At 46.3% G+C, this 57,071-nt stretch carries 58 protein-coding genes, 1 pseudogene and 1 CRISPR repeat array (1 of these 60 running past the window's edge); of the genes and pseudogenes, 27 read left to right on the top strand and 32 right to left on the bottom strand.

All coding sequences use genetic code 11. The features are described from left to right. Positions 1–58: 58 nt before the first annotated feature. A complete protein-coding gene (locus tag QUB30_RS22060; protein ID WP_333337471.1) occupies positions 59–283 on the bottom strand; it encodes a hypothetical protein in 225 nt (74 codons plus the stop codon). Positions 284–799: 516 nt separating this feature from the next. Between QUB30_RS22060 and QUB30_RS22065 the strand changes: the two are divergent. After that, positions 800–1,251, top strand: a pseudogene (locus tag QUB30_RS22065) (ISAs1 family transposase); the annotation flags it as partial. 186 nt (positions 1,252–1,437) lie between these two features. Here QUB30_RS22065 and QUB30_RS22070 read toward each other — a convergent pair. After that, on the bottom strand, positions 1,438–2,439 hold the full coding sequence (locus tag QUB30_RS22070) for a hypothetical protein (protein WP_333337474.1): 1,002 nt from the start codon (positions 2,437–2,439) through the stop codon (positions 1,438–1,440). Positions 2,440–2,598: 159 nt separating this feature from the next. Here QUB30_RS22070 and QUB30_RS22075 point away from each other — a divergent pair, with 159 nt between their 5' ends. Continuing rightward, positions 2,599–3,795, top strand: coding sequence for a CapA family protein (locus QUB30_RS22075; protein ID WP_333337477.1), 1,197 nt, complete (start codon positions 2,599–2,601; stop codon positions 3,793–3,795). A gap of 112 nt (positions 3,796–3,907) precedes the next feature. On the opposite strand, the gene QUB30_RS22080 is transcribed toward QUB30_RS22075, so the two are convergent. Both QUB30_RS22080 and QUB30_RS22085 read right to left on the bottom strand, forming a co-directional pair. Continuing rightward, positions 3,908–5,443: an NAD(P)/FAD-dependent oxidoreductase gene (locus QUB30_RS22080; protein WP_333337480.1), complete on the bottom strand. Its 1,536-nt coding sequence runs from the start codon at positions 5,441–5,443 to the stop codon at positions 3,908–3,910. Positions 5,444–5,712: 269 nt separating this feature from the next. Beyond that, positions 5,713–6,474, bottom strand: coding sequence for a cobalt-precorrin-6A reductase (locus tag QUB30_RS22085; protein WP_333337483.1), 762 nt, complete (start codon positions 6,472–6,474; stop codon positions 5,713–5,715). Between the two features lie 185 nt (positions 6,475–6,659). On the opposite strand from QUB30_RS22085, the gene QUB30_RS22090 reads away from it, so the two are divergent. Further along, positions 6,660–7,478, top strand: a complete 819-nt coding sequence (locus tag QUB30_RS22090; protein ID WP_333337487.1) for a tetratricopeptide repeat protein — start codon at positions 6,660–6,662, stop codon at positions 7,476–7,478. A gap of 185 nt (positions 7,479–7,663) precedes the next feature. On the opposite strand, the gene QUB30_RS22095 is transcribed toward QUB30_RS22090, so the two are convergent. Beyond that, entirely contained in the window at positions 7,664–8,452 is a 789-nt protein-coding gene (locus QUB30_RS22095) for a TIGR01548 family HAD-type hydrolase (RefSeq protein ID WP_333337490.1), read from the bottom strand. Between the two features lie 177 nt (positions 8,453–8,629). Here QUB30_RS22095 and QUB30_RS22100 point away from each other — a divergent pair, with 177 nt between their 5' ends. From QUB30_RS22100 to QUB30_RS22135, 8 genes are all read left to right on the top strand, one after another. Next, positions 8,630–8,941 (top strand): 30S ribosomal protein PSRP-3, encoded by a 312-nt coding sequence (locus QUB30_RS22100; RefSeq protein WP_293181450.1) that lies wholly within the window; start codon positions 8,630–8,632, stop codon positions 8,939–8,941. Between the two features lie 395 nt (positions 8,942–9,336). Next, positions 9,337–10,410 (top strand): class I SAM-dependent methyltransferase, encoded by a 1,074-nt coding sequence (locus tag QUB30_RS22105; protein WP_333337492.1) that lies wholly within the window; start codon positions 9,337–9,339, stop codon positions 10,408–10,410. A gap of 574 nt (positions 10,411–10,984) precedes the next feature. Beyond that, positions 10,985–11,716 carry a Mo-dependent nitrogenase C-terminal domain-containing protein gene (locus QUB30_RS22110; RefSeq protein WP_333337661.1) on the top strand — a complete coding sequence of 244 codons (732 nt, stop codon included), beginning with the start codon at positions 10,985–10,987 and terminating at the stop codon, positions 11,714–11,716. Between the two features lie 577 nt (positions 11,717–12,293). Further along, positions 12,294–13,334, top strand: a complete 1,041-nt coding sequence (obgE, locus tag QUB30_RS22115; RefSeq protein ID WP_333337495.1) for a GTPase ObgE — start codon at positions 12,294–12,296, stop codon at positions 13,332–13,334. Positions 13,335–13,608: 274 nt separating this feature from the next. Further along, positions 13,609–14,953: a CRISPR direct-repeat array (repeat unit 37 nt; unit sequence GCCGCAATTAACCTAACTCCCTATCAGGGATTGAAAC). Positions 14,954–15,038: 85 nt separating this feature from the next. Then, positions 15,039–15,209, top strand: a complete 171-nt coding sequence (locus QUB30_RS22120; RefSeq protein ID WP_333337498.1) for a DUF2442 domain-containing protein — start codon at positions 15,039–15,041, stop codon at positions 15,207–15,209. Positions 15,210–15,609: 400 nt separating this feature from the next. Beyond that, positions 15,610–16,515 carry a D-hexose-6-phosphate mutarotase gene (locus tag QUB30_RS22125; RefSeq protein ID WP_333337500.1) on the top strand — a complete coding sequence of 302 codons (906 nt, stop codon included), beginning with the start codon at positions 15,610–15,612 and terminating at the stop codon, positions 16,513–16,515. Between the two features lie 222 nt (positions 16,516–16,737). Next, complete coding sequence (locus QUB30_RS22130) at positions 16,738–18,264, top strand: phosphomannomutase/phosphoglucomutase (protein ID WP_333337503.1); 1,527 nt, start codon at positions 16,738–16,740, stop codon at positions 18,262–18,264. A gap of 48 nt (positions 18,265–18,312) precedes the next feature. Beyond that, positions 18,313–18,540 (top strand): hypothetical protein, encoded by a 228-nt coding sequence (locus QUB30_RS22135; RefSeq protein WP_333337507.1) that lies wholly within the window; start codon positions 18,313–18,315, stop codon positions 18,538–18,540. A 319-nt stretch (positions 18,541–18,859) separates the two neighbouring features. Here the strand turns inward: QUB30_RS22135 and QUB30_RS22140 are convergent, their stop codons facing one another. From QUB30_RS22140 to QUB30_RS22150, 3 genes are all read right to left on the bottom strand, one after another. Next, complete coding sequence (locus tag QUB30_RS22140) at positions 18,860–19,261, bottom strand: hypothetical protein (RefSeq protein WP_333337509.1); 402 nt, start codon at positions 19,259–19,261, stop codon at positions 18,860–18,862. 604 nt (positions 19,262–19,865) lie between these two features. After that, positions 19,866–21,482 carry a serine hydrolase gene (locus QUB30_RS22145; protein WP_333337512.1) on the bottom strand — a complete coding sequence of 539 codons (1,617 nt, stop codon included), beginning with the start codon at positions 21,480–21,482 and terminating at the stop codon, positions 19,866–19,868. Positions 21,483–21,741: 259 nt separating this feature from the next. Continuing rightward, entirely contained in the window at positions 21,742–22,530 is a 789-nt protein-coding gene (locus QUB30_RS22150) for an RNA methyltransferase (RefSeq protein WP_333337664.1), read from the bottom strand. 377 nt (positions 22,531–22,907) lie between these two features. Here QUB30_RS22150 and QUB30_RS22155 point away from each other — a divergent pair, with 377 nt between their 5' ends. Continuing rightward, the gene (locus QUB30_RS22155; protein WP_333337515.1) at positions 22,908–23,063 is read left to right on the top strand and encodes a DUF2256 domain-containing protein; all 156 of its coding nucleotides are present in this window, start codon (positions 22,908–22,910) and stop codon (positions 23,061–23,063) included. Positions 23,064–23,126: 63 nt separating this feature from the next. Then, a complete protein-coding gene (locus QUB30_RS22160) occupies positions 23,127–24,062 on the top strand; it encodes an isoaspartyl peptidase/L-asparaginase (protein WP_333337518.1) in 936 nt (311 codons plus the stop codon). A gap of 142 nt (positions 24,063–24,204) precedes the next feature. Here the strand turns inward: QUB30_RS22160 and QUB30_RS22165 are convergent, their stop codons facing one another. From QUB30_RS22165 to QUB30_RS22180, 4 genes are all read right to left on the bottom strand, one after another. Next, the gene (locus QUB30_RS22165; RefSeq protein ID WP_333337521.1) at positions 24,205–24,510 is read right to left on the bottom strand and encodes a type II toxin-antitoxin system RelE/ParE family toxin; all 306 of its coding nucleotides are present in this window, start codon (positions 24,508–24,510) and stop codon (positions 24,205–24,207) included. Then, entirely contained in the window at positions 24,507–24,776 is a 270-nt protein-coding gene (locus QUB30_RS22170) for a type II toxin-antitoxin system ParD family antitoxin (protein WP_333337524.1), read from the bottom strand. The genes QUB30_RS22165 and QUB30_RS22170 overlap by 4 nt, the downstream gene beginning before the upstream one ends. A gap of 75 nt (positions 24,777–24,851) precedes the next feature. After that, positions 24,852–25,790 carry a WD40 repeat domain-containing protein gene (locus QUB30_RS22175; protein WP_333337667.1) on the bottom strand — a complete coding sequence of 313 codons (939 nt, stop codon included), beginning with the start codon at positions 25,788–25,790 and terminating at the stop codon, positions 24,852–24,854. 33 nt (positions 25,791–25,823) lie between these two features. Then, complete coding sequence (locus tag QUB30_RS22180; RefSeq protein ID WP_333337527.1) at positions 25,824–26,102, bottom strand: hypothetical protein; 279 nt, start codon at positions 26,100–26,102, stop codon at positions 25,824–25,826. Positions 26,103–26,299: 197 nt separating this feature from the next. On the opposite strand from QUB30_RS22180, the gene QUB30_RS22185 reads away from it, so the two are divergent. From QUB30_RS22185 to QUB30_RS22205, 5 genes are all read left to right on the top strand, one after another. Beyond that, positions 26,300–26,560 carry a hypothetical protein gene (locus tag QUB30_RS22185; protein ID WP_333337529.1) on the top strand — a complete coding sequence of 87 codons (261 nt, stop codon included), beginning with the start codon at positions 26,300–26,302 and terminating at the stop codon, positions 26,558–26,560. 337 nt (positions 26,561–26,897) lie between these two features. Next, complete coding sequence (locus QUB30_RS22190) at positions 26,898–27,074, top strand: tetratricopeptide repeat protein (RefSeq protein WP_333337532.1); 177 nt, start codon at positions 26,898–26,900, stop codon at positions 27,072–27,074. 217 nt (positions 27,075–27,291) lie between these two features. Further along, a complete protein-coding gene (locus QUB30_RS22195) occupies positions 27,292–27,636 on the top strand; it encodes a hypothetical protein (protein ID WP_333337536.1) in 345 nt (114 codons plus the stop codon). A 508-nt stretch (positions 27,637–28,144) separates the two neighbouring features. Further along, entirely contained in the window at positions 28,145–28,891 is a 747-nt protein-coding gene (locus QUB30_RS22200) for a hypothetical protein (protein ID WP_333337538.1), read from the top strand. A 174-nt stretch (positions 28,892–29,065) separates the two neighbouring features. Continuing rightward, a complete protein-coding gene (locus QUB30_RS22205; protein ID WP_333337541.1) occupies positions 29,066–29,581 on the top strand; it encodes a hypothetical protein in 516 nt (171 codons plus the stop codon). A 283-nt stretch (positions 29,582–29,864) separates the two neighbouring features. Here the strand turns inward: QUB30_RS22205 and glmU are convergent, their stop codons facing one another. Continuing rightward, positions 29,865–31,256, bottom strand: a complete 1,392-nt coding sequence (gene glmU / locus QUB30_RS22210) for a bifunctional UDP-N-acetylglucosamine diphosphorylase/glucosamine-1-phosphate N-acetyltransferase GlmU (protein ID WP_333337670.1) — start codon at positions 31,254–31,256, stop codon at positions 29,865–29,867. A gap of 504 nt (positions 31,257–31,760) precedes the next feature. Here glmU and QUB30_RS22215 point away from each other — a divergent pair. After that, positions 31,761–32,807 (top strand): hypothetical protein, encoded by a 1,047-nt coding sequence (locus tag QUB30_RS22215; RefSeq protein WP_333337544.1) that lies wholly within the window; start codon positions 31,761–31,763, stop codon positions 32,805–32,807. A 26-nt stretch (positions 32,808–32,833) separates the two neighbouring features. Next, a complete protein-coding gene (locus QUB30_RS22220) occupies positions 32,834–33,667 on the top strand; it encodes a sulfurtransferase (protein WP_333337547.1) in 834 nt (277 codons plus the stop codon). 216 nt (positions 33,668–33,883) lie between these two features. Here QUB30_RS22220 and QUB30_RS22225 read toward each other — a convergent pair whose 3' ends face one another. From QUB30_RS22225 to rfaE2, 8 genes are all read right to left on the bottom strand, one after another. Then, complete coding sequence (locus tag QUB30_RS22225; RefSeq protein ID WP_333337548.1) at positions 33,884–35,356, bottom strand: MBOAT family protein; 1,473 nt, start codon at positions 35,354–35,356, stop codon at positions 33,884–33,886. Between the two features lie 769 nt (positions 35,357–36,125). Next, complete coding sequence (locus QUB30_RS22230; RefSeq protein ID WP_333239921.1) at positions 36,126–36,290, bottom strand: hypothetical protein; 165 nt, start codon at positions 36,288–36,290, stop codon at positions 36,126–36,128. Between the two features lie 51 nt (positions 36,291–36,341). Continuing rightward, positions 36,342–37,880, bottom strand: a complete 1,539-nt coding sequence (locus QUB30_RS22235; RefSeq protein WP_333337552.1) for an ATP-binding protein — start codon at positions 37,878–37,880, stop codon at positions 36,342–36,344. Further along, positions 37,877–38,896 (bottom strand): ATP-binding SpoIIE family protein phosphatase, encoded by a 1,020-nt coding sequence (locus QUB30_RS22240; RefSeq protein WP_333337555.1) that lies wholly within the window; start codon positions 38,894–38,896, stop codon positions 37,877–37,879. Before QUB30_RS22240 ends, QUB30_RS22235 begins: the two co-directional genes overlap by 4 nt. A gap of 220 nt (positions 38,897–39,116) precedes the next feature. After that, positions 39,117–39,515 (bottom strand): anti-sigma regulatory factor, encoded by a 399-nt coding sequence (locus QUB30_RS22245; RefSeq protein ID WP_333337557.1) that lies wholly within the window; start codon positions 39,513–39,515, stop codon positions 39,117–39,119. A gap of 132 nt (positions 39,516–39,647) precedes the next feature. After that, complete coding sequence (locus QUB30_RS22250; RefSeq protein WP_333337560.1) at positions 39,648–40,052, bottom strand: STAS domain-containing protein; 405 nt, start codon at positions 40,050–40,052, stop codon at positions 39,648–39,650. 55 nt (positions 40,053–40,107) lie between these two features. Continuing rightward, entirely contained in the window at positions 40,108–40,977 is an 870-nt protein-coding gene (locus tag QUB30_RS22255) for an STAS domain-containing protein (protein WP_333337563.1), read from the bottom strand. Positions 40,978–41,094: 117 nt separating this feature from the next. Continuing rightward, positions 41,095–41,589, bottom strand: a complete 495-nt coding sequence (rfaE2, locus tag QUB30_RS22260) for a D-glycero-beta-D-manno-heptose 1-phosphate adenylyltransferase (RefSeq protein ID WP_333337565.1) — start codon at positions 41,587–41,589, stop codon at positions 41,095–41,097. A gap of 496 nt (positions 41,590–42,085) precedes the next feature. Between rfaE2 and QUB30_RS22265 the strand changes: the two genes are divergently transcribed. The 3 genes from QUB30_RS22265 to QUB30_RS22275 all read left to right on the top strand — a co-directional run bounded on the left by QUB30_RS22265 (position 42,086) and on the right by QUB30_RS22275 (position 44,222). Beyond that, a complete protein-coding gene (locus QUB30_RS22265) occupies positions 42,086–42,316 on the top strand; it encodes a hypothetical protein (protein ID WP_333337568.1) in 231 nt (76 codons plus the stop codon). Between the two features lie 67 nt (positions 42,317–42,383). Then, entirely contained in the window at positions 42,384–43,214 is an 831-nt protein-coding gene (gene hpsJ-B / locus QUB30_RS22270) for a hormogonium polysaccharide biosynthesis protein HpsJ (RefSeq protein ID WP_333337571.1), read from the top strand. A gap of 90 nt (positions 43,215–43,304) precedes the next feature. Beyond that, positions 43,305–44,222 carry a glycosyltransferase family 2 protein gene (locus QUB30_RS22275; protein ID WP_333337575.1) on the top strand — a complete coding sequence of 306 codons (918 nt, stop codon included), beginning with the start codon at positions 43,305–43,307 and terminating at the stop codon, positions 44,220–44,222. A gap of 393 nt (positions 44,223–44,615) precedes the next feature. Here the strand turns inward: QUB30_RS22275 and glgB are convergent, their stop codons facing one another. The 4 genes from glgB to QUB30_RS22295 all read right to left on the bottom strand — a co-directional run bounded on the left by glgB (position 44,616) and on the right by QUB30_RS22295 (position 48,465). Beyond that, entirely contained in the window at positions 44,616–46,910 is a 2,295-nt protein-coding gene (gene glgB / locus QUB30_RS22280; RefSeq protein ID WP_333337577.1) for a 1,4-alpha-glucan branching enzyme, read from the bottom strand. 357 nt (positions 46,911–47,267) lie between these two features. Then, positions 47,268–47,609, bottom strand: a complete 342-nt coding sequence (locus QUB30_RS22285) for a hypothetical protein (RefSeq protein ID WP_333337581.1) — start codon at positions 47,607–47,609, stop codon at positions 47,268–47,270. A gap of 236 nt (positions 47,610–47,845) precedes the next feature. Continuing rightward, complete coding sequence (locus QUB30_RS22290; protein WP_333337584.1) at positions 47,846–48,127, bottom strand: glutathione S-transferase N-terminal domain-containing protein; 282 nt, start codon at positions 48,125–48,127, stop codon at positions 47,846–47,848. Between the two features lie 116 nt (positions 48,128–48,243). After that, positions 48,244–48,465 carry a serine protease gene (locus tag QUB30_RS22295; RefSeq protein WP_333337587.1) on the bottom strand — a complete coding sequence of 74 codons (222 nt, stop codon included), beginning with the start codon at positions 48,463–48,465 and terminating at the stop codon, positions 48,244–48,246. Between the two features lie 338 nt (positions 48,466–48,803). Here QUB30_RS22295 and QUB30_RS22300 point away from each other — a divergent pair, with 338 nt between their 5' ends. From QUB30_RS22300 to QUB30_RS22310, 3 genes are all read left to right on the top strand, one after another. Continuing rightward, positions 48,804–49,382, top strand: a complete 579-nt coding sequence (locus QUB30_RS22300) for a hypothetical protein (RefSeq protein WP_333337592.1) — start codon at positions 48,804–48,806, stop codon at positions 49,380–49,382. A 210-nt stretch (positions 49,383–49,592) separates the two neighbouring features. Further along, positions 49,593–51,518, top strand: a complete 1,926-nt coding sequence (locus tag QUB30_RS22305) for a penicillin-binding protein 2 (RefSeq protein WP_333337595.1) — start codon at positions 49,593–49,595, stop codon at positions 51,516–51,518. Positions 51,519–51,767: 249 nt separating this feature from the next. Next, positions 51,768–51,974: a hypothetical protein gene (locus QUB30_RS22310; RefSeq protein WP_333337598.1), complete on the top strand. Its 207-nt coding sequence runs from the start codon at positions 51,768–51,770 to the stop codon at positions 51,972–51,974. Between the two features lie 120 nt (positions 51,975–52,094). Here QUB30_RS22310 and QUB30_RS22315 read toward each other — a convergent pair whose 3' ends face one another. The 3 genes from QUB30_RS22315 to QUB30_RS22325 all read right to left on the bottom strand — a co-directional run bounded on the left by QUB30_RS22315 (position 52,095) and on the right by QUB30_RS22325 (position 53,874). Then, positions 52,095–52,856, bottom strand: a complete 762-nt coding sequence (locus QUB30_RS22315) for a transposase (protein ID WP_333337601.1) — start codon at positions 52,854–52,856, stop codon at positions 52,095–52,097. Between the two features lie 39 nt (positions 52,857–52,895). Next, positions 52,896–53,075 carry a hypothetical protein gene (locus tag QUB30_RS22320; protein WP_333337604.1) on the bottom strand — a complete coding sequence of 60 codons (180 nt, stop codon included), beginning with the start codon at positions 53,073–53,075 and terminating at the stop codon, positions 52,896–52,898. 181 nt (positions 53,076–53,256) lie between these two features. After that, positions 53,257–53,874, bottom strand: a complete 618-nt coding sequence (locus QUB30_RS22325; RefSeq protein ID WP_333337607.1) for a type II secretion system protein — start codon at positions 53,872–53,874, stop codon at positions 53,257–53,259. A gap of 210 nt (positions 53,875–54,084) precedes the next feature. On the opposite strand from QUB30_RS22325, the gene QUB30_RS22330 reads away from it, so the two are divergent. Continuing rightward, on the top strand, positions 54,085–54,228 hold the full coding sequence (locus QUB30_RS22330) for a hypothetical protein (protein WP_333337610.1): 144 nt from the start codon (positions 54,085–54,087) through the stop codon (positions 54,226–54,228). Positions 54,229–54,384: 156 nt separating this feature from the next. On the opposite strand, the gene QUB30_RS22335 is transcribed toward QUB30_RS22330, so the two are convergent. The 4 genes from QUB30_RS22335 to hpsB all read right to left on the bottom strand — a co-directional run. Next, positions 54,385–55,023: a Uma2 family endonuclease gene (locus tag QUB30_RS22335; RefSeq protein WP_333337612.1), complete on the bottom strand. Its 639-nt coding sequence runs from the start codon at positions 55,021–55,023 to the stop codon at positions 54,385–54,387. A 114-nt stretch (positions 55,024–55,137) separates the two neighbouring features. Beyond that, a complete protein-coding gene (locus tag QUB30_RS22340; protein ID WP_333337614.1) occupies positions 55,138–55,767 on the bottom strand; it encodes a prepilin-type N-terminal cleavage/methylation domain-containing protein in 630 nt (209 codons plus the stop codon). Positions 55,768–55,826: 59 nt separating this feature from the next. Continuing rightward, entirely contained in the window at positions 55,827–56,870 is a 1,044-nt protein-coding gene (gene hpsC / locus QUB30_RS22345) for a hormogonium polysaccharide secretion pseudopilin HpsC (protein WP_333337617.1), read from the bottom strand. Positions 56,871–56,937: 67 nt separating this feature from the next. Next, positions 56,938–57,071: the final stretch of a hormogonium polysaccharide secretion pseudopilin HpsB gene (gene hpsB, locus QUB30_RS22350; RefSeq protein WP_333337620.1), read on the bottom strand. 457 nt of this gene lie beyond the right edge of the window; only the last 134 of its 591 coding nucleotides appear in the window; its start codon lies off the right edge, out of view; the stop codon is at positions 56,938–56,940.

The raw sequence follows: 57,071 nt of genomic DNA on the forward strand, positions 1-57,071 counted from the left end.
AATGGTTATTAAATGGGATCGAAAAATCAAAAATAAAGGCAATGCTATTTTATCCGGTTTAGCTGCGTAGCAGCTTATATCCTTGACCGATGCCGACAGGTATACCGTGGGGTAAGGCTGTGGGTTGATGTTCATAGGTACGTTCTTTGAGGGTACGTGCATGGGGTCTTAACCACGCTGTATGATCGATTGCTAATACTGGACGTTCCACTTGTGATATCTGTTGGATGTATAGTTGCATCAATTGGTCAGGCGTCTGGTCTACAGTCTTGTAGTGCTTCATAGGCGCTCTTACACTCACGCCGAAATAAGGGATTGAGGGCTAAATCTCCTCGCGCATGAGACGTGACGAGTCGTGATTATCGCGTCTGCTAGTTCAAAGGTGGCGTATGCAGGCTTGACCCAAGTATTGATAAGCTAGTTGACGAAATTCCCGTAATTGTTCAAACAGAGATTGCAGGTAGATTTGAGATTTTTTGCGCTCATTCTCAATTTTCTACCCTGATGCTGTCTGTCGTTACAATCGCAGACAGTTTTTTTTGAACTTTATTTCGATGTTTGTGTCACGCTTCAGGTGAAACCTTGTTCAAGTATAACTATACCCTCACATTGTCGGCGTTAATTCTCTGGCAGCTCGTGACATAAGTCAGTCGCAATATCAAAGAGAACGTCAGCAGTCGCTGGTATCTATCTCATCGTGAACCTCATAGCTTGTCGCCAGCGACCGTTGCCGTTCTTGATGAATGTTTGCCAGTCTCGCTCGCGAGCGCACTTTTTGACCTGCTTAGTCTAAACTCCAAAAGCACATCATCGAGTCGAAACTATAAAAGTTTGGGCGGTTCCAGTGGCAGCACTCGGACGACTTTACAAACAAGAAGACTGGGCAGATATTCTGACTATTGTTTGTTATAGTAGAAAGTTTCCGTTATTTGTGGAACACAACCACTCATGAAGTACAGTTTTACCTGAGATCTTTACCCGTAGATGCTAAAGCGGAATGGTCGCGCTATTCGCCAACATTGGAGTATTGAAAATCAACAACATTGGATTTTAGATGTCACTTTTAATGAAGATATATGTCGCATTCGGTCGTTGAATAGCCCTCGGAACTTGGCTGCGATCAGACGGATGTCCCTTAATGCTGTCAATCAAGAAACCACTCTCAAGCTTAGCTTGCGACAGAAAAGGAAACGGGCTGCGATGAATGATGAGTACATGATGCTTCTTCTCAACTCCTTGTGTCAAGACTGATTGAGATACTCTTACCCTGTGTCGCTACCCCGATTAATTGTAGGGACACGGCATTGCTCTCGCGGTGTCCTGACTGTGGGTAATATTAATTCCGATGCTACCGGAGTTGATATAAATTCCTCGATTCTACCTATCTTCAGTCTAAGCAAAAAATATTTATGTTGCATTAAAATTGTGCTATTTCGCCTAATTTTGCGGAATAATCTGCTGCTTAAACTCAAATAGATTAGGATTTTCTGGGTCATAAAACGCCCGCAACCAATGCACGTTGGGAGAACCAAAAGTTTCAACTCTAGTAAAATTTTTCATTCTCGGTAATTGAGTCTCATCAGTAAAATATGGTAAAGGTTTATCGATGCGGAAATAGTGAGTATCGCCGTGGACGAATACAACCTGCCCTGAGAAATTGCCTGTTTCTGTTTCCAGAGTTGCGATAAAATCGTTGTAGCCACTTCTTCTTTTGTCCGTTGGATCGAGTTCAAATCCCGGATTGGCCTGTGCAACTAACATAATTCCTTTGCTGTTGCTGCGTTTGGCTAAAGCAAAACATTCTTTGATCCAGGCTAAGTTAGCTGAATTGCGATCGGCATATTCTCCATCTGCTTCGGGAGTGCGGCCAAAATTGTTGTTGCTTCCCGGCATATTAATCGCGAAAAACACAACGCCATGATAAATCCAGCGAACATTTTCGCGGAATTTAGCAAACTGCGGGTTTTCGCTTTGACGGGTGAGAGTTAAGGTACGCTTTCCCAAACTTTGATTACCGTTGCTAAATATTTCCCGCAGTTTAGCGAGTCTTTCTACAGGATCGTAACTGCCGTTTTTCGATCGGTGGCAATCCGTCCATTCATTATCGCCATAGGCAAGAATAAACGGCCTCTCAAAATTGTCAAATAACTGCTTGCGGCTGACAAAAATTGCATCATCGCAGACACTAGAACCGTTTTTAATGTCGCCGTCGTGGACTACAAACGCTGCGGGCGATCGATTGATATCTGCAATCAAATTCGGAAATTGTGCTTCCTGTTCGGCACTGTAGGGCAAATCGCCAATCAAGGCAAATTCAAAAGGTCGTGAAGCGAAGCTATCCCGAAGGGAATCGCCCGAAGTTTGAGCGTAAGTGAAAACACCAAAACCTGTAATTAATACAAAAACAATAAAGGCGAGAATTAGATAGTTTTTTTTCATATGTTTAGTCGTAACTAATTGAGTTAGGATGACTTACTTAGAACCCAGGAAAAATAGATGCTGCGATTGCTTCACTACCGTTCGCAATGACAGACTTATGTTATTAACTTAAGTCCTGGTCATGATACCATATAAGGAGAAAAATCGCTCTCATAAATTATGAATTTTCGTCTGCCGTTTTCACTAATTGCTATGCTTTCGATCGCAGGCTGCAATATCCAAACGCCAAAAACCAACACACAGCCTACAGAAAGTCGATCGCCAATTGCAGCCCCTGTTCCCGCCCAACCCAAGTCTGAGATCGAAGAAGCAAAACTAATTGCTGTCGGCGACATCATGATGCACAGTACCCAAACGCGATCGGGCTACGACGCAAAAAAGAAAACATACAATTTTGACAGTTTCTTCGCACCAGTTAAAAGTATCCTGTCAACAGGCGATTGGGTGATCGGAAATCTCGAAACACCTTTAGCGGGGGAAGATGCGGGCGGATATACGGGATATCCGCTATTTAACGCACCGGCTCAATTAGCGGATGCTGCTAAAAAAGCAGGATTTAATATCTTGACAACCGCGAACAATCATGCTTTAGACCGTGGAGAAAAAGGAGTAATTAGGACGATCGCCAATCTGAGCGATCGTAAAATTGCTTCAACAGGAACAGCCCGCTCTGCAGCGGAGGCTTCACGAATTTTAATCAGCACCAAAAACAACATTTCCCTAGCTATTCTCGCTTACACCTACGGCACAAACGGCATTCCCATACCCCAAGGCAAAGATTACTTAGTTTCGCTAATTGACGAAAAAAAGATAGTCAAAGATATTGCCAAAGCCCGAACCAAAGGAGCCGATGTCATCGCAATTTCCCTGCACTTCGGCGATGAATATCAGCGACAGCCAAACGCCCAACAAAAACAATTAGTTCAAAACCTATTAAAAGCTGGTGCAGACATCATTCTCGGCAGCCATCCCCACGTCGTCCAACCTTACAAAATATTTAAATTCCCCGGAAAAAATGGGAAAACCCGCAAAGCTGTAGCAATTTATTCAATGGGAAACTTCATTTCCGGTCAAACCAAAAATTATACAGACTTAGGCGTGATTTTTCAAGTAAATTTTCGTAAAAAAATTACTGAAAAAACTACAGAAATTACTGGGATAACACCTATTCCTACTTGGGTACATCGCTATCCTCAAAACAATCAAATGAAATATCGAATTTTGGCCTTAAAACAAACAGTAACTAAGAAAAAAGACTCGCTCTTAACAAATTCGCAGTATCCAGTTTTAGAAACATACTTGCAAAAGATGAACAATCATCTTAACTCTTTGAAGAGTGTGAAAAAATCCAAGTAATTTGGCATTGGGAATTGGGTCTTGGTGATTGTAATTGGAGGTAGAGCCGACGATCGGTTTTATTCCCAGGCAGTGCCCGTTGGTAAGGTAACAACTTAAGCTAGGGAAGCAATCATGTATCCAACGGAAGAGGGTGTAGTGGAGTAGAGCGACTTTTCTTTTTATGATTATATTCTTCGGATACGCCAAGATAATCTGATGGTTGATATCTGCCGAAGAGCTCTGCGAAAATGTTAGGCAATTTTCGATAAGGAGAAACACCCAGATCTTTAAGCATGATGTCAATATATTGTTGAAAGCGAGTATTTACTGCACAGGATCGCGAAGGTTCAAATTGAATATTTGCGCGTTTCCACTGACGGATATATTCAATACTTTTTTCCATGTTTTCGCTGGAAGGTAACTCAAGTTCACCACGCAAGTAAGCACACAGCCATTGTGCAGCGACCTCCACTGCAGGCACGTGCATAAATCCATGATTGAATCCGGCAAAGGCTATGCCAGGAATGCGAGGATGAAGCAAGTGGCGATATAACTGCACGCCATCGGGTTCGGTTTCCAAGATTTTTCGATATTTATCGGGCAAAAATGGAAAAATTGGCGCTTGCGAACCCAAAGATAGAATGACTAAATCGCATGGAATCTCGCAACCATTTTTCAACTTTACTGCTTCTGGCGAAAAACTAGATAATTCTGCACGGTGTGGCGAGATTTTTCCTTCTGCAATAAACGGATAGTAATCTTCAGGCGCAACCGCTGTGGCTGAACGTAAATCAGGCAATAGTTTGTGGTCTGGTTGTACAGCTTTGATGCGACTCTGGGCCTCTTGGCCTTTTCCAGAAACATTTCGCTGAACTTGAAAGCGGAAGATGGATGCAATCAAATCCCAAAAACCGGAAACAATGAAGCCAAGGCGATTGTGCAAGAAACGTTCAATGGCGGTTGGATGTGCCCAACTTGTCATCATCACTGTTCCAAAACGGCTGAATAATGCGTAGGTAAAATGTACGCCCAAAATCCATTCTGGGATAAGCCAGCGCGGTGTACGAAATACATGATTTACTTGCGCGCCTTGTTTGGCTGCGAAAGTCGCCATGTCCAAAGCACTCTTTCCGAAGCCAACGATTACAACTCGTTGATTGTCGAATATATCAAGCGCGCGCACATCCCGTTCAGTGATGATTTTCCCGCCGAAATCTTCGATACCTGGAAATTCAGGTTGATACTTTCCTTCTGTATATTGCCCGACTGAGATAACCACGTATCCAAATAATTCTTCGCGAACGCCCTCCTGGTTTTTATATTTTAATAGCCAGCCATCTTCTGTTTCTTTGAGTTCGATAACTTCATGATTTAACCGCACATCAAGCTTTAGATGGTTGACCGCTTGTTCCAAATAATTCAGGATTTGTTCTCCGGTGGGATGTAAATCAGGCGTGAACGGCCAGGGAAAATCAGATAAATGATACTGTTCCCTGATATTTTGCAGGTGTACGTTTGGGTATGCAAGTGCCCATACTCCGCCAAGCTTTTCGGATTTGTCGAAAACAACTGCTTGGAAACCATTTTTATTGAGAATATGGGCTGTCGTAATGCCGGATATTCCCGCGCCAATAATGGCAATTGGCATACCGTTTTTGTATTGCATATATTTGAGTCTCCTTATTTGGTATGGTTATTAGAGTAATTCTCCTGACGCAGTGACAAAAAACCGGAAGCCTTGTACTCAGAAGAGTTTAAATCGATCGCTCTGACACAGACAGAGGGGTTGTCACCCCGTCAAATCCGCGACCTGAACCCCAACTGCTGATAGTAGTCTAGGTGGTTGTAGACTAAGGGGAGAGCAATTCTTGCCGTCTGGCTGCTACAAGCTCAGTTGAGGCGCGCTGGCACATTCCGATCGCCCCAAGGATGTAACTAATAACTCATAACTAATAACTGCTTAATTAACCAAGCGATCGCTCGTTCAACATTATCAACCTGCTCAACATCTGGAATCTGCGGTCGCTGCACCATTACAACAGAAATTCCCAGTTCCCTAGCCGCTGCAATTTTAGCATAAGTAGCACCGCCCCCGCTGTTTTTACTAACAATTGTATCAATCTGATATTCTAACAGCAATTCTCGCTCGTCTTCCAATGTAAAAGGCCCCCTTGCTAATAACAATTTACCGTTAGGTACAGGAGTATTTAGTGCAGGAGGATCGATCGCCCGCATCAAAAACCAAATAGCATCCAAACCCGCAAACGCAGCCAATTCCTGCCTGCCAATGGTGAGAAACACCCGCTGAGACTGCCCTAATAAAGCCCTTGCAGCCTCCGAGTGGCTGGCAACTTCAATCCAGCGATCGCCCTCCACCCTCTCCCAAGCAGGACGCACCAGCATCAAATAGGGCACATTACATTCAGCAGCAGCAACAGCAGCATTGGCAGAAATCTGAGCCGCAAACGGATGAGTAGCATCAATTAACAAGTCGATCGGGCGATCGAGCAAAAACTCGGCCAGCCCAGCCGCCCCACCAAACCCCCCAATTCGCACCGTACCCGTTTTTGGGGTAAAAGGCTGTTGAGTGCGTCCTGCTAGCGAAGATACCACCTCTATTTCAGCGATTTGAGACGCTCTGGCAGCCAATTCAGCAGCATCTCCCGTTCCGCCTAAAATTAGCAACCGTTTTTTCACCGAATCACCCCTAACTTATACAATTTTAGATTTTAGATTTTAGATTTTAGATTTGTAAATGACTGATGAAATAAGGGTTTGAAGGTTGCCTACAGTCACATCCTTTTTTGAAACTGGTACTATCGAAGCTACGCCGGCAAATTCGGTTAATAATATGTTTAGTAAAGTTTAAACTGCCAACAACGATGATCCGCTCACTTTTCACATTTTTTACAGTATTAATTGTAACCGCGTTAGTGTGGTTGGGGAATACCGCGCCCGCTGCCGCACAAGTACAACCAACAGATATCGCCGATCCCCAACAGGAATTGGGAGAACTCGTTCAAAAAGCTTTTGAAGCTACAAATGAAGGCCAATTTCCCGCCGCTGAAACTTTTTGGACTCAAATTATTGACAAATTTCCCTCACAAGCCGCCGCTTGGAGCAACCGAGGCAATTCTAGAGTCAGCCAAAACAAACTACAAGCCGCTATTTCTGACTACGAAAAAGCGATGGAACTAGCTCCCGACGCCCCCGATCCCTACCTAAACCGCGGCACCGCCTTAGAAGGTTTAGGACGCTGGGAAGAAGCGATCGCCGACTACAATCACGTGCTAGAATTAGACCCCAAAGATCCAGCCGCATACAACAACCGAGGCAACGCCGAAGCAGGTTTAGGAAAATGGGAACAAGCAATTGCCGACTACAGCAAAGCCTTTGAATTAGCCCCCGAATACGCCTTTGCCCGCGCCAACCACGCCCTCGCACTTTATCAAAACGGGCAAACAAAAGAAGCAATTCGCAACATGAAAAATATCGTCCGAAGATACCCTCAATTTGCAGACATGAGAGCCGCCCTTAGCGCCTGTCTTTGGGAAGCAGGAAAGCGCGGTGAAGCTGAGAGCAATTGGGTAGCAGCAGTCGGCCTCGATTCCCGCTACAAAGACCTCGATTGGGTTGCCAATACCCGCCGCTGGCCGCCAGTTGCAGTCAGTGCATTAGACAAGTTCTTGCACTTGAAATAATCTCAAAGGGAAAGTTGACTGTTGACTGTTGACTGTTGACTGTTGACGGGCGGGTCGAAAAACTGAATGGTTGACTGTTAACTGTTGACTCGATTTTATTATTCCGATACAACCGGAAACGATATCATTGGTTATTTGTTATTTCGACAACTAACAACTGACAACTGACAACTAACAACTAACAACTAACAATTGACTAATTCTCGAATCCGCGCAGCCGTCAACTCTTCGACATTCCTGAAAACCGCTGCTGCACCAGCAGTTTTCAGCGCTGCAGCATAAGCATCGCAGCGCACAGAATCATCCAAAACATGAGGTGGCAAAATTCCAGTCCCCAGCCAAACCCGATTTGGTTGCACTTCCCGCGCATTCACAACCGTGTAAATATCGGCAACAGTATCTCCCGCGTAAATCACGGGCAAATTTTTTTCTAAACCGTGCAGGTTTTCCAACTGTTCAATTGCTGCGAAAAGTCCAGCCGGATCGGGTTTTCCCGGTGCATCTTCCATCGCCACCAACACGGGGGATTTTAAACTCAGTTTCCCTGACAAAACATAAGCAGCTTCATCCCGCATCGCCCCGCTAAAAAAGCCCCAAACAATGTCCCCAACTGTTAAATTTTCCAGGTAAGCCGGACTTAACAACAGCGGTTCGTCACAAATGTAACCAGTCCAATTTTTCTCATCGGGCCCGCGATAGCGACTTTGGAAAAAAGCCACTAATTCGTCATAGTTGAGAGCGATTTGGTTTCTCGATCGCCCAATTCCGTCAAAATAACGGCAAACTAACTCGAAAGACGCCTGCCAGTCATTATTCCACACTCCCTCAGACTTCAGAGAGTCGATATCGAGAGAATTCGGGCGAAAAGCACCCGCCGTGAAATGTTCCACCGCATCCGCGATCGCCCGCCGGTAGGAACCGGACACATCCCGCACCACACCGTCAATGTCGAAGACTAAAATAACTCTGTTCACAACTTAACTATCCTTGTACCTAGGGCGGGTGAGAACCCAAATTTTATCTGTTCCCAGCCCCTGAGAGGCGCTAAAACCAGCCGCGCCAGAAAACTTTTAATGGCCGATGACTCATTATCGAACAGAGTGTGCTACGCTTAGCGATTGTAGAAATTTTTAACAAGTTCGATCGGAACCCTGGAGGTTTGCTTGTCCAAGTTTATCTTAAAAGTTCTCTGGCTAGAAGAGAATGTTGCCCTCGCCGTTGACCAAGTTGTCGGCAAAGGAACTAGCCCGCTGACAGCTTACTTTTTCTGGCCCCGCAAGGATGCGTGGGAAGAACTCAAAAACGAACTCGAAGCCAAACACTGGATTGCTGACAACGATCGCGTCGAAGTCCTCAACCAAGCTACAGAAGTAATCAACTACTGGCAAGAGGAAGGCAGACGGCGGCCGATGACTGAAGCTCAGTCAAAGTTCCCCGAAGTGACTTTTACCGGCAGCAACTAAGCCCCGCTTTAAGTTGCTACCCATATAAATTGCCTGTTATGGCTGACGGGGGGAAGGAGAGAGGGGGAGAAGGCGAGAGGATTTGACGCTTTTTCCACCTCGCCGTGAAACATACAATTTAAATGCGCTACAGCTTATCGAGATATTAACTCCGATTTTGGGACCTACTCGGGTTTTGGGCTTGGTTGATGTGAGATTTGAGATTTGAGATTTATGCAAAATAAAGCTCTCAAATCGGATTTTCAACAATCTAAAAAGACTAAGCAACCAAACCAAATAAATCTAAAATCGGCTTTTTTATACTTTTAAATTGTACAGTTAGCTCTCAAAAGACTTCCCTATGACTAATGACTAATGACTAATAACTAATAACTAATGACTTCTTCGCGGAATTTATGGGCGCCGAAAGTACGATCGACCAAACCGAACAGCTACCGCTAGTAGTAAATCCCGACATTCTCCAGCAAGCTATCCTCTACAAAATTAATACTCGCATAAACGCTCGCGGAGAATTAGTTTTCCCCTGCGTACCGGGAATGCTAAGCCACTATCTCAAGGCGATAGAACAGCTATTTCGCACACTCGACAGACCCCTGCCAGAAGAACGCAGAGACGAACTCAGCAAGCTTTTAGCCAGCAAGTTAGAACAAGGCTACCGCACCTCCACAGCATCGCTGCTGATCCTGCAATACGAATCAGTGCAGCCGCCGCAAACCGGTTTAGCTTGCAAAGTGATTGTTACTACCTCAACAGTTGGAGAACAGTACAAAAGCTGGGTAGACACCAGAGAACCTCCGCTTTTCGGCTCTCATCCAGACGCAAAATTGATGGCAACGGCTGCTAAATTGGGTACACCCGATCGAGTGCGGATATTGGACGTGGGGGCTGGTACCGGCCGCAATACCTTGCCCCTGGCGAGATTGGGCTATTCTGTAGATGCGGTCGAACTAACTCCAGCTTTTGCAGAACAATTGAAAGCAGCAGTAACAGCCGAACATCTTCCCGTGACAGTTATTGAAGGCGATGTGCTCGACCCGTTAATGCGGATGAAACCTGCCCGCTACCAGTTGGCAGTTGCCGCCGAAGTCATCTCGCATTTTCGAGACAGCGATCAAGTACGGCTTTTCCTCGCTAAAATGTGCGATTCCCTCTCTCCCGGAGGTCTCTTGCTGTTCAGCACGTTTTTAACCGTCGGCGACTACCAGCCAGATGCCCTCGTGCGACAAGTTGCCCAACTCTCTTGGTCTACTTTATTTACCCCCCAAGAACTCGCCACTGCAATGGAAGGGTTGCCCTTAGTCCAAATATCCGACGAATTGGTGTTTGAGTACGAACGCCACCACCTGCCAGAAGGAGCCTGGCCGCCGACGCCCTGGTTTCCCAGTTGGGCCACCGGTCGAGATGTCTTCCCAATGGCAAACGGACGCCCGCCAATGGAATTGCGCTGGATTTTGTGCCGCCGCAGTTAAAAAAATCAGTCTGCCCTAAACGGACACAGCAATCAAAATCCTTAACAGGCGGTAATAGTTTCCTCAGATATTTTGATTTCAACAGCTTGAAGCCGGCTCGCTGTTAATATTGCCCAGCCTGCACACAAAAATTTACAAAAATATATATTAAGATGTAAAGAGAGCGAAGTTCGATCGCCCCTGGGTGAGAAACCCAGTGTCTGATTAGATCCAACGCTTGCAAACCTTTGATTGCTTGCGAAAAATTGGGCTGGTCAGGGCAATCTGACTTGAATAAAATTCGATCGCTCTCTCGATCGGTGCAACTAGAGTTAAGATGAATCAAACAAACCTATTCCTCCAGATAGATGACCTTTTAGGGGAAAAGGATTAGCTAATAGATTAGCTCGCTAGTTAGCGATGCTCCTGAGACAAAAATATGCTTTTAACACGTCCACTACAAGCGTTTGGAGCAATCTTCAGGCACCAACCTTCAACAAATAGATTGAGCGAACACAAAAGCAGTAAAAATTATTGGGAGGGGAATATTTATCCCGCTGTAAACGAACAAATTGACTGGTATATCCAACTGGAAATGCTCATGAGTAACGCGAAATCTTCCTGCACCAATGAAGAGATTACCGCTTGGCTGCGCGGATTGCTGACAATTGCTTGGGCAGACGGCAACTATGACGAAGACGAGCAAAAAATGATTGCGAATCTAACTCAGGATGAACTAAATTCTGTATCTTTTGAGGGAAATTTTGAACCGATTGCCCCAGAGGAACTAGCTGATGTTTTAGGGAAAAGCACGGCCAACGGCGAGAATTTTTTGAGAACAGCAGTAATGGTAGCCTTGGCAGACGGTACCTACTCGCTCTCGGAAGACGAGGTAATCTACAAGTTTTGCACAGCTTTGGGTCACAAGGTTGAGGCCATCGAAGCTCTGCGACACACCATCGAAGACAGCAAGTGCGATGCCCAGGGGCCCAGCAGCCAAATAGTCTTTGATGTAAATGCCACCCCCATCGGAACACCGCTTTCATCTCGACTGCCTCAACCTCACCACAAAAATGTCCTGCAACCAGTCAAAGACTGGCTTGACGCCTGGGAAGTTCACGACCCGAGAGTGGCACACTTTGTCTGCAAAATGATTCCGCCGCAGTGTCCGTTTGAGCGAGATGTCGTGTTATTCGGACGCAAAATCGTGCACATTCCGGCGATGTGCAAGATTAACCCGCTTTACGAACAGTTGGTGGGGATGCGCTTTCGAGCTCTCTGCTATTTGGCAGATGAATGTAAGGAAGATGTCTCGATATATTGTTAGGGGTAATGGGAATTGGGAATTGGGAAGTGCTAATTGCTAATTCACTCCAGGAAGCAAAACCTCTATTTGTAAGGTGCGCACTGCGCACCTTGCCGCTATGATTAACTGATTTTTTTAGCCGAAAAACATCGTTACAGCTATCCGCCCCATTAGATATATCCAGAACTTAAGTGTCCGACAGGACAACACAATGGTTTCAGATTCTTTTGCGAGGTATTGGCTGTAAAAACGAGGCTTATTCAGTTTTGGTGCGTGAGTCCTGCTAATATCAAATCTGCTGTGATAATACTAATTTAACAAAAGTATTGGTACTATCCTCAATCTTATAAAAATTATTAAAAATTGCAGATTTAGGAGCCGGAAACGGCAGTTTGGTTTCCCTACAAATGCTCGCGTACAATTTGTCGCTATCCACTACTTTTCAGCATTGGTATAATTATATGTTTCCGGTAACTGTAAATCGCGACTAAACTTGCCTTTCCTCCGCCGACGGGGACTAAAGGAAAAAAGGAATATTGTACCTGGATAGGGTATCATAATAACTAATGACTACTGACTATTGACTGCTGACTAAATTATGCAATTTATCGATCGCGCAGATATTCAAGTCGCAGCCGGCAAAGGCGGCGACGGTATGGTAGCTTTTCGCAGAGAAAAGTACGTACCGGCGGGCGGGCCGAGCGGCGGCACCGGCGGGCGGGGCGGTTCTGTGTTTATGGTGGCGGTGGAAAGCCTGCAAACGCTGCTAGATTTTCAGTACAACCGCATTTTTAAAGCCGAAGACGGGAAGCGAGGCGCGCCGAAGAATATGACCGGGGCTTCTGGGGACGATCGCACGATCGAAGTTCCCTGCGGTACAGTTGTTTACGACGCGGAAACTCAGGCAATCTTAGCAGATTTAGTGACGCCGGGACAGACTTTTTGCGTTGCCAAAGGCGGCAAAGGCGGTTTGGGAAACAAGTGTTTTCTGACAAATTCCAACCGCGCTCCAGATTATGCGATGCCGGGAAAAGAAGGAGAACACAAATTTTTGCGGCTGGAATTGAAGCTATTAGCTGAAGTGGGAATTCTCGGGATGCCGAATGCTGGCAAATCCACCTTAATTTCAGCTTTGTCTGCGGCTCGTCCCAAAATAGCAGATTATCCGTTTACAACTTTAGTCCCGAATTTGGGTGTAGTCAGAAAACCCACCGGCGACGGTACGGTGTTTGCCGACATTCCGGGATTGATTGAAGGAGCTCACGAGGGCGCGGGTTTGGGTTACGAGTTTTTGCGGCACATCGAACGAACTCGGTTGCTGCTGCATTTGATCGATATTACGGATGAAGATCCGATCGCCAATTATGTCACTATTCAGGAAGAATTGAAGGCTTACAGGCGCGGTTTAGCCGATCGACCGCAGATTTTGGCTTTTAATAAGGTAGATGCGATCGACCTCGAAAGCGAAGAAATCGGTAATTTAATCAGCAGACTTAAAGAAATTAGCGGCGCTCCTGTTTTGTTGATTTCCGCTGTGAGTCGAGTTGGATTGGATGAATTGATGCAGCAAGTTTGGCAAAAACTCGACGAGATGAACGAGAAAGAGGCTGAGGAACTGTTAGCAGTCGCGAGTGTTTAATCGCTTTCCGGTTCGTGGAATTTCCGTGAATGGGTAGGTGTTTTTTTGAGGGGGTCAAATCTTTCGGCTGTATGGCTGGTGCGGCAAGGGTTTGAGCCTCTCTGCTTGAAAAATCGATTCGCGGAAACGCTGGAATTATTACTGAGTATGGCTTTCATGGTTGTTGAAGTTTGTGTCTCTTGACAGGGCGGTGGCTGAAATGATATTTTGTAGGTGGTTCACGGAACAGTACCTTGAAAACTAAATACTGTAAGGCTTCTGACACGGGCTATATGCCGCAATTAACCTAACTCCCTATCAGTTCACTAGACTTGAGATTACGCGCTGCCGCATGGCCGCAATTAACCTAACTCCCTATCAGGGATTGAAACTTCAACTTCCTTTATATTTACAGACAACAACCGTTGTTGTCAAGCCGCAATTAACCTAACTCCCTATCAGGGATTGAAACATTTCATATAAAGCCGCAACAGAAGATGACTTTTTTGCCGCAATTAACCTAACTCCCTATCAGGGATTGAAACTTTTAAACCGGCTGGCGTATGCCTTGACCAGCCGTTGGCCGCAATTAACCTAACTCCCTATCAGGGATTGAAACTTCACGTCCCCAAAATACGCGGCGGCCGATCGGGGCCGCAATTAACCTAACTCCCTATCAGGGATTGAAACTGTAATTTTATACCTCTCAGCCCATTGCTATCTGGCCGCAATTAACCTAACTCCCTATCAGGGATTGAAACTTTAATTAGCGGACGATCGGCGGCAACATTATCATGCCGCAATTAACCTAACTCCCTATCAGGGATTGAAACAAGATGCTAATGGGTACAGAGACGAACCCAAGCGACGCCGCAATTAACCTAACTCCCTATCAGGGATTGAAACGCCGAATTGACCACCTAAAAACAGTCGCTTACTCTTGCGCCGCAATTAACCTAACTCCCTATCAGGGATTGAAACATATTCCCGACTGGCAGTAACAAGTATTGTGTAATGGCTCTTAGCCGCAATTAACCTAACTCCCTATCAGGGATTGAAACGACTATGAATCCCGATACGCCTTCACATTTATTAGCCGCAATTAACCTAACTCCCTATCAGGGATTGAAACTTACAATAACGTTGCAAGCGGATAGCCTTCGGTATGAGCCGCAATTAACCTAACTCCCTATCAGGGATTGAAACTAGGTAGGCGACTGGCTTTAGTCGCCCATCCCGATTGCGCCGCAATTAACCTAACTCCCTATCAGGGATTGAAACCCTCAGTTACAGACACCGGACGCGGGTATATTATGCCGCAATTAACCTAACTCCCTATCAGGGATTGAAACACTGTAGTCCCGATCGGAATTGTACCCCACTGTCAGGCCGCAATTAACCTAACTCCCTATCAGGGATTGAAACTTTATTGCTCTGGTGAAAATGCCAATGCTTTTGTTGGCCGCAATTAACCTAACTCCCTATCAGGGATTGAAACTAATTTAAACTTCTCAAACTCAGCCTCTCGCAAAGCCGCAATTAACCTAACTCCCTATCAGGGATTGAAACTTAACTTTCACTTATTGCTGCCTCCCATTCTTTAGCCGCAATTAACCTAACTCCCTATCAGGGAGTGAAATTGGATTCACGATCCAAAAACTTTGGAAACTACACTCGATCGTACAAGAAAATCAGCAAATTTTATTCAGGCTGGGTATCGGTATTTTGGCAATTCAAACGGATGAGAGACTTAAGCAACTCCATTTTACCAAAGACACAATTAGCCTCAATTTGATAGATGGGCAAACCATTACCGTCCCTCTAGTTTCGTATCCGCGATTGCTGAATGCAACACCCGCACAGCACCAGAAGTGGCAAGTATGCGGCGCTGGCTAAGGCATCCATTGGGAAGAAATAGACGGAGACCTCAGAATGGATAATTACCTGAGTTTCAAAGCTGTTGTTTGCACTTGAATCAGCAACCTTTTAGCGCTTTTCTTAATGGTATCATCTGGGTAGCTCCTGAAAGTCAATGATTCGGGCTACTGGTATGGCATCTATGGTAATAAACAGTGAGAATTTGCAGAAAATGGATTGATGTGAAGACGTGAAGCTAGCATTAATCATGTGCTAATTCAAGAGTCTGAACGGAAGTTCGATCGATCGCAACACACATCATTCTCCACATCACCACTGTGTTAACCGATCGCACCCTCCCAGGTCAAACTCAACAATACAAAAAAATCTAACCACCATAATATCGGATAATTGTGAAGCAATTAACCAGGCAAACAGCATGAGTATTGACCAATTAAACACAGACTACGGCATTGCCGGCCACCTCACCTTCGCCACCGGAAACGGTGGTTTCCCGATGATTCACATCGACAACGGCCAAGCCAAAGCCTTAATTTCTGTGTATGCCGGCCAAGTGCTCTCTTTCCAACCAGCCACCGAAACCGCAGACTTGATGTTCGTCAGCGAAAAAGCCTACTACGCCGAAGGTAAAGCCATCAAAGGCGGTATACCCATCTGTTGGCCCTGGTTTGGCCCAGATCCCGAAGCCTTGGGGCGTCCCAGTCATGGGTTTGTGCGGAATCGCCTCTGGAATGTCGTCAACACCGCCACAACCCCTGACGGCGCAACCAAAGTCATTCTAGGACTCAAAGATACCGAGGAAACAAGAGCAATTTGGCCCCAAACCTTTGAACTGGCGATCGCAATTACGATCGGTACCAGCCTCACTGTAGAATTAATCACCCGCAATCTCGGTGACAAAGCCTTTCCCCTCACCCAAGCTTTCCACACCTATTTCCAAATCGGCGATATCAACCGCGTGCAGGTTTTGGGTTTAGAAAATAGCCAGTATCTTGATAAAGTTGATGGTGGTGTAGAAAAAACTCAAGGAGGTGCAGTGGTAGTAACAGGTGAAGTCGATCGCATTTATCTCGATGTCAGCAATGAATTAGTCATTGACGATAGCGCCCTCAATCGTCGGATTCGCATTAAATCCTCTGGCAGCAAATCCACCGTAGTGTGGAATCCTTGGGTGACAATTTCTGCAAACATGGCCGACCTTGATGATGCAGATTATCAGCGCTTGCTTTGCGTAGAAACTACCAATGCGGCTACAGATATTGTGGAAGTTCCCGCTCACGGTGAGTTCCGATTGCAGGCAATTTACAGCGTTGAACGCGACTGAGGAATGAGAGCTTAATCTCAGCGGTGATGGGGCAAAAATTCTGATAATTGGATTCAAAAACTCTATCACCGTAACGCATAATAGCGAATCCGAGATTTCTACCCTCTTTACTTATTAGTCCGCGCGGGCGAAGCCTGCTGTAAGCTTAGGCGAACTTTGTTTGTATCGGTTTCAACTGCCGAGGCTTTTTTACTTTCTACCTTCTAATTACTATCACTTCTTATGCAAAACTTCAACTGGATAAAGCTTCAAAATGGCTCAGACATTCGCGGTATCGCCCTCGAAGGGGTTCCCGGTGAAAAAGTTAACCTAACGCCAGAAATAGCCACAATCTTAGGTCAATCCTTTGTCAGTTGGCTGGTGCAAAAAGTCAACAAACCCGCCGCAGAATTAACGATCGCGATCGGGCGTGACAGTCGCCTATCAGGGCCAACCTTAATGCAATCAGTCATGGACGGGATCGCCTCAGTTGGTTCAACAGTGTACGATTTTGAAATGGCTTCAACCCCCGCCATGTTTATGAGTACCATAACCCCTGGTTTTGATTGCGACGGCGCGATTATGCTCACTGCTAGCCATTTGCCATTCAATCGCAACGGCTTAAAGTTTTTCACCGCCAAAGGTGGCTTACAAAAACAAGATATTACCGAGATATTAACACTAGCTGCCACTAATGAATTTCAGTCAGCCGCAGCGCCCGGTAAAATTATCAAAAATGATTTTATCTCCGTTTACGCTCACCAATTTGTCACAAAAATTCGGGAAGCAGTCAATCATCCCGATAACTTTGAACAGCCGCTGACAGGGTTAAAAATTGTTGTGGATGCGGGGAATGGTGCTGGCGGATTTTATGTCGATCGCGTTTTAAAACCTTTAGGTGCAGACACCACAGGAAGTCAGTTTTTAGAACCCGATGGCACTTTCCCCAATCATGTTCCCAATCCCGAAGATAAACAGGCAATGCAGTCAATTTGTCAAGCGGTAATTGAACATCAAGCTGATTTTGGGATTATTTTTGATACCGATGTCGATCGCAGTGCGGCTGTCGATGGAGCGGGCAATGAACTTAATCGCAATCGCTTAATTGCCTTGATTTCTGCGATCGTATTGCAAGAGCACCCAGGCTCTACCATTGTCACCGATTCTATCACCTCCGATGGCTTAACGCAATTCATCGAACAGGATTTAAAAGGGATTCACCATCGCTTTAAACGCGGCTACAAAAATGTGATTGACGAGTCGATTCGCCTCAATGAAGCCGGACAGGAATCATGGCTAGCCATTGAAACCTCTGGACATGGAGCTTTAAAAGAAAATTACTTTCTAGATGATGGCGCTTACTTGGTCAGTAAATTATTGATTGAGTTAGCTAAATCAAAGCTGGCCAATCAATCTTTGCCGGATTTAATTGCGAATTTAAAAGAACCCGAAGAAAGTGCAGAATTTCGGATTAAAATTGGTGTGGATGATTTCAAAGCGCAGGGCGATCGCGTTATCGAGCAACTGCAAGAATTTGTGTCAATGCAAGCCGACTGGAAAATCGTTCCGAATAACTATGAAGGTCTGCGAATTTCCTGCACGTCAGCTAGCGAATCCGGCTGGTTTCTGTTACGCTTATCGCTACACGATCCGGTGATGCCTTTGAATGTTGAGTCTAATGTTAAAGGTGGTGTCGCTCGCATAGTGGATCGGCTTTTAGCTTTTTTCCAAACAACAGAATACCTTGATTTATCGGCACTGTCGAGGTAAGCTTCACTCTAGACTGTTAGTAAACCAAACCTTAGGAGGAATTCGATCGTGTGGCTTTTAATCATTAAATGTTCTGCAGCAAGCTGGGATATCCATTCCAAAGCTTTCAAAGCAATTGCTGCCAAATATCCGGCTACGCCTCTTTCTTCCAAAAAGATGAAAGGCGACGGTCAACGCATCATGGAATATCAACTGGAAAACGTCAATGACGTAGAAGAGTTTATGGAAGAGTGCTTGACCTTAGATGGCTTCACCGCCACCTTTGAATCACTATAAATAGATGTCACAAGACTCTAGCAATTCTCAATCTGCCTTTCCTAGCCTTTGAGAGTGAACAATGGGGAATTAATCATGAGGTAATAGTGGGGAGAGTTGATACAGTTTTATGACTTTGGGAAACTGCTATTAAATCTCAATGCAGAACAGCTTATTTGTTACAGGGATTTTTTGCGGGTAACAATAGTCGAAACAGTTTGTATAGGGTAAGCTAAAACTCTTGATACTTTGCTGACAGTTCGATCGCCTGTTAGCGCAGCTTGCACCAGACGATCGCCTAAAATCATACGATTGGCGATCGAAACTGTCCAAAGTGTTGTTAAAGTGGGTTTGAGTCGCGAATTGGCCCGTTGTAATCGACTGTTACCCTCCCCTCTTGGGAAACAGTAACAACCGTCTCTACCGTATAGACAGACGAACCGGGTTTGTAACCTTTAAAAGTAAATGTCCAAGTACCATTGCCATTGTCTACAAAAGGCGATTGGGCCGAAGTACCGTGCATCGCTGCTTCGGCTCGATATTTCCCCAAACCCCCATTAGCAATTTCTGCTGCTTGACGGGCTAAGTTTTTTGCCCGATTGAGTTCGATATTGTTGGAAATAACAGTAATTTCGTTGAGTTGAGTTTGAGGAGAACCAACGGGATTGCTTGAGGCGGGGAAGACTCCAACAGCTAAAGTTGAGAGTGCTAGCAAACAAGCAAGTCGGATGTTTAGTTTCATAATACAAGCTGATTTATAGTTTGTAAACTCTACAGGAGATGCGCTAAAAGACCCGGAACAGCCAAAAATTGTTTGAGTAGCCTCGAATTGTTGACCCCACTCAAATTCTGTCGCCTCATTGCGGCGGGTTTTGTACTGAAATTGTTGCCGGATTGGAATATACAGCAGATTCCATTTATGAAGTACACCCGCCTCTAGTGAGTTCCCCGTAGGGACACGGCACTGCCGTGTCCCTACACTTCACAAACCTGGAATACGCTGTATATTTCAAGTCTTACCCGCTGCGAAGCCGTACCGAGTATATAATAACTAATCATATCGTTTCTGGTTGCATCGGAATCATAAAATCGAGTCAACAGTTAACACTAAACCATTCAGTTTTTCGACCCCGATTCAACAGTCAACCGATTTTAGATTTTAGATTTTAGATTTTAGATTTTTAACAGTCAACAGTCAACAGTCAACAGTCAACAGTCAACAGTCAACCGATTTTAGATTTTAGATTTTAGATTTTAGATTTTTAACAGTCAACAGTCAACAGTCAACTATTCCGGAGGAGTGCAACCGGAATTGATATCAATCGAACATGATATCAATCATCGATTTATTTTTGAATTTTCACGTTTGAATCGGCTGGCGTTTCCCCGTCGTTCAAATAGCGGTAACTCATCCGAGAAATATCCCGAATCAATGCTTGAGCCGGCTTCTCGGTTTCCGGCGGATGCTTCACCATCACCGCCACCAAATAACGCTTGCCGTTCGGCAAATCTACCATCCCCGCATCCGCTAGCATTGTATTAATATTGCCCGTTTTGTGAGCAATAACTGAACCTTCGCCCAAACCTTTCGGCAGCAAAGAATCGTTTTGAGTTTGGCGCATGATTTGCAAAATACGATCGCGCGACTTGACCGAAACCAAATTACCGCGATCGACCTGGGCTATGATATTAATCAAATCCTTCGGACTGGTAGTATTCGTTCCCTCCAAATCCGGCAAATTATTGCGCAGAACCGTGGTACTCAAACCCCAGTTGGCAAAATGCTGATTCAAAACCTCAGCACCTCCCAACAACTCAATCATCATATTTGTCGCCGTATTGTCGCTGACAACAATCATCTTTTTCGCAACTTCCAAAGCCGAATATTTCTTACCCGGAGCGTCGTCTTGCATCTCCCCAGAACCGCCCACAATGTCTTCTGACCGCAGCGTCAGCATCTGATCTAACTGCACTTTGCCTTCATCTACTGCTTGGAAAAAAGCTACTAAAATTGGTAGTTTAATCGTGCTAGCTGAAGCAAAAGCAGCATCGCCGTTAAAATTTAGGTAGCTTCCTGTATCTAAATCAACTAGAAATATTCCGGCTGTCAAAGTAGGATTTTCTGTGGCTAAAACCTGAACTTGCGTTTTCAAAGCTCCTAATTCTTGATTCAGTTGCAGCGCTTCTGGGGCTGCGGGTGCCGCAGATGCGCTATCGGCTGGGTTTGGCTGCCCTGGGGTGGTTTGTTCTTCTGCCGCTACAGTCGATCGACTCACGGCATTTACCACCGACAGCAGCGTACCGCAAATCACCGCTATCCCAACTCCCAAAATCAGCAAGCGAGTAGCGTAAACCAACGGCGGCACGTTCGCAGATGCTGGTCGTTTGCCCGGTCTCTGGCTCGCTTGCGGGCGCGGTTTAGGCACGGGGGCTTTTTTGGCATTTGGGGGCGTTTCCGTGTCGGGAATGCGCGCTGGAGGGGAAATGGGGCGACTTCCACGGGTTGGGGGGGGAGCGGCAGTTCGGATCTCGGTGTTGGGATTGCTGGCGATCGAACTAACATTTTCGAGATTCGGGTCCGGAAAATCGAACATATCGACAGCAGCGAGACCCTTTTTGCGCGGTTGGCGACTCTTCGACTGGGGAGTTTTGCTGGTGGTTCTGGGTTTTCTGGGGTTAATTGCCGATCTGGGATCGGATAAAAAGTCTTGTGTAGTAAATTCTTCCGAAGGTGAGGGAGAATTGGGTCTAATTGTGCTGCCGCGGCTTGGTTGCGGTGGCAAAGTCGAAGGTTCTGGCGATCGAATTTCCGGGTTGCCGTTTTGCGGTTGGGGAGGGCGGCGGCGGCCCGAATTTCCAGACTGACTTGCTTTGCCGGACTTAGGCGGCTTTGAGCCGGAGTTGGGAGAGGATATCGAGGATATCACCGATAATATCGATCCTTTGGGAAACCGCTCTGCCACGTCTTACTCCTTCATCACTACTGTAAAGTTCAAGTTTAAGATTTTTCAGCTTGTCAGCCAATCAATTTTAGAGTTTAGATTTTAGATTTTAGATTTACCCAAATGCTGTACGGTATCAGAAACCCGGTTTCTTGCCCGGAAATTAGCCCAAAGCTGAGGTTTTTAGTCAAAAAACCCGGTTATAAAGCTGACAAGTAGGTAAGTCAAGTTCGATCGCCAAAAATCCTCAATCTCACATCGCAAATTATCAGCATTTCCCCTAGCTATTCGTTGGATTTTCTGGCAACGCCCCATCTAGAGTATCAGAAACTGTCTCTCGCGGGTAACTTTTTATTGCCCATTCTGTTTGGCGCAGCACCCCCCGAAGCATAGCGACTTCATCCACTGTCGGATATGCCCTGTTGTACAAACGCCGAAATTTTTCCATCCGACTTGCTGCTGTGTGCTGCTGCAAATATCCAATTTTGAGTAGCAGCGTTTCTAATTGCTGGTAATAGCCCTCTAAATTTTCCAAGGGAGCCGATTCCTCTTGGCTGCTGACAACTGACAACTGACAACTGACAACTGACTTGTATAGTTCGTAACAGCAGATAGCGACTGCTTGGGCGAGATTTAGGGAAGTGTAGGCATCGCTGGAGGGAATGCGGATCAGGCGCTGAGCGCGGTTTAATTCGGAATTGGTCAAGCCGCAGTCTTCTCGGCCGAAAATAAGAGCGCTGGGGGCTTCTAGGAGCCAAGGCAAGGCGTTTGCGGGTTCTTCTAGTTGTGCGGGCAACGATCGACAATCATCCCCTGTAGTCGCGATCGATCTGACACACCCAACCAAAGCCGACGGCAAACTCTCGACTACTTTCGCAGTTTCCAGTATGTCGGCGGCGCGAACAGCCATCAGTCGGGCCTCTTCCCCTAAATAATCGCATTGGGGATTTACCAAAATTAATTGGTGCAAACCCATATTTTTCATGACGCGGGCCACAGAACCGACATTCAATGGGCCTGCGGGTTCGACTAAGACTATTCGGATGTTGGCGTCGGCCGTTTCGAGCATTTTTATTTGGGGAGGTGTTTGGCAGAAATTGGGTTGTTTCCTCAGCAACAGACAAGATGCCTGTTCCACAATCAAATTTAACTCTTGTGGAACAGGCCTCAGCAACAGGCAAGATGCGGGTTGTTTCCTCAGCAACAGGCAAGATGCCTGTTCCACAATCAAATTTAACTCTTGTGGAACAGGCATCTTGCCGGTTCACAATCGCAAGATGCCTGTTCACAATCAAATTTAACTCTTGTGGAACAGGCATCTTGCCGGTTCACAATCGCAAGATGCCGATTCCACAATCAAATTCAACTCTTGTGGAACAAGCATCTTGCCTGTTCACAATCAGAATAATACAATATCTAAGTCAGTAATTTACTGTCAAAATTAGCATGGCAAAGCAGCGATCGAAATCCGATTTACCGACAAAAATTTGCCCGGTGTGCGATCGACCTTTTACTTGGCGCAAAAAATGGGCGGACTGCTGGGATGAGGTTAAATACTGCTCCGAACGCTGTCGCCGCCGCCGTTCGGGCGATCGAGATTAAGAATTTAGGGCAAGTTGCTCGATCGAGGTAAGATTGCAAAGGAAAAATTTTAGGTTAAAAAATATGGCATCGCAACAAATAAAACCAAAGCTAGTTATTCACGGCGGTGCCGGCAGTTCTCTACACAGTAAAGGCGGAATTGAGGCGGTGCGGAAATCGCTTTACGATGTTTTGGAGGAAGTTTATCCGCTGCTGAAAAACGGTGCAAGTGCCGTAGATGCAGTGGTGCGGGGCTGCCAATTGCTGGAAGATGACCCGCGATTCAATGCCGGTACGGGTTCTGTGGTGCAGTCGGACGGTCAAATTCGGATGAGTGCTTCGCTGATGGACGGTTTGATGCAGCGTTTCAGCGGGGCGATTAATGTTTCTCGCGTTCAAAACCCGATCGAACTTGCTCAATTTTTGCAGAATTCGGACGATCGGGTACTTTCTGATTTTGGTTCGGCGGAATTGCTGCGAGAACTTCAATTGCCGATTTACGATCCGATGACGGATTTGCGCTTGCACGAGTGGATGGAGGAACGCCAGGGCAATTTTAGCAAAGCAATGGCTGACGTGGTGGCGGAACCGGCGGGTATGGGTACGATCGGAGTCGTAGCTTTGGATGTCCAGGGACGCTTGGCTGCAGGGACTTCGACTGGTGGCAAGGGTTTTGAGCGCATCGGGCGGGTTAGCGACTCGGCGATGCCGGCGGGAAATTACGCGGCCCGAAGTGCGGCGGTAAGCTGTACGGGGATTGGCGAGCACATTATGGACGAGTGTTTGGCGGCGCGAATTGTGATTCGGGTGACAGATGGTTTGAGTTTGAAAGCTGCTTTTGAGCGTTCTTTTGCTGAAGCTGACGATCGCCAACGGGATTTTGGCGCAATTGGAATTGATGCTAGCGGTGCGATCGCTTTCGGCAAAACTAGCGAGGTGATTTTGGGTGCTTTTCACAACGGTATGGAAATGGGCGATACATTGGAAATGAGCAAGGGAACGCTGATTTTTATTGCTTAAAAAGGCTTCTTAATCGGTGATTCCGATCCTCGACTTCTTGGAGAAGTCGAGGAGTTCGTTCTGGGTTATTTTTACTCATTTCTTTCTCACTTCTAGCAAGATGGCGACATTTTATGCAATGAGTTCTGAAAATGCGATCGTCCTATCCTTCATCCGAATCTGAAAAAAGAGATTCCAAGTCGCGGTATCCATTCACTACGCGAACTACATCAATTCCATCTTCTCTGGGGTAATAAAAAACGATGTAATCATCGACAATAAATCCTCGCAAGCTGGGAGATAGCTGGCTATAATTTTTACCCATATTAGGAAAATCAGCCGTGACTTTACATCGTTCTCGAATCTTATCAAAAAGCTTACTGGCAGAACTGTAATTATTGCCAGCAATATACTCGCAAATGTCATCTAAATCTTGAACTGCATCATCTGAGAAAGAATAGCTGCTCATAATCCAGACTCAGAAATTGAGCGAATTTTTTCCTGCAATCTGGCAAAAACTACTTCACCATCAGTCAGTTTTCCTTGAGCAATTTGCTCAGTGCCGCTAGCAATTTTTTGTCTGAGTTCGGCCAGACGCTGCTGTTTCAGTGCACGATTTCTTTCTTCTAGCAGTTGCAATGCTGCGCTAATTAGTTCCTGAACGCTGTCATAGTTGCCACCTTGTAATTGCGATCGCACGTAATTTTCCTGTTCTGGTGTTAGGGTAACGTTCATTGTCTGGGCCCCTCTAAAAAACCTTAAATCAATTATACTCTAATAATTTAATCATCACCAATCACCTCAACCATCTTAAATCCGCAGTTGCCAAAGTTTAACTGTACCGTTCTCCCCGCCGCTGACGAGAGTTTCGCCCAAAAGCCCGATCGCCACCGCAGAAACAGGGCTAGAATGTCCATCTAAAGTGTGCAGCAATTCGCCGCGAAGATTCCAAAGTCTAACAGTACCGTCAAAACAGCCCACTGCAAAGTATTTCCCGTCGGGGCTAATTGCAGCGGCGGAAGTGATGCGAATTCCTGTTTGCATCGAATGCAATAATTCGCCTGTTTGCAAATTCCAGAGTTTGATAGTTTGGTCGCCATGACTGACAAGAATTTGGCTATCGGAAGAAAGCGCTACATAATTTTCGCTGCCAAATGTGCGTCTCACTTGGCCTCCCGGCAATTCCCACAAAGTGACTGTGGCGCGACAGAAACCGCTGGCTGCATTGAGGCCGCTGGCTACTAGCATTTTGCCATTGGGGCTCAGAGCGATCGCACTTATGTCATCCCCTTGATAGCCTTCCAAAACTTGCAGCAGTTGACCGCTGTTGAGGTGCTGAAGCTTGATTGTGCCTCGGGTGGTGCCGATCGCCAAAATTTGCCAGTCGGGGCTTACGGCGACGGATTCGTGGCGGTGTACGTCTGCCAAACGCTTTAGCAGTTCGCCGTTTTGCAGGTTCCAGAGTTTGACTGTGCCCGCGCGCGATCGTGTCAGCAGCGTTTTGCTGGCGGGGCTGAAAGCAACTAGCAATACCGCTGTTGAATGTCCGAAAATAGTCCGCAGCAGTTCGCCGCTGTGCCAACTCCAAACTTTCACTGTACTGTGGTGAGAACCGGTTGCCAGTAATTGTCCGTCGGGACTGATAGCGGCGCATAGAATGCTGTCTGAATGGTGGAGAGTTGCTTTTAAGATTGCGCCGGCTGAGGTTTTTGGCTGCTTTCTATACCCAGCTATTTCCAGCCAGTCGATCGTATCTCTCCAATTTTTGAGATCGTTTCGGGGTCAATTTGTCAATAATTCTATGTATCGGTACAAAGTTTTTGACAAGTCAACTTCTACACCTTTGATTTGTTTGTTGAGAAAAACCGCAATTTCGGCTGGGCTGTAGCCGCACAGCAAGCCGCAGAGGTGCCGCTTTTCTACGGGTGTCAGCCCTCTTCTGGTGTGGGGGGCGAATTGTTGTTTGGCATTTGCCAAGTCGGTGTAAAGCTTTTGGATGTCCCAGCCGTTGCTTGCGCGTGCAAATGGTTCTTCTGGTGGATCGAGGGTAGAGGGTGTCATTTGCGGCAGTCGCGATCGAGTTCCTAGTCAAATTCCTAACCAAAATCCTAACATTCGCTGTGCGCGATCGAACTGTTTTCACCGCTAATCTATTTTTAACACAGCAAACAGCAGAAAGAGTTTCGGGTTAAAAATTCGCCTCGATCCTTACCTTTACAGTTTGTAAAATAACTTTACACCAACGGGATAAACAGAAAATGTCTATCTATTCAATCGTCTTATTTTTGGGCGGACTGGGTTTGATTTTAATTTTAGTTGGTTATATTTGGGGATTATCTCAAGCTCTTGAACAGGGACCTATTTGGGGATTAGTTTACTTTTTTGTTCCATTTGCTTCCTGGGTATTTCATATTAAAAACTGGAGCAAAAAAAACATTAGAAAACCATTTTTAATTCAGCTTGCTGGATTGCTAATGTATTTCTTGTTAGGCATTATTCTTGCAGTATTAAGTAGGTAGGCGGGATAAAACAGAATAATGTAACAGTATGTAAACAGCTTTAACTCAGCCAGTAGAGAGCATTTGGATACTTTACTATCCTTTACATAGTTGCGTTTTTTCGCGCCGACTTACTTACCTGTCCTAGGTTTTCTAACAAGCGCTGATTCTGTGCCTAATGTATAGCAGGGGTATAACGAGCAATCGCCATCTTCTTTTCCTTCTAATTTCCACACTTCTCTATCACCCTATCAAGAGTTATCTCCTGCTTTCGAGTCATTTCCTGCTGCCAAGCCATCTCTTAATTCCGCAGCACGTGTTACTGAGCCTAATTATGCTCCTGTTGCGGCTCAAAATTATGACTTATTATGACTTCAAACAATCGATGAAACTCGGCTATACCTACTACGGGCAGGGAGACTATCAAACGGCTTTAATCAATTTTAACAGAGCTTTACAGATACGTCCGGGCGATGCTTATGCTGTCAAGGCTGTTTACAACACCAAAAGTGCGATCGTCCAAGGCAGTGTCTAATAATCCGTGCATGAAAAATTGCACCCACCACATAGATTAGTAATTTACGTTGTTTGTAAAATTACCAGATAAATTAATAAAAATTATCAACCCAACCCAACTAAACTAACACTTTAAAATCCTACAGTTTGGAGGAATTGCTATTATTTTTTACTTGATTGTGATTGGATTACTGCTGATTAATCTGGCGTCAAATTGGATATGTGGAGATATATTTATGTTGTTCTCGCTGTCGTTGTCGGAGGGCGCGATCGATGAAACATACATTTTCGATCGAACTTTTAGCAAAATGACCGTTAAACGACGGGGTATGTGGCTTAATGATGTTACCGAATGCTCAACTCGCGAGATTGCTGCGGTGGAATTAGACGAAATAGAAGATAGTGACGGAAATCGTAGCTATTATGTTGATTTGTGGATGTTCGGGGGCGAAATCCTATCTTTAAGAAGCCCTTCACTAACAGAACAATACAAAATGGCTGACTTGATTCGCCGCTATATCTCAATTAGCGATGAACCCACGCTTAGCAATATATTTTCCCTGGGAGTCCGTGAAGCGTAACTATCCGCTAGGGAATCGCCCAAATTAATATAGTCCTGGACGCACGGGTGGTCAGAAACCGAGTTTTATTGCGAAAATACTGCACCCCGACCTTGAAAACTGGTAAAAACCCGGTTTCTTTGGTATTTATGCGTCCAGGACTATAATAACTAACGATAATTAGGTAGGCGCAAATAAACCTGGCAATGTAACAAAATGTGAACCTGCACTCACCTTTACGATTACTTTGCTTCGGAGCGCAAAAACTAACGTTTAAATAGCAATAAAATAATTAATATATTTTTAAGATTCATCTACTTGAAATCATAAAAAGCTATCTTAAACCTAGCCGGAGGTAAACTCGCGACATTGGTTGGCCGCCAGACATTTTAGTGCTAAGCTATTCGCCAAATAAAAAGGGTCATGGCATAGGACGACTTCAAATAATATATTATAAGTTAACAATTCGGCAGCTCGGGGTCAATAAGTCGATCTGTAGCCTCATTTTTGGAATTAAAGGAGGAACTCAATGAAAATAATCAAGGAAACAGCAACTGAATTAATAATTCAAACTAAAAGCATATTTGATTTTTGGCTCCCTAGTTGTTTATTAATGGCATTTGGACTGTTCTGGCTGACTTTTGATTATCATAAAACAACTCTGAGCTGCCAGCGATTGCAGGCAAAACAAGGAAATTGCCAGTTGGTGCGATCGAATTTACTGGGGTCGAACATCCAAGAAATTCAGCTTGCTTCATTGCGGGGAGCTAAAGTCGAAAAATCTGGCTATAAAAGCAGAGTTGTACTTTTGACTTCTGTTGGCGATGTTCCTTTTACTGCTAACTCGACTACCTGGGGGAACAAAGACGCTGTTGCTTCTGACATCAATTTTTTTGTTAAAAATGCAAAAAATCGATGGCTGCGCTTAAGCCAAGACGATCGCTGGTTGGGATGGATAGGAGGCATATTTTTGCTCGCAGCAGTCGGAGCGATCGTGTTGAGAAATCGTGAAACCTACAGCTTCGATGGAACTTTAAACACCTTGACTATTAAACAGCAGGGTTTGTTAGTGCGTAAAGTCATTACACACTCTCTGTGCGAGATTTATGGCGTAGAAGTCGATCGAACACAAGATCGGCAAAATGACACTTGGTACCAAGTCAGACTGTTAGTTTGTGGAGGATCTCGCATCTCCCTGCCCAACACTATGAACCTCTACCAGCAAGAAAAAATTGCCAAAGCGATTAACAACTATCTGAACGGGCGATCGACCTGAAAAAAGATAGTTTCTAAAGAAGCGATCGCCCGGAAGATTCGCAGCTATCTAAACGGGCGCTCGCACTGAAATAATAGATTTGCTGTAAGCGCGACCGCGGTGTCTACTAATACGTAGATTGTTGGTAAAATTCAAAGAATAAACGCATAAAAATTATCCTCAAGCAAACAACAATTGAATATCGGAGGTATAAGAATGAGTGGGTCATGCCGCTTATTGACTTTTCTTGCATTTGTTGGATTAGTGCTTCTTGTACTCCCTAATAAAACTTTAATTTGTCAGCGAGTAGAGTTAAAAAAAGGTAATTGTCAACTTACAGAGTCAAATTTATTTTGGTCAAATACTCAAGAAATTCCGCTGGAAAGTTTACAGGGAGCTAAAGTTGAAACAGAATTTGGTGAGAGTTATGATACCAACAGGATTGTACTGTTAACTAAAGCGGGAGAAATACCTTTTATAAGTGACTCGAATGACAGGGGAAATGTAGATAGGACTGCTAATGATATCAATTCTTTTGTTAAAAGCCTCGATCGTAAATCGTTGAAAATAAATCAAGGCGATCGGTTATATATAATATTTTTAGTCGGCTTGTATCTGTTAGGGCGGTTGTTAATTCTGTTAGTTGGTGTGTTAATATCACTCGGTCAAAAAATTATAGCTTTAGCAAACAAAAATCTCGACAAAAAATAGATAACTTGACTCGCAGCTATCTGAACGAGCGATCGTACTGAAAAAAGATAGTTTCTAAGGGGGCGAGCGCCTGGAAAATTCCCAGCCATCTAAAGGGAGCGTGAGGTTTCTTACCAGCTTAACTTGTTAATGAAAAAAGGCGATCGCATATCCCTACCCATCACTATGAACCAGTACAAGCAACAACAAATTGCCCAGGCAATTAACAACTACCTGAATAATTTGTAGTTGCGCTTCAGCGCTGAGAAAGCTCTGAAGCGCAACTACAAACTTACCTACGGTGTTATTTTTCCCGATCTTTCAACTTCCAATCTGGTTTGACAACTTGCCGGGAACGGGCAATTACTAAACAGTCATTGGGCACATCTTCCGTCACCACAGAACCCGCAGCTATAGTAACATCTTCTCCCAAAGTTATCGGTGCTACCAGCACGCTGTTGGAACCAGTTTTAGTCCGATCGCCTATTTGAGTTTTGTGCTTGTTTTTTCCGTCGTAATTCGCCGTAATAGTCCCAGCACCTATGTTGACTTTTTCTCCCAAAGTCGCGTCGCCTAAATAAGACAAGTGAGCGACATTCGTCCGATCGCCGATTTGAGTATTTTTCAATTCTACAAAATTGCCGACGCGGCAGTTTGCCCCAATTTCTGCGTGTCCCCGCAAGTGTGCGTAAGGGCCAATGCGCGAATTTTCGGCCACAATACTGTCAGAAACCACGGAATAAAGCACAGTCACATTTTCCCCAATCTGACTGTTTTCGATCAAACTGCCGGGGCCGATGCGACTCCCAGAGGCGATCGAAGTGTTTCCCCGCAAGTGAGTTTGCGGTTCAATTACCACATCCGGCTGCAACTCTACGGTATCGTCGATCGTAATGCTGTTGGGATCGAGCAGCGTCACTCCCGCCGTCATCCACTTGTCCTTTACCCGCGTTTGCAAAATATCGCAAGCTGTGGCTAAATGTTTGCGATCGTTAATTCCCAATATTTCTTGATAATCTTCCACATCCACCGCCATCACAGGACTGAGGAAATTTACCGTATCAGTTAGGTAATATTCTTTTTGGTCATTGTCTGCCTTCAATTCTGGCAAAATTTTCTCTAAATCCGGCCAATGAAAGCAGTAAACACCTGCATTAATTCGGTGATTTTGCTTTTGATCTGGTGTGCAGTCGCGGTCTTCGACAATTTGCTGGACTAAGTTTTGACTGTCGGTAAACACTCGCCCGTATCCTTGAGGATTCGGCAAATTAGCTGTCAATAAAGTAGCAGAGTTTTGGTGCTGTTTGTGAACAGCCATCAACTGTTTGATAGTTTCTGCCCTCAGCAAAGGTACATCTCCATTTAAGACCAGCAAATCTCCTTTCCATCCCTTTAAGTGAGGCAGCAATTGTTGGATGGCGTGACCGGTTCCCAATTGTTCGGTTTGTTCGACAAATTCTAGGGAAGGAGATTGAGGATTGTTCTCCGCCGATCTTTCTTGACCTCGAATCAGGGATTCTTTAACGAGTTCGGCTCGATAACCGACAATGACAATTTGCCGGGAAATTTGAATTTCTTGACAACTTTGGAGGACTCGTTCAACTAGCGATAGACCGCCCAATTCGTGTAGGACTTTGGGCAAGTCAGATTTCATGCGCGTGCCGCGTCCAGCCGCTAAAATTGCTATTGCTACCATTGTGCGATCGAGTTTTTGGCTATAAAAACTTGAATATTGACTAACTGATGATATCACTCGCTGTCCGTCGGTGGCACTGCGACCGCACAAATTTTTCATCTCAAATTTCCCATCTCGCATCCGCGCGATCGAAGCTTTTTTCAGCCGGATGTCGGTTTTAGGGACGGTGCTTGCGGTTCGACTTAAGGCCGTTGCGGTATCTGAAGTTGCGTCCCCGGTATCAATTACCAGGTTGAAGCAGCGGTATTTGGCGACTTGGCGAGAGGATTTTTGGCTGTACTGTAAACCTGAGTTCGGTTCTTAGAAAGGACTGAAGTCTTTTCCCAAGGGATGCCAGGGGTAGCGAGAGTGATAATTTACATCTTTAGGCTTGGATTTGCCGCGATACATTATACTATTTGTTGAATTTCAGTTATTGTGTTTTCAACTCCAAAAAACTATTTGTGACTTTTTCATTTTTTCTGCCTTCTACCTTCTATCTTCTGCGTTATCAGGTGTCCAGCTATGACAGAGCTTAATTTTGAGGAACTTGCCAAGCAGGGAAATCTCGCCACTGCGATCGCATCTTCGCTCAACAGCCAGTTGCAATCTGAAGGCATCACAGCCTCCGCGAATCTCGACGGCGACTGTTTGGATGTAATTCTTGAAGCCGAGCAGGTACCGATAGAAGATAGATTAGTTGATTTGGTCCGCAGCGAGCTGACGAATTTGCAGCCGGATTCGATTCGCAAAGTGAAGGTTGAAGGCCGAGAAAGCGGTCAGCTTGCTGCTGCTTGGAGTCAAGAGTTTAGTCTGGAGAGCAGCACTTTTGAACGGCAGAACTTTGGGGAAGAATATGTGGCAAATAATGCTGTTGCGAATACGGACGATCGCACAGAAACCCAGAATAATATTGAGGAGGAGAAACCGCCGGAACTTGCTGCATTTGAGAACCGGCTGCGATCGACTTTCATTGTAGTCGGGCTGGTGACGGGTATGTTGGCGATGGCCGTGGTGGCGTTTGTCGGTAAGATTTGGAACCAGCCGGGAGCAACTGCGGGGAATAATCCCGATGAAACAGCAAATTTAGCAACTGCACCGGATACTTTTCGAGAGGCTGTTAACAGCGCACTCAAAGCAGCAGAATTGGGGCGATCGGCAAAAACCAAGGAAGATTGGACGAAAATTACCGATCACTGGCAAGAAGCGGTTTCATTAATGAGAAGAGTACCGATCTCTAGCCCCAACCATCAACTAGCTCAAGCAAAAGTGATCGAGTATCAGAAATATCTACTTTACGCTCAAGAAGCAGCAGTAAATCCCCCTCCACCCACTCCAACTCCCGCACCAGCCGAAAAAGCACCTTCGGAGAAAGCAACTCCTAAAACATCCAATTCGCCAAAAGCACCTTCGGAGAAAACAACTCCTAAAAAATCCAATTCTAAAAAAGAAACTTCGGAGAAAGAAAGTCCGCCACAATCCAATTCTAAAAAAGGAACTGCGGAGAAAGCCACTTCTCAGCAATCTCCTGCCGACAAAGCCGAATCAGAGAAAAAAGCTCCTTCTCGATAAATGTTAAAATAGAGACTTGAAAAATTATGACTGACAACGACTTAATCGTTTCTCCTGAATGGTTGGCAACCAATACCGACAATCCGCAAGTTGTAATTATTGACTGTCGGTTTTCCCTCGCCGACCCTGAATTGGGACAAAAACAATATCAAGAAAGTCACGTTCCGGGAGCTTTTTATTTAGATTTAAACCGCGACCTTGCGAGTTCAGTTGGCAAACACGGCGGCAGACATCCGCTGCCAAATATTGAAGAATTAGCGGCCAAATTGAGCGCGATCGGCATTAATTCAGCAGAAACTTTAGTCGTCGCTTATGACGATTCGCGGCTGGCTTTTGCGGCTCGTTTGTGGTGGCTGCTGCAATATATGGGACACAGCAAAGTAGCTTTGTTAGACGGCGGTTTCAGCGCCTGGAAAGCGGGGGGCTATCCGGTAACAAATACTTTACCAGAAGCCCGCGAGGGTAAATTTGTTGCTCGTTTGCAGCAGGATTTGGCGGTAGATATTGAGGCTGTCAAAGAGCGAAAAGACTTGCCGGGAAAGGTTTTGGTTGATTCGCGGGAAAGCGAGAGATATGAAGGTTTGCGGGAGCCGATCGATCCGATTGCAGGCCACATTCCGGGCGCGGTTAACTATCCTTGGCAAGGGGTGACGGATGAAACTGGAAAAGTGCGATCGACTTCCGAACAAAAACAGCGGTGGAGGGAATTAGAAAAAGCGGACGAAATTATCGTTTATTGCGGTTCCGGGGTGACTGCTTGCGTCAATTTACTGTCTTTAGAAATCGCTGGAATTCCCGATGCTAAACTTTATGTCGGTAGCTGGAGTGACTGGTGTTCTTATACCAATTCTGAAAATTAGCATCTGTAGGGACACGGCAATGCCGTGTCCCTACTTTTAATAATTGGTATAAGATTGATGATTATAGGAAATAAAATCATATCAATTCCGGCTGCACCGGAATGATATAGAGGACACGGCAGTGCCGTGTCCCTACAATTGATCGTGGTAGGGACACGGCACTGCCGTGTCCTCCGTTTATATCATTCCGATGAAGAGCGGAATTGATATCATACCCTAAAAATCAAAATAAATATAAGGCAAACCTCCCTCGGGAGCCAACACCCAAACCGCATACAAACAAAGCGGCACCAAGACTAATTTCACCGGCCAATTTAACTCTAATTTCAAACCCCGGTTCAACGCATAATTCCCCAGCATCGCCACCGCCAAAGTCACCAACATCCAAGTTAAATGCACTCTTTCCAAACCCAAAGCTTCGCCATAAACTTTATCTGCAAACTGCACGTCAGCAGCGTGTCCCCACAAATGCGAAATCGCCCATCCAGAATCCTTTAAATCGGGAAGGCGGAAAAATATCCAACTACCAAAAACCATCGCCTGAGTCAACAGCCAACCGATCGCAATGCCGATCGGATTTTCCCACAAAAACTCCATCCGCAACCGCTTAAACATCACATCAGTCAGCCTGTGAACCGCCAAAGCTAAACCGTGCAAACCCCCCCACACAATAAATCCCCAAGCTGCCCCGTGCCAAATTCCCGCAATTAACATGACGATCGACAAATTCAGACAAGTGCGCCACAAACCGACTCGCGAACCCCCCAAAGGAAAATACAAATAATTGCGCAGCCAATCCCCTAAAGTCATGTGCCAGCGCCGCCAAAAATCAGCTATGCTGGCACTAAAATAAGGGAAATCAAAATTTGGTGGCAAATACCAACCCAGCAGCAAAGCAGTACCGCGCGCCATGTCAACATAGCCGCTAAAATCGAGATAAAGTTGCAGCCCGTAAGCAAAAATTGCCAGCCACAAATCCTCGCTACCCGCCCGCTGCAAGTTGGTAAAGCTTAAATCGACATAAATTCCCAAGTTATCTGCGAAAAGACCTTTTTTTACTGCACCGAAGGCGATCGTCCAAAGTGCCTCAGAAAGGCGATCGGGCGTCGGAAAATTCTGGGATTTCAGTTGATAGATCAAGTTGTGATACCGAGTAATCGGGCCGGAAATTAGTTTCGCAAAAAACAACTTGTAAGCAGCAAAGTGCAGCAGCGAAGTAGCAGCAGGCGCGCCTCGGTACACGTCAATCAAATAAGCAATGCACTCAAAGCAAAAGAAACTCAATCCCAGGGGTGCGATGACGTGAGTTTTCACCCAGTTAGCACTGTCGAGAGCAAAAGGCCAATTTAACAAAGTGCCGATCGAACTCAAGAAAAAAGGCACATACTTAAAACCCAAAAGCAGCAACACATTCAGCCCAATTCCTATCCACAGCAGCCACAAACGGCGACGGTTCCAAGATTCATTAGCAATCCGCCAATCTAGAGGTTCCCCAATCGCCATCGCCAATAAGTAATTAAACAAAACGCCGACTAACAGCAGCGGAATGTACAAAATTTGCAGCGAAGCGTAAAAAATCAGACTAGCCGCCAGCATGATGAACAGCCGCCACCACCGCAGCGGAACCAACCAGTAAGCCGCGAACAAAACTAACAGAAACAGGGCATATTGAAGGGAGATGAAAGTCATACCATTTTAGATTTTAGATTTTAGATTTTAGATTGGGGAATGGCTTACTCTATACGGTTTGGATCTTGCTTACAGTTGCATTATTTTTTTAAACAGGTCTCATTTTTCACTAATAAATAAGCTCTAATATTGCATCGAGACACGGCGTCGCCCCCAAAGCGTGTCAATAATTCGGCTAAAACCCTCTGTATGTCTCATTTTTACCCCAGCCTCAATTCCCCTCGCATCCCGCGGCTGTTTCATTGTCAGGAAAACGAGGGTTTTGTAGGGGTAGTGCCTTTCTTTGCCTACCGCCACCGACGATCCAATGGGCGTTTCAGACCTCGGGGCAACCGCGGGGGCATTGCCGCGGAACGAGAATGAAACAGCCCTGCCTTGCATCCGCCTTAAAAAGGTTGACTTTGAAAGTGCTTCCAGTTTCCCCCTTAAGAAGCTAGGGGCGATCGAGACTCTCGTCAGAGTCATATTTATCATGGATTTTAGCCGATCGCTGACACGAAAAAATGCTCTCGGTAAGTCCCTACTATATAGTGGGCAACTGAGAGCTGCTATATTTTACAGCACAAATTTTAAATGCTGTTGCAAATTAAATAAATATTGCCTGCTATCAAATAATATCAGTTTTAGGAATGACTCACGGGTGTTCAGAAACCGGGTTTTTATGGCAAAAATACTGCATTCCGACCTTTAAAACTGGTAAAAACCCGGTTTCTTTGGAATTTAGGCGTCCAAGACTAAGTTTAAAAAAGTCTTGCTACAATCCTCAACCTTATACCAATTCAGTCCTGGACTGCGCAACTCGATCGGCAGACAAATCCTCGTATTCGCACGTTTCTAAATGTTTTGAGCCGATCGCAATCGCAGGTATTTGACAAGTAGCCGGATCGGACTTCAACTCTTCCAAAACTTGAAATCCTGTCAGGTCCGGCATCATAATATCGATAAAAATTGCTTGCGGTTGCTCTTCGATCGCCGAGAGCAAACCTTAGCGCCGTTGGTCGCTTCGATCGCAGTACAATGAATTTCTGCCAGCAAGTCTTTCAGCAAATACCGAAAAACTATCTTCATCCTCCCCACTCAAAACTTTTGCTGCTGAATCCGGCGCTGGCGAGCCAGAATTTGCGATCGCCAGCGGTATTTCATCTCCCTTAGCAGCCGACATTTCCAAAGGGTCTTCTATATCTCCAGGATACAGTATCGGCAGTTTGACAAAAAAAGTCGAGCCGACTCCGGGCGCACTTTTGATTTCAATACTTCCCCCCAAAAATTCCGCCAGTTTTTTGCACAGAGACAATCCCAAACCAGTGCCTTTGACGCGCTTCTGTAAAGAATTTTCCAGTTGAACAAATTCTTCAAAAATCCGCGTTTGGTCGGCTGGGGAAATGCCAACGCCCGTATCTGCCACGGAAAAAGTAACTGTTCCCTCGTCTCCAATTTCTGCAGCAACTCGAACTTCGCCTGCTTCGGTAAATTTGAGCGCATTAGAAATCAGATTGCGTAAAATCTGAGAAACTTTTCCCTCGTCGGTGGTAAGGGTTGGAAGTTCTAGAGGCGCTTCAAAAATCAGAGCAACAGCAGAGTTTTGGGGCAGCAGGGGGCGCATCATTCCCCGCAGCGCGCTGAACAAATCTTCGACTTCAAAATCACCCACGCGAACAGTTAGCTTTCCGGCTTCCACTTTGGCTAAATCTAACGAGTCGTTCACAAGTTCTGCGAGAGACTCGGCGGATTTATGAATGTAATTTACTTGCTTTTCCTGTTCGGCTGAAAGTTCTCCGTCTAGGCGATGTAACAATATTTCGGAAAGGCTCAGAATTGCCGTTAGCGGAGTGCGAAACTCGTGACTCATATTGGATAGAAAGCTGGTTTTGAGTTCGCTGGCGCGCCGGAGAGATTCGGCTTTGTCGTTCACTTCGGCGTAAAGTGCCACTACTCCGCGATTGGTATCTTCTAATTGCTGATTTAATTGTACGAGTTCTTCTTGACGCTGGCGGAGTTCGTCTAAAGTGCGCAGTAATTCTTGATTTTGCTGCTGAATTTCGGCGTAGGGATCTTCGGGAATTTGGCGCGCTAGTTTGTCAACTAATTGATTTAGTTCGATCGCACTGAGCGCAGGCATCTGTTTGGAAAATTGCTTAACTAATTGTACAGCCGTTCCGCGATCGGGCGCAGTGTCGATTTGCACTTCGTCCATCAACCGTTTCGCTGCTGCTAAACCGAGTCCCGCGCCGGTTTGCGATCGAAAATTGGGACTCAACACCGTCGGTAAATCAGCAATTCCCGGCCCGGTGTCAGAAATCCGAGTCCGAAAAATTTGGGGCGATTCCCCTTCTACAATGAATTCTACTTTGCCGCCGCCTGCATATTTGAAAGCATTGCGAGCAATTTCGGAAACTGCTGTGGCGATGCGGGTTTGTACTTGGGAATCGAATCCCAGCCCTTTAGCAATTTGGCGAGCTCTTTGGCGTACTTGTACGATGTCTTGTTCAAAGCGGACTTCCGTCGTCAGGATTGGGTAACTCACGCTGCTTCTCTCACCTTGGCTACTATAACTGTCATGTCATCGCGAGTGCGTTTGAAGTCCCGGTAGAGCACGGCTGCGATTAAAGCAGGATGTCGGGAGGCTAAACCCGGGTAGCGGTTTAAATTCCACTGCGCCGCCAAACCGTCGGAGTGCATGATGAGTAGGGACTGCTGCGACCAAGGATAGACAAATTCTGCTACTTTTCGCATCATATGTCCAACTGTGCCGTTGTAGGAAACCATGCTGCGGCTTTGGTTATCTGTGACAACTACACCGCTGATGTTTCCAATTCCGGCAAAACAAATTGTTTGTTGAGTACGATCGATTTGGGCGATCGCCGCAGCCGCTCCTCTGGTATTTTTTAAAGCAGCGTGCGCCTTCTCTAAAATTGCTTTCGGCCCGAATTTGGCGTTTTCTTGAAATACGCGCACTGCTTCGCGAGACGCTTCCTGGGCCAAATCCCCGTAGCCGAGCCCGTCTGCAACTAAAATCAGGTTTTTGTCAAGGTGATTTTCCGCAGCCCAGGAATCCCCGCAAATTTGCTCTCCTGCTTTTGGCAAGTGGACTACCCCAAATTCCAAGTAATTGCTGTTTTGGAAGGCTTCCCGGCTATTTTGGGTCGGTTCCAGCCGCATGAATAAGGCTGTCCCCATTTTTGGTACAGAATGAATATCAAAAAAAGTAGAGAGGCGTTTAATTGCCCCCAATCCAGTTCCCGGGGTTCCCGCTGTAGAAAAACCGTCCCGCATACACAGCGCGACATTTGCCATTCCTTGGCCCCGGTCTAGCGCTACTATTTCAATGCTGTATCCTGCTGCTGTTTTGAATGTTCGCAGCAAAATTTCTCCTTCGCGCGCGTGCTTGACCGCGTTTTTTGCTGCTTCGGTGGTAACAATTGCCACTTTACCGCGATCGGTCTCGTTAAATCCGACTTCGGCCGCGAGGGCGACTGCGATTCGCCGCGCTTCTCCGACTTGACTTTCTTCTGTTACGGGCAGGGCTACGGCATCTATCATTTTTTATCAGCTCTCACAATCAAATCCTCCAGACGCCAACCCTCTCCGGGTATAGTGCGGGATTGCAAGAATCACTTCTTGGCTTTGCTGGTTGATTTTTATACCTATTAAAAAAATAATACAACTATACGCAAATTCCAAACCCCGATCGTCATCAGTCATTCCCAATTCTTTAATCTAAAATCTCAACTCTCAAATCGTCTTGTTAAATATTACTTCTTCAGCGCCAGCGGACGATCGCAATTTTAGTCCCCTTACCCACTTTGGAAACAATCTCAAATTCGTGCATCAACCGCTTAGAACCACTGAGTCCCAAACCCAAACCGTGATTAGAAGTATAACCGTCAGTCATTGCCAATTCGATGTCTGGAATTCCCGGGCCCTTGTCTTCAAATATCAGCCGCAGCCCTTTGCGGGTGCCTAATTGGAGCATTTCGAGAGTTACAGTTCCCCCTTTGCCGTAGTCTACAGTATTGCGGGCGAGTTCGCTGGCTGCGGTAACGATTTTCGTTTGGTCTACTAAACCGAATCCCATTGCTACAGCCCAAGTTCGCACTTGCTGTCGGACGTGGACTATATCGGATGACGATCGGATTTCTAGTGTCTCACGTTTTGACATGGCTACTCTACCAAAACAGAACTTCTCGACAAAACATAGGACTTACGCTCATCCACCCAGTTTCTTGTCAGCAATCTTGAGTTTGTCAACAAGCTATCTACGAACACACCAGATTTCATTACTGCCTGTGCCTCAGTTATGGGACAATTTATCGACTGCTCGCGCATTCTCGTTAGGAGAAAAACCCAAGGATTTTCGCAACAAAATCATGCCCTTTTCAACGCTTAAAGCTGTGCGAACTCCTGTCAGGGAAAGCCCCAACTCAACGAGGGTAATCGCAACCGCTGGCTGCATCCCGACCACAACTGTTTCAGCATCTAAAATTCGCGACATACTAGCGATATTGTTGATGATGCGACCGATAAAAGAATCTACTATTTCGAGGGAAGAGATTTCTATTAAAACACCTTTGACGCCTGTTTTGACGATGCGGTTTGTCAGGTCGTCTTGCAGCGTCATTGCTAAGCGATCGTGCATATCTACTTGAATTGTTACTAGCAGAAATTCTCCCATTTGAAGTATCGGTATCCGTTCCACAAATCCACCTCTCTTTTAATTTTCACTTAAATTTTTAGGCAAAAAGCCAATATTTTTATTTTTCCTCTTGAATATTTCTTATAGTTAAACCTTGGCGCTGCAAAGCGACTTTAAAAGCATCTGCTAAAGTCGCTTTTGTCAGAATATCTTGCAAGTCAACTCCCAAGTGAACGATGGTTTGAGCTATTTGCGGGCGAATGCCGCTGATGATGCACTCAGTACCCATTAAACGGGCGGCGGCGACTGTTTTTAATAAATGTTGAGCAACTAAAGTGTCAACAGTCGGCACACCTGTAATATCTAAAATCGCAAATTCTGAGCCGGTTTCCATGATTTCCTGCAACAGAGTTTCCATGACTATTTGAGTGCGGGCGCTGTCGAGAGTCCCGATCATGGGCAAAGCGAGAATGCCTTGCCAAAGTTTGACTACGGGTGTTGACAATTCGAGCATTTCTTGCTGCTGGCGTTCGATAACTTCTTCGCGAGCTTTGAGAAAGATTTCTGTCACCCAAAGGCCTAGCTGGTCTAATAAACTGGTGGAAAGCCAAAGTTGTTCGACAAGTGCGTCGCGGTTTTGTGTAAGTTCGCGACAAAGCCGATCGAACAATGGCTTTTTGAAGCATAAAATGAAACTCGCTATCTCTGAGGGAGTAAAGCCTCTTTGAACGCGCGACCGCGAAACTTCGGCTAGCAGCACCCGCATATTTTCCCATTCGGGTGTCTGGATGTCGCTAAAGTTACCGTGCCCGACTGCAATGTGGAGCAATTGCAGGAACTCTTGACACTCGGATCGCAATTCTTTGGCTCTCATCAAGTCGTCCCGCCGCAGCCCGGTATTTTGCAGTTCTTTGAGCCAATCTGCTAGTAGCTCTGCTTTGTGTCTTTCTAGGATTTCCGCGATCGTGTTATTGCTTGTGAGTTCCATTGAAATTATCTCCTGCGTAACAATTGGGATGAAGTTGTACGAGCGATCGCACTAAGAGTATTTTTTGATGGGGCAACTTCTGAGTTTAGCTCACTGTTTGCTGTTTCCGATCGGGGGTTAAACGCCTAACTGCAAAATGCGTTTGACGATCGCGCTGGTAGAACTGGGAACTTCTATTTCGATCAAGGAAATTTTGCCACCTCCGGCGATAACAGCCGGTGCTTCCGGCAGAGTTTCGAGTTGATAGTCGCCTCCTTTAACGTATATATCTGGCTTCAGGATATTTATCAGTTTAGTTGCTGTAATCTCGGAAAAAATTACTACGGCGTCTACTGGTTTGAGGGCTGCTAACACTTCGGCTCGCTGGTTTTCCGGTACGATCGGGCGGGGCGGCAATCCCGGCTGCTGCGGTTTGATAGCTTGCACGCTGGCGTCGCTATTCAAGCCCACCAGCAGCGATCGCCCCAACTTTTTTGCGGCGTGCAAATAGCGGACGTGGCCGCAGTGCAGGATATCGAAGCAGCCGTTAGTAAACACGATCGGACGCCAGTTGTCCGGATCGGACGCGATCGATCTTTCAAGTTCTCTCAACGTGTAAACACCAGAAACCATTGCACTCACCACCAGCAAATTTGAACAGCGATGAATTATCCTACCAAAAAATGTGATAGAAGAACATCTTTGCCATCGAACAATCAATCACTCAAGCTGCCAATAATTAGTCCTTGGCAATTAGTAACTGGTAATTAGTAAGTGCTCACTCTTAAGCAAGAAGGAATAAGCAAGAATGCTATAGCGGCGAAGCCGATCGGGTCAACAGAAGGAAAAAGTAAAAAACAGCTACTGGTGTATCTGTGACTTCCCTGTGGTGCTGTTTGTAATTGGAGCTTAAAAAGCTTGGGAAACAATTATTTATTCCAGCCCTCTGTTATATCAATTACTATAAGACAGGGGATTTAGTTCCACAGGCTCGGGCCGACGATCGGGTGGTGGAAGCCCTAGGGGGTGAAACCCAACAAAGCCCGATCTTCATGTGTCTATGATCTCTGACACCGCCGCGAGCGAAAGCTAGTTAAAAGCACCGAACCCAAGCGTGCAGAACTCATCTATGCCCTGCACTCGTCAGACTCTAGAAAAAGCCAGCAGTGGCTTGCTGCCCTTTCTGTGCGCTATCTTGACCAAGCTTTACAGCCACCCCAGAAGCGCGCCGCCTTCTGTGCCAAACTCTCCATACCTGTGCAGAAACTCGACCCTTTGGGGTCGCAACCGCACCCCAGAAAACCCAGGGGAAAGTCGAGGTGAGTACCCGAACGAGCTATTTTGGTGGAAAATAACTTAACTCGTTCAACAAAATCCAGTCAACTACCCCTTTGAATCTAACGGTGTAGAATTATCTAACACGAATTATGAAAGCAACTAATAGCCGTCAATTTTCTTCAGTAGCTGCTCGAACTCTAAAAGTAGTCGGGATTATCTTGATTCTCTCTGCTTTGCTTGACTGCATTGTTCTGTCGCTGCCGGGAGAAACCTCCGACATTCTCAATCGAGGCTGGCAGCTTGCGGCAGCAACTCAGATAGTTGACCGAGGCATTATTCCTTTGATGGGTATAGCCATGCTAATGACGGGCTTTTGGGTGGACAGCAGCAGTGGAGTCTCTATTGAGAGGCGCAATGTTTGGCTGGACTTGCGATTCTGGGCGCTGTTGATTTCCAGCTTGTTAGGGCTAATTTACCTGTTGCTGGTTCCGGTTCACCTCAACAATACTCGTTTGGAACTCAAGGATGCTCTCACTCAAGTGGATAAAGAAGCGGGACAAGCGGAAGGTCAACTAGAGGCGCAAATTAAAAGCGATCAGTTTAAAGCTCAGGTAGAACAGCTCAAAAGCCAGCGCCGCACTCAGATAGCCGCCCTGCTGCAAGACGACGGGAAGCTGCAACAAGCACTCAAGAGTCCAGATGTTCCCAAGGAATTGAAAGCTGTGCTTCAGGAGTCGAAAAATGACCCGAAAGCACTCGACAAATTCCTCGAACAGCAAGCCCAAGAACTGCCAAATCAAGCTCGCAACGAGATTCGCACCCGCAAGCAACAAAAAGAGAAAGAGTTAAGAACTCGATCGAGAAATTCGAGTTTGCAGACAGGAATCAGCAGTTTGCTGTTAGCCATTGGCTACATTACTGTTGGTTGGACTGGATTGAGAACTATGGGAATTCTGCGGTTCGGCCGCCGCAAAATGTGATCGGCGCTGGCAGGGATCGCGCAAGTGGAGACATCCCTGAGAAATAAATACTTGATTTGCCTGATAGTTTGCCCTTACTGAAAGCTGGGAATGTTCTCAATTTATATTCTGACTTACAACGAAGAGATTGATATCGCCGCTTGCATTGAATCGGCACTGCTTTGTGACGATATCATTGTAGTTGATTCTTTCAGCAGCGATCGCACCCTTGAGATTGTTCACAACTATGCCGTGCAAACAGTGCAGCACCGCTTTGAAACTCACGGACGCCAGCGGACTTGGATGCTCCAAGAAGTCCCGTGCAAGTACGAATGGGTTTACATCCTCGAAGCTGACGAGCGGATGACGCCTGCACTGTTTGCTGAATGCTTAAAGGCGATCGAAAGTCAAGAGTATATCGGCTATTACGTAGCTGAAAAAGTAATATTTATGGAGCGCTGGATTCGCCGCAGCACTCAATATCCCCGCTATCAAATGCGCCTGTTTCGCAAAGACCAAGTATGGTTTACTGACTACGGTCACACTGAACGGGAAGTCTGCAACGGCCCTACTCACTTTTTGAAGGAAACCTACCCTCACTATACTTGCAGCAAAGGTCTTTCCCGCTGGATTGAAAAGCACAACCGCTACTCGACTGACGAGGCGGCTGAAACTCTCCGCCAATTAGAAGCAGGTCAAGTAAATTGGTGGGATTTATTGTTTGGCGCATCGGAGGTGGAAAGGCGTCGCGCTTTGAAAGATTTTTCTTTGCGCTTGCCTTTGCGGCCTGTCGTGCGCTTTTTCTATATGTATATTTTACTCGGCGGATTTCTTGACGGCCAAGCGGGATTGGCTTGGTGCACGCTGCAAGCTTTTTATGAATATCTAATTTTGCTGAAAGTTTGGGAAATGAAGCATATGCCCCTGCCAAATTTAGACGCAGTGGAGGAACCGTCTATTTCGGAAGTAGTAACAGTTGAACCGTCTAAAGTTTCTTATAATCTTGGCGCTTCCGATACTCGGAATTAAAAATTGGGAATTAAAAATTGGGAATTAATACCATTTAAAAAAGAACATAGCAACCGCGCTGACTGTGAGGACGTTCTTATACAAATTATGAAAAGTAGCGATACAGATAGATGGTAGGCGAGCATTTGTAATGACCCGGCACGGAGCGGTTTCCCTACGGTGCGCTTTGACTTTTAATAATTGGTATAAAAAGATTGAGAATTGCAGCAAAACTTTTGTAAGTTGGCATGAATTACTGAAACATGAGCGCTCGATTGCTTCTTCCTTCTTCCGACACAACAACAAAACAGAAAAAAACCCAGTTTCTTCGAGAAACCGGGTTTCGGAATACCCTCAAAATTTTACGTTTAATACAGTTTTGATTCTTAACTCAAAACTATCAGCACTCACAACTTAAAACTCTTGAGATTTTGCTGTTGTTTTTGCCCGATCGAGCTTTAGAATCAATACTCCCAAAGGTGGCAAACACAAGTCGATCGAATAAGCACTGTTGTGGAACCACCACTCATCAGTCCACTTGCCCCCCAAATTCCCCATATTGCTGCCGCCGTACTCCCGCGCGTCGCTGTTAAACAACTCCGTATAGAAACCCGGTTCCGGCACTCCTACGCGATAGTGAGAGTGCGGCTGGGGCGTAAAATTGCACACCGTCACCACAAACTCGTCGCCATCCTTCTCTCGGCGCACAAATGCCACGACGCTGTGCCGGTTGTCGCTGCAATCAATCCACTCAAACCCATCCTCAGCAAAATCTTGACTGTAAAGTGCCGTTTCGCTGCGGTACAGATTGTTCAAATCCTTAAAAAATAGCTTTAACTTTTGGTGCGGCTCGAATTGCAGCAACTGCCACTGCAAATCCCCCCAAACGTTCCACTCGTGCCACTGGCCGAACTCCATCCCCATAAAGATCGTTTTCTTTCCGGGATGAGCAAACATAAAAGTAAACAAACACCGCACGTTTGCAAACTTTTGCCATTCGTCTCCTGGCATTTTCCCGATGATGTGAGCCTTGCCGTGGACTACCTCATCGTGGGACAAAGCCAGCATGAAATTCTCGCTGTGGTTGTACCACATACTGAAAGTTATGTTGTTCTGGTGGAACTGGCGGAACCACGGGTCCATGTGGTAATAGTCGAGCATATCGTGCATCCAACCCATGTTCCATTTCAGGTTGAAGCCCAAACCTCCTACATAGGTCGGCCAAGATACCATCGGCCAAGAGGTAGATTCTTCGGCGATCGACAGCGCACCTGGGAAATAGCTAAAAATGACGTGATTCGCCTGACGCAGAAAATCCGCCGCCTCGATATTTTCCCGGCCCCCGTACTGGTTGGTCAGCCATTCTCCGGGTTCGCGGCAGTAATCCAAATAAAGCATCGAGGCCACCGCATCTACGCGAATCCCGTCGATGTGGTACTTGTCAAACCAGAACAGAGCGTTTGATACTAGGAAATTCCGCACTTCGTTGCGCCCGTAGTTAAATACTAGGGTTCCCCACTCTTTGTGCTCGCCCTTGCGGGGGTCGGCGTGTTCGTACAAGTGAGTTCCGTCAAAGAAAGCCAAACCGTGGCCGTCTTTGGGGAAATGTCCCGGTACCCAGTCCACAAGTACCCCAATGCCGTTGGCGTGGCACTGGTCAACAAAATACATGAAATCTTCAGGTTTGCCGTAGCGGGAAGTTGGGGCGAAATAGCCGGTGACTTGATAGCCCCAAGAACCGTCGAAAGGATGTTCGGCGATGGGCAGCATTTCGATATGAGTGAATCCCAAATCTTTGACGTAGGGTATCAGCCGATCGGCCAATTCCCGGTAAGTCAGAAAGCGCGCCCCGGGATTCAGTTCCGAAACTTGCACGGCGGGTTCTATTTCCCCATTTGGTAGCACGGCGGGTTCGTCAGTAGCCGCGTGCAGCCAAGAACCGATGTGGCATTCGTAAACTGAAACCGGCTGCGTCAGTTGGTCTGTGTGCCGCCGCTTTTCTATCCAAGCGCTGTCGTTCCAAGTGTAGGTATTTAAGTCGGTGACAATTGATGCTGTTTTCGGCCGCACTTCTTGCTGGAAACCGTAAGGATCGGACTTTTCGTAGGGATGTCCGTCTTGGTTTTTCACTTCGTATTTGTAGGAAGTTCCCACTTCGAGTCCCGGAATAAATAATTCCCATATCCCGTTTTGGGATTTCCGCATTTGATGTTTGCGGCCGTCCCAATAGTTGAAATCGCCTAAAACAGAGACGTTGCGGGCATTTGGGGCCCAAACGGCAAAATATACTCCTGTGATGCCGTCTACTTCGGTGAGGTGCGCCCCCAATTTTTCATAAATCCGGTGGTGGTTGCCTTCTGAGAATAAGTGAATGTCAAATTCTGTGAGTTTGGGCGATCGAAAGGCGTAGGGGTCGTAGATAAAGCGATCGTGTTCCCCTTCTTTGACCCGCAGTTGATAGTTTGCTAGTTCTGGGGTTTCGATCGTACATTCAAAAAAGTGAGGGTGATGCTCTGATTTCATCGGGTATTCGGCCCTCGCCTCCGGCAGAACTACCGATACCGCATCCGCATTCGGCAGATAAGCTCGGACGGCCCAGACTTTTTTGCCATTATCTTCGATCGCGTGGGGGCCTAGCACTTCAAAAGGATCGTGGTGCTGATTCCACACAATCCGGTCAATCTGTTCAAAGGGGACGGTCGCGGGCATAAAACTACCTACCTGAATCTTTTAACTAAATGGCTTTCAAAACCTAGAGCGGCGCTGCACTTTACATTTCGATACATTTTTTATCGCTAATCGTACCACTGATTAGTATTAATTTTCCTGCTGTCTGGGCGGCAGCGCGCGCCCTTGCCCAGACAGCAGGCAATAAGATTGCCTTGCCGGCGGCCGAACTGCGGTTTTACTACTAACGGCTAACATCTAGGTATTGAAATCTTAAAACAAATTGAAAATTTTATATTTACCCCCAAATATCCTTGACTTTTTCTAAACTGTGTGATATGCGATAGTTTTTCCAACTCTCAGGACGCTCCGCACTATTGACGGTCAGAAACCGGGTTTTTACACCGTTCTCCCTCGCAAACAATTGGTCGGATTTTCGCGAAAAAACTGGGTTTTTGCGTCCAGGACTAACTCTGATGGATTTGCCAGCGCAGGGAGGATCGAGGAGAGTGAGTTTTGGGAGTCGCTAATCATTATATAGCTGGAATTTTCAGGCTTTGACGATCGCCCTACGGTTGCGGTTTCAAATCCCGGAGGCAGAGTTTCCCTGCAATGTCGGTGCATTTGAGCCACGCGATCGAACAGCCAAGGATACTCAATTCGGTATTGAGGAATCAAAGCTAAAAGACTCAGCAGCGCCGCTGCTGCAATATCTTGCACGATCGAGGAATCCCGTATCACACAAGCACCATCCTGCCAGCGAAGGTGCAACAGGCCTAAAGGATCGCTCAGGCGCAACGGGAGGGAGTTTTGCCGAGGCCCGGTTAATGCCGAAGTGTCGGCGCGCCAATTGAATCACTAACTGGCTCAAAACAGACGGGTAGATTTGCTTGCCCGCACTGGCGCAAAACTCGCAGTCAACCAATCGAGTAGCCGCGCCCATGCTTTCATCGAGCCAGTCTTCGATCGTCCAAGCCTCAGCTTGCTTTCCTCTCGTCTGCGGGCAACAGCCGTGGGGAAAGAAAGCGAGACTCGATCGAGTGCAAAAAAATTTGCGTCGAGTCAGCCATCGCCCGAGGTTGACCTTCGATTTGAGTCTGCTGCACTGGCACTGTCCTCAAACCCCCCGTCAGAGGCTTGAAAATCAAAACGTGCAGGCGGGCAGTCAAATTTTCAAATTGAAAAGGAATACCCTTGTAACCCAGCGCTAAGAAGACTTGGCGACAGTAAGGGAACCTACTGAACTTTAGTAAAAGCATCAGACAGCTAACACCCAACTTGAAGCCTAGACCTACGAGATTGAAAAATGCGAGGAGCGAACCATTTTTCACCCCCAGGCTAGGCTCGTTGGGCAAAGACTCCGGGATAACCCTAGTTAGGGAGACTTTTTCGGAGAAGGGGAAGCAGTTCCAGGAGAAGGAGACTTCTCAGCCCCAGGAGAGGTCTTTGGAGATGGAGAAGAAGCAGGAGGAGGAGTAGTAGTGCTGGCAGGACCGCCCGGAGAGGGGCTGGTGGGGCTGGTGGTTTCACCGCCGCAAGCGCCGAGGGCTGCTGCCAAGCTCAGTACCAAAGTCAAACGAATTAATCCCTTGTTCATAAACACTCCTTAACATTAAAAACCCATCGCCAGGAAGGGAATAGTGTACTTGAGAAACAATGCTGGCACGAATAGAGCAACGATTCGCTCGTTGATTACAATACTGCATTTATTAATAAATTTCACATAGATTCTGGCGAACCTGCAAAGATTTCCTTTTTTTTTGCCAATCCTGAAGTCAAAGAGACGAGTGGTAGGATGGGTTGGTTGGTTTGTGAGGTATCTTTGGTAAAGACAACCGATCGAACCCAGATTGCCACAATTGGCGATCGGCAACTGAAAAAACTCTTAATCTCAATCAAGCTAAAGCTGCCCCACTTTACGTATTGGTGAACTCTATGACCGCTGCTATCAGATCCCCGGATTCTCGCCGCTCTCGATCGACCCGCAAGCCCGCTTCAGCCCCAGCCAACAGCAAAGTGACTTCGATTGCCCGAGCTAGGCGGGCGAAGACAGGGCCGGTCTTGCCCAACTACTCGCCCGCCGACGCCCAGGCGATTGCTCGGCCGTCCCCATCGGTGGTGAAAGTCCTGCCCGATCGCCAGCAGCAGCCAATGTGGTTGCTATCGCTCCTGCGGGTGCAGCGCGCCTCCTCAGCGGCAGCCGTTCTGCTTTTGGGTGGTGCTCTGACTCTCTACGGCTTGACTGTTTACAGCGAGCAGCGCTGGAGCCAAGAGTATCAAAAGCTGGAAACTCTGCGCCGGGGGGAACAGCAGTTGAGTGCTGCTAGCGAAGTCTTGAAACACCAACTTGCTAAAGAAGCCCAAAATCCCGAAACGGGTTTGACCCCGCAGAAGCCTGCAGACACGATTTTCTTGTCGCCTGCCCCTCCAAGTCGATCGCCCGTTACTGCGGCACCGAACTCAGAACCGGCTCTCAAGAATCGAGCGGGTGTGGAAACACCGCTGGGCTATTGAGGCAATCTCAACGCGGAGATGGCCCGAGGGGGAGAGTGTCCGAGGGCCGCAGAGCCGGAGTACCCGAGACTTTGACCGTGTAGCTTCGGATTCATGTCCTCAGGCTTCTTCTTTGACTTTTGTGCAAGGCGCGATCGATTTCCTTCTGCCAAGCGGAATTTAAAAGTTAAAAATAAGTAACTTGCTGTTTAATTTTTAATTTTTAATTTTATGAGCTACGACCCCCGTTTTGACCGCTACAGATCGCCGAACTTCCAACGCCCAAAACCGTCGGGCGATTCCCTACGGGATAGCTTCGCCGCGCGTACTTTGTGGGAAAAACAAGCTAAACCAAGAGTTTCCGGCACAAACGACCGATCGCCACAACAGACCGCTCCACCTTGGGGGCGGCCGGTGGAGCGTTTAAAACGCAGCAAGTTCCGCTTGTGGGTCGTGTGGGCGGTGTTGATGCTGGGGGGGCTGGGGCTGGCTGTGAATTTGTTTTATTTGCAGGTGACGCGAGCTCCAGCGCTGCGCAAACAGGCCGAGCAGCAGCAAACTCTCAAAACGAAGCCGTTTGTGCCGAGACGCCCGATAGTTGACCGCGCAGGGAATGTTTTGGCGATCGACAGACAGGTGTACACGCTCTACGCTCACCCGAAGTTGTTCAACCACTCGAAGGCGGAAATTGCCGCTAAATTGGCTCCGATGCTGCCGATCGAACTGAGTCCGGGAACTACGTCGGAAACTGAACTGCTGCGCAGGTTTAATCTTGGTGAAACGGGTATCACGATTGCTGAGTCTCTGGCTCAAGAGATTGCCGATCGCGTCGCCCAGATACAAATTAAAGATAGTCCGGTGGATGGCCTGGAGTTGGTTCGGCAGCAGCAGCGTTTTTACCCGCAGCAGGAGTTGGCGGCGGATATCCTCGGTTATGTGGACGGGGAACGGAAGGGACAAGCTGGAGTGGAATACAGCCAGCAGAATTTGCTGGAACGATCGATGCCGTCGATTCAATTTAGCAGGTCGAGCGATGGGAATTGGGTTCCCGATCGGCTGACGGCGGGATTTGTGCAGCTTGATGATTTGAAATTGCAACTGACGATCGACAGTCGCTTGCAGCGGGTGGCCCGAATTGCTCTCAAGGAAAAAATGAAGCAACAGGAAGCGAAACGGGGCACGGTGATTGTGATGGATGCCCGTAACGGTGAATTGCTGTCAGTTGTAGCGGAACCTTCTTACGACCCGAATCAATATTTTAATTTCGATTTGTCGCGGTATAAAAATTGGGCGGTAACTGATGTTTACGAGCCTGGTTCGACTTTTAAAGCGATTAATGTGGCGATCGCTCTGGAAGCGGGTGCGGTGAAACCTAACACTGTGTTTAATGATGAAGGTCGGATTTACATGGATGTCTGGACTATCCAAAATTCCGATTACAAATCTGCCGGCGCGCGGGGTCCTTCCACTGTTACAGAGATTTTGAAACATTCTAGCAATGTGGGAATGGTGCACGTAATGAGAAGTATGAAAGCTTCTCTTTACTATCAAGCTTTAGAAAAACTCGGACTCGGACAAACTGCGGGAACTGATTTGCCTTTTGAAGTAACCAGCCAGCTTAAAAATCGAGAGCAATTTATTAACTCTCCGGTGGAAGTTGCTACTACCGCTTTTGGTCAGGGTTTTTCGATTACTCCGATGCAGTTGGTGCAGCTTAACGGAGCTTTGGCCAACGGCGGCAAGTTGGTGACTCCTCATGTTGTGCGGGGACTTTTTGATAGGGAAGGTCAAGCTTATTGGAAACTTCCGAGGGCTGTTCCGAAGCAGGTTTTTTCGCCGGAAACTACTAAGAAAGTTTTAGACATGATGGAAACTGTGGTTGATGGTGGTACGGGGAAAGCTGCACAAATTCCTGGGTATCGGATTGCTGGGAAAACGGGGACGGCTCAAAAAGCTAATGGTGGTGGCGGTTATTCTAAGAACGCGATTATTACTAGCTTTGTGGGGATAATGCCTGTGGAGGCTCCTCGGTATGTGGTTTTGGCGGTGATTGATGAACCGAAGGGCGGTACGGGGGGAAGTGTGGCCGCGCCGATTGTGGAGTCGGTGATGGAGGCGCTGATTTCTATTGAGAAGATTGCCCCGAGTAAGAAGTAGCAACAGTCGGATTGGACGATGGAATTGCTCTTTTCGATCGCGCGATCGGATGTAACCATGAGTGTCAGACGGAGGAGACGGCACTGCCGTCTCCCTACCCCAAAATCATCGTAGCTTGCGGGGCCCAACGCCATCGCCCAATTCGATGTCATCATTGCCCGATTTGTAGGGAAACGGCACTGCCGTCTCCTAATTTGGGGTAACGGGCAAAATCAACCCGAACAGACGTTAACCATCGATAACGAGGCGATGGAGGACACGGCAATCCAGTTTCCCTACCCCAAAATCATCGATCGCGCGATCGGATCTAACCATCGCCCGATTTGTAGCAACGGAGGAGACGGCAGTGCCGTTTCCCTAGGCCAAAATCATCGATCGATCGCCCAATTCGATGTCATCATCGCCCGATTTGTAGGGAAACTGCACTGCCGTCTCCTAATTTGGGGTAACGGGTAAAATCAACCCGAACAGACGTTAACCATCGACAACGAGGCGATGGAGGATACGGCAATGCCCTGTCCTGATTCATGCTGTGTCATGATTTCGCCGGTTTCCCTACAAACCATATTTTTATATTTAAAAACGCAAATCTAGCAAAATAGGGTGATTTTTCTGATGTTCTAATTTCTGAGGATTGTCGCCCCAACGCTGAGGATTGTTGATGATGTATTGCCTTTTGCAATTCAAAGTTTTTTCATCGCGGATAATTGATTCGTGAAAACCATCTTGCCAGACAGGAACTTCTGTTGTTTCGCAGAACTTATGAATGAATCTCGTAACAGCACTTTTATACGAACGGATCGCGGTAGGAATAGAACCGCGAACGGGTTGACCAAATTGTTCCGGGGTAGGGACACGCCTTTGTTGTGCCGTTAGCGGGGTATTGTCAACGATCGCCAAAAGTCCATGTACGTGATCGGGCATAATCACAAAGGTATCTAATTGAAAGCGGGAAAAATGATTGGGAATGTCTAACCAACAAATGTGGGCAAGATAACCTAAAAAATTTAATCGCATTTGACCGTCAATCACTTCGCCGAATATACATTGTCGTCCCTCGGTGCAAATGGTAATATAATAAACCCCCGGTTGAGTATAATCGTATCCTTTAATACGAACAGAGCGGCGGTGGTGTTTTTGGGGGTCGTAAGGCATGGTATGAAAATAAAATAGTAGGAATATAAAAAGTAGGGAAACGGCACTGCCGTATCCTAATTTCGGGTAAAAGGTAAAATCAACCCTTTGAGGATTTAACCATCGCCCGATTTGTAGGGAAACGGCACTGCCGTATCCTGATTTCGGGTAATGGGTAAAATCAACCGGATTAGATGTAAGCATCGACAACGAGGCGATTGAGGAAACGGCAGTGCCGTGTCCCTACCCCAAAATCATCGATCGCCCTGGCTCGAATGTAACTATCGGTGTCAGAGGGAGGAAACGGCAGTGCCGTGTCCCTACCCCAAAATCATCGATCGCCCTGGCTCGGATGTAACTATCGCCCGATTTGTAGGGAAACGGCACTGCCGTTTCCTGATTTCGGGTAATGGGTAAAATCAACCCTTTGAGGATTTAACCATCGCCCGATTTGTAGGGAAACGGCACTGCCGTATCCTAATTTCGGGTAACGGGCAAAATCAACCCGAACAGACGTTAACCATCGATAACGAGGCGATGGAGGACACGGCAGATGGAGGAAACGGCAATGCCGTTTCCCTACCCCAAAATCATCGATCGCCTGTCAGTAACAATATCTTTTGTCTTGAGCTTTTGATTGTCTGTGGGAGATGCGTTTATGTCCTAGGAGAGTGGAGATGATGATGCAGCGTTGGCTGTTTTTTAAATTGGGATGAGATAGTGTGAGGGTTCCTTTGGCTCTGATACTCGTTAGCGTGCAATCGTGGTCGCTTCGAGATACGGGGCAACCTCTGTGGTTGAACATGACGCGCCAGATAGTTCCCTTTTCTTTTTGCTGGTTGCTTTCATTTACTTGTAGGAGTGTTGTTTCAGGTTTATCTATTTGAATTTGCGGTTCTAGATTTTTCCACTGACTGGCTGGTACTTGGCCAGGGGGAATGTCGGCTTGGTGAACTGCTATTTGTACATTTTCTCCTACTTCTTTGAAGCTGGTTTGCCATGAAATTTTGTCGCGTTTGGCGTTGCTGTGGGCAAGTTCCATTGCCGAATAAGCTCGATCGAGCGATACCTTTAAACGCTGGTTGTTGATGAACATCAGCCAAGAGGGGGCGACGATCGCACTAAATATCCCTACGATTAAAATAATTATCAATGTCTCAATCATTGTAAAACCTGCAGCAGGTGTAGTGGCTCTGCCTTTGAGCGTTTTATTTATTGACACGTAGATGCACTCCCTGATATTTAAATGGCAAAAAAATAGCTAGGAGGAGCTATTTTTTCTTGGGTATATTTTAACTGTTGGGTTTGGTAACTGTGCAGATCGGTATTTACTGAAAATATATGGGAATTTAAAAAAGCTGCGGTTAACGACACATCAGGGCTGTTTCCCTACAGATACGGCCTGCAATGTATATTTTGTGAGGACACGGCAGTGAGGACACGGCAGTGCCGTTTCCCTACAGCAAATTTGTCGATCGCCCGATCGCATCAATTGCCCGATCGCATAATTCGCCCGATCGGATCAATTGCCCGATCGCATAATTCGCCCGATCGGATCAATTGCCCGATCGGATAAATTGCCCGATCGGATAAATTGCCCGATCGGATAAATTGCCCGATCGCATCAATTGCCCGATCGCATCAATTGCCCGATCGTATCAATTGCCCGATCGCGTAAATCGCCCGTATTGATTCGATCGCCCGGTGTGGATGAAAGTCGATCGCCTAATCGCTAATTTTGGGTTCTCACCCAAGATCGAAAGGCTTTCATGGCGACGTTTCTGCCGGCTGTTTTGCTTTGTTCTAAATATTGGGGGATGAGTTCGGTGATGGGGAAGTTGGGAAACTGGAGACTGCGATCGGACTGTATGTATTTTCCATCTTGCAATACGCTGATTTGCAGGTTGCGACCGTTGTAGCGCCACAATTCGGGTACTCCTAATGCTTCGTAGTTGTTGAACTGAGTGCGGGAGGTGAGGTCGATTTCTATGGCTAAATCGGGAGGTGGGTCTGTTTCTAAATCGATGCCGTTTTTGCCTCTGACTGCGGCTTCGTTTTGGATGTAAAAACAGGTATCTGGTTCTACTCCTTGAGCGATGTTTTGATTTTTGAATGTGGTGGAGCCCAGAGACCAAAATTCAATACTAAGTTCTTCGAGTAGTGCTTCGACTAAGTTACCAATCAGGACTTTACCAATTTCGTGTTCCATTAGCGGAACCATGATTTCTAATGTTCCTTTGCTGTATGAAAGTCGGGATGCGCGACTTTCTCCCAATTCTGTTAGTAGGGTTTCAAACATCGGCCAGGTTATGTCTTTGAGTAATAGTTGATTTCCTGGCTGGATGATTATTTGTTTTAGTTCGAGCTGCATATTTTGACTATTTTAATAGGATTTGAAATATCAAATAATTTAAGTTAATATTTTTTAGCAATTCATGAATTATGCGGAATTGCTGTTAGAGATTAAAACTAAATTTATTGAAAACTAGGATGGTGGTGGGCAATCATTTCCTTCAGCAGTTCTCATTCCTCCTATGAGAGTTTCCACAATTACGCACTGCTTAGCAGCGGTGTTAGGTAGAGAATCGGGTGGATAAATTGTCACTGTAAAACCGTCAGTTAGTTGTCGTGGCGTTCTGCTCTGTATTGATGGGTTTGTGATCCAGCCTTGGTAATTAAAAGTAATTGATTTGATTGTGGAAACTCCATTAGCTTGAGCAAAAAGTTTGACCTGTCCGGGCTTTATTTCACCTCCTGCATCCAAATTTTGTGGAGTATTAGTATTGATCGTAAATGTTGGCTTCACTGGCGGATTAGCATTAGGATCGTAATTGAATGTCACTCTGACATCGCTCTTAGTTCGCTTGGCTTCGCTTTGTGCAGTTCGCAAGGTTTGCAAAACGCGATCGTTCACAGTGCGAACTCTTTGTCTGTTGATGAATGCCAGCCAACTCGGGGCGGCGATCGAACTTAATATACCTACGATCAACGCTATCACCAGCACTTCGAGAAGGGTGAAGCCTTTATCGCCGTTTCTGGAGCGAGTATTTTTGTAATTGGGGTTTGCTTTTGTTGCAGAAATCTGCAAAACTTTTAATAATATTGGGGTTTTCATTTTACTCTCCTGTTTTTATTCGCTGCTGGCGCGATTCGGAAATCAGTTTTAGACATCAGTTATTTTCCTACCGCACCGAGACCTTGTACTTGCACGCTTGCTGTTGGGAAAAATGCCGATTTGTTGGGGTTGTAAGCAGTATCATTGGGTTGAAGGCGGCGCAGGCTATTTCCTCTGAGCGTAACTCTGGCTATGTTTTTAGATGTATCAACACAAGCGTAAAAGCTATGAGCCGAGCTGCTGGATGTGTCTGTTATTAGTAAATCGCTGGCATTGAATGTTGCTGGTGCTGGTGGAGGTGTTACGCCAAGAAGAGTTTGACACTGAGCTCCGGTAGGTGCTTGGGATGGTGGGTCAATGGGGTTGTGGTCGATGTAATTAACTAATACTTCAGCACTCTTAAAAACGGTTCCCGTCGTCACATTGACTGTGGGCTTACTAATGTCGAAATTTTCGTTAAAAGCTGGATCTTTCCTTTGACCAATTTCTGTTTCAGCGTCAGTGTAGTAAGCTAAAGTTGACGGGTCTTTTACTCCATCTCTAATTTCATAGCGGGCAATGCGGGTAGGACAACTGACTCCTAAAGGCTGACACCAAGTAACGTCGTTGTCTTTAAACTGGTAGTACGCAACTAAGGAAAGTACGTAGGCGTCGTTGCAATCCGCAGCAGTGCAGGTGTTGGGTTTTGCAGTAACAGTCTGGTTAATAGGAACAGATTTTTCAATTTGTTGCCGCTTCCAGAACACGAGGATCGGAATTCTATTAGGATTTCCATTGTCGGGAAGTTGATTTCTGATAGCAGGATTAGCCGCAGTTCCTACATTAATAGCCTTATTATCGTAAATATAAATAGCTTGACTCAAATCTTGGGCGATGAAATCAACGGCGGCCTGAATGTCTTGCTCGGTGTTTGACTTGACTTGTTCCCTCCTGTCGGTATTCAGCATATCGACTACAAAACCGAGCATCGGCGTAATGATTAAAAACGCCATAATTGCTCCGACTAATAGCTCGACCAGAGTCATGCCCTTGTCTGTTTGAGCTGGCCCGGAGCGGTTTTGCTGGTGCTGACTTTTGAGAAGCAACCTGAGTAAAGTTTTCATTTTGACTGTTTCCTTTGTCAAATGGAGGGAGCAATTTTAAATTTAATCGAAGTTCCTGCGATCCTTATTAACAGCCACCGGTTCGAGCACAGAGCGATCGATAAGCGGAACTACCTCCTTGTGTAGTAGGGGGAATTTCCGTTTTCATTACCACCAAAGGCGCTTTAGGGTCGCCAAGAGCCGAATTAGCTACGGATTGCT

The organism is Microcoleus sp. BROC3, assembly GCF_036702515.1.
Taxonomy (GTDB): Bacteria; Cyanobacteriota; Cyanobacteriia; order Cyanobacteriales; family Microcoleaceae; genus Microcoleus.

Bases quoted from the DNA above. Each gene is read 5' to 3' on its own strand.
- QUB30_RS22245 (WP_333337557.1), bottom strand. From the start codon at position 39,515: ATGTCAAAACGTGAGACACTAGAAATCCGATCGTCATCCGATATAGTC.
- hpsC (WP_333337617.1), bottom strand. From the start codon at position 56,870: ATGAAAACTTTACTCAGGTTGCTTCTCAAAAGTCAGCACCAGCAAAAC.
- QUB30_RS22240 (WP_333337555.1), bottom strand. From the start codon at position 38,896: ATGATAGATGCCGTAGCCCTGCCCGTAACAGAAGAAAGTCAAGTCGGA.
- QUB30_RS22090 (WP_333337487.1), top strand. From the start codon at position 6,660: ATGATCCGCTCACTTTTCACATTTTTTACAGTATTAATTGTAACCGCG.
- QUB30_RS22110 (WP_333337661.1), top strand. From the start codon at position 10,985: ATGCTCATGAGTAACGCGAAATCTTCCTGCACCAATGAAGAGATTACC.
- QUB30_RS22150 (WP_333337664.1), bottom strand. From the start codon at position 22,530: ATGCTCGAAACGGCCGACGCCAACATCCGAATAGTCTTAGTCGAACCC.
- QUB30_RS22125 (WP_333337500.1), top strand. From the start codon at position 15,610: ATGAGTATTGACCAATTAAACACAGACTACGGCATTGCCGGCCACCTC.
- QUB30_RS22190 (WP_333337532.1), top strand. From the start codon at position 26,898: ATGACTTATTATGACTTCAAACAATCGATGAAACTCGGCTATACCTAC.
- QUB30_RS22160 (WP_333337518.1), top strand. From the start codon at position 23,127: ATGGCATCGCAACAAATAAAACCAAAGCTAGTTATTCACGGCGGTGCC.
- QUB30_RS22075 (WP_333337477.1), top strand. From the start codon at position 2,599: ATGAATTTTCGTCTGCCGTTTTCACTAATTGCTATGCTTTCGATCGCA.
- QUB30_RS22185 (WP_333337529.1), top strand. From the start codon at position 26,300: ATGTCTATCTATTCAATCGTCTTATTTTTGGGCGGACTGGGTTTGATT.
- QUB30_RS22105 (WP_333337492.1), top strand. From the start codon at position 9,337: ATGGGCGCCGAAAGTACGATCGACCAAACCGAACAGCTACCGCTAGTA.
- hpsJ-B (WP_333337571.1), top strand. From the start codon at position 42,384: ATGAAAGCAACTAATAGCCGTCAATTTTCTTCAGTAGCTGCTCGAACT.
- QUB30_RS22225 (WP_333337548.1), bottom strand. From the start codon at position 35,356: ATGACTTTCATCTCCCTTCAATATGCCCTGTTTCTGTTAGTTTTGTTC.
- QUB30_RS22200 (WP_333337538.1), top strand. From the start codon at position 28,145: ATGAAAATAATCAAGGAAACAGCAACTGAATTAATAATTCAAACTAAA.
- QUB30_RS22165 (WP_333337521.1), bottom strand. From the start codon at position 24,510: ATGAGCAGCTATTCTTTCTCAGATGATGCAGTTCAAGATTTAGATGAC.
- QUB30_RS22155 (WP_333337515.1), top strand. From the start codon at position 22,908: ATGGCAAAGCAGCGATCGAAATCCGATTTACCGACAAAAATTTGCCCG.
- QUB30_RS22220 (WP_333337547.1), top strand. From the start codon at position 32,834: ATGACTGACAACGACTTAATCGTTTCTCCTGAATGGTTGGCAACCAAT.
- QUB30_RS22275 (WP_333337575.1), top strand. From the start codon at position 43,305: ATGTTCTCAATTTATATTCTGACTTACAACGAAGAGATTGATATCGCC.
- QUB30_RS22295 (WP_333337587.1), bottom strand. From the start codon at position 48,465: ATGAACAAGGGATTAATTCGTTTGACTTTGGTACTGAGCTTGGCAGCA.
- QUB30_RS22080 (WP_333337480.1), bottom strand. From the start codon at position 5,443: ATGCAATACAAAAACGGTATGCCAATTGCCATTATTGGCGCGGGAATA.
- QUB30_RS22180 (WP_333337527.1), bottom strand. From the start codon at position 26,102: ATGACACCCTCTACCCTCGATCCACCAGAAGAACCATTTGCACGCGCA.
- QUB30_RS22255 (WP_333337563.1), bottom strand. From the start codon at position 40,977: ATGGAACTCACAAGCAATAACACGATCGCGGAAATCCTAGAAAGACAC.
- QUB30_RS22290 (WP_333337584.1), bottom strand. From the start codon at position 48,127: ATGCTTTTACTAAAGTTCAGTAGGTTCCCTTACTGTCGCCAAGTCTTC.
- QUB30_RS22070 (WP_333337474.1), bottom strand. From the start codon at position 2,439: ATGAAAAAAAACTATCTAATTCTCGCCTTTATTGTTTTTGTATTAATT.
- QUB30_RS22340 (WP_333337614.1), bottom strand. From the start codon at position 55,767: ATGAAAACCCCAATATTATTAAAAGTTTTGCAGATTTCTGCAACAAAA.
- QUB30_RS22315 (WP_333337601.1), bottom strand. From the start codon at position 52,856: ATGCTTACATCTAATCCGGTTGATTTTACCCATTACCCGAAATCAGGA.
- QUB30_RS22140 (WP_333337509.1), bottom strand. From the start codon at position 19,261: ATGAAACTAAACATCCGACTTGCTTGTTTGCTAGCACTCTCAACTTTA.
- QUB30_RS22300 (WP_333337592.1), top strand. From the start codon at position 48,804: ATGACCGCTGCTATCAGATCCCCGGATTCTCGCCGCTCTCGATCGACC.
- QUB30_RS22265 (WP_333337568.1), top strand. From the start codon at position 42,086: ATGCCCTGCACTCGTCAGACTCTAGAAAAAGCCAGCAGTGGCTTGCTG.
- rfaE2 (WP_333337565.1), bottom strand. From the start codon at position 41,589: ATGGTTTCTGGTGTTTACACGTTGAGAGAACTTGAAAGATCGATCGCG.
- obgE (WP_333337495.1), top strand. From the start codon at position 12,294: ATGCAATTTATCGATCGCGCAGATATTCAAGTCGCAGCCGGCAAAGGC.
- QUB30_RS22230 (WP_333239921.1), bottom strand. From the start codon at position 36,290: ATGATGCCGGACCTGACAGGATTTCAAGTTTTGGAAGAGTTGAAGTCC.
- QUB30_RS22130 (WP_333337503.1), top strand. From the start codon at position 16,738: ATGCAAAACTTCAACTGGATAAAGCTTCAAAATGGCTCAGACATTCGC.
- QUB30_RS22060 (WP_333337471.1), bottom strand. From the start codon at position 283: ATGAAGCACTACAAGACTGTAGACCAGACGCCTGACCAATTGATGCAA.
- glmU (WP_333337670.1), bottom strand. From the start codon at position 31,256: ATGGTAGCAATAGCAATTTTAGCGGCTGGACGCGGCACGCGCATGAAA.
- QUB30_RS22335 (WP_333337612.1), bottom strand. From the start codon at position 55,023: ATGCAGCTCGAACTAAAACAAATAATCATCCAGCCAGGAAATCAACTA.
- QUB30_RS22215 (WP_333337544.1), top strand. From the start codon at position 31,761: ATGACAGAGCTTAATTTTGAGGAACTTGCCAAGCAGGGAAATCTCGCC.
- QUB30_RS22195 (WP_333337536.1), top strand. From the start codon at position 27,292: ATGTTGTTCTCGCTGTCGTTGTCGGAGGGCGCGATCGATGAAACATAC.
- QUB30_RS22305 (WP_333337595.1), top strand. From the start codon at position 49,593: ATGAGCTACGACCCCCGTTTTGACCGCTACAGATCGCCGAACTTCCAA.
- QUB30_RS22170 (WP_333337524.1), bottom strand. From the start codon at position 24,776: ATGAACGTTACCCTAACACCAGAACAGGAAAATTACGTGCGATCGCAA.
- glgB (WP_333337577.1), bottom strand. From the start codon at position 46,910: ATGCCCGCGACCGTCCCCTTTGAACAGATTGACCGGATTGTGTGGAAT.
- QUB30_RS22310 (WP_333337598.1), top strand. From the start codon at position 51,768: ATGGAGGACACGGCAATCCAGTTTCCCTACCCCAAAATCATCGATCGC.